Raw genomic sequence first — 56,584 nt, forward strand, 5'->3', positions numbered from 1 at the left:
AACTGCCGGTACAACGGGTGGCTGAAATCGCGTACCCGTGAGTCGGCCACCAGGGCCTGGCGACCGCGGCCAAGGAAGGCATCCAGCAGTGGCAGGTTGGCGCGGTCGTACAGCACGTCGGCAACCAGGATCAGGTCGAAACGGTCGGCTTCGGCGAAGAAATCACTGCTGTAGCTCAGTTCGACTTCGTTCAGCGCGGCATTCGCGCGGCAGGCGTCGAGGGCCAGCGGGTCGAGGTCGCACGCCACCACTTCCAGCGCGCCAGCGCGTGCTGCGGCAATGCCGGCGATACCCGACCCGGCGCCGAAGTCCAGCACGCGTTTGCCCGCCACCCATTCTGGGCGCTCGGCCAGGTAGCGGGCCATGGCCAGGCCGCTGGCCCAGCAAAAGCTCCAGTAGGGTGGCTCTTCCAGAATGCGTCGGGTTTCTTCGCTGCTGAAGGCCCGGTCCATGTTCTGGTCATCGATCAGCCACAGCTTAAGGTCGCAGCCGGGCAGTTCGCTGACGACCAGGCGCGCTTCGCCTATCAGGCCGCTGAGAGCCTGTTGCAGGGCCAGCGGTTCCACTTACGGTGCCTTCTCGAAACGCAGCGGGCCGGTGGCCTGGGTTTGGGCCTGGGTAATGCGCACGGGGGGCAGGTGCATGATCAGTTGGCCGGAGCTGCTGGCGCGGCCACGCAGCTCGACCCGGGCACCGGCCGGGAAGGCTTCGGGGTTGAAGCGCAGGTGATAGGGCAGGGCCTGGCCGGTACCGGTCAGGTTGCTGCTGGCCAGCAGACGTTGCGGGCGGTCACGTTCGTCGATGACCAGCAAAGCCAGCTCCACGTCGGCCCCGGCCGGGATTTCCAGCAAGGTGCCGCTCAGCTCGCGCTGGTAGGCCGGCAGTGGGCCCAGTACTTCGGCCGGCTTGGCCGAGCGGGCGGGCGCGGGCGCTGGGAGGTTGTCGGTCTTTGGCCTGTCGCTGCCGCAGGCGGCGAGCAGGGCGGCGCAGCACAGCACGACGAGCGCTCGGTAGTGCATGGGGTAGTCCTTCACGGGCAGATTTCCCATGGATGTTAACCCCTTTGGCTTGTCTTGCCAGTGCAATGCGCTACCATGGCCCTCCCTTTTTTTGTTGCCTGCCACCATGCACTGTCCCTTTTGCGGTGCCAACGACACCAAGGTCATCGACTCTCGCCTCGTCGCCGAGGGCGAGCAGGTGCGCCGCCGCCGCGAATGCGTGGCCTGTGGCGAACGCTTCACCACCTTCGAAACTGCCGAACTGGTGTTGCCCCGGCTGATCAAGCAGGACGGCACGCGCCAACCCTTCGACGAAGAAAAGCTGCGTGCGGGCATGCAGCGGGCGCTGGAAAAGCGCCCGGTCAGCGTCGAGCGCCTGGAAGCCGCGCTGGCGCACATCAAGAGCCGGCTGCGCGCTACCGGCGAACGCGAAGTCAAATCGCTGGTGGTTGGTGAAATGGTCATGGCCGAGCTGCGCAAGCTCGATGAAGTGGCCTATATCCGCTTTGCCTCGGTGTACCGACGCTTCCAGGACCTCGACGAGTTCCGTGAAGAAATCGACCGCCTGGCCCGTGAGCCAGCTAAAGAGTGAACATGCCCAGCCAAGCTGCCATCCTCGACGCCCACTACATGGCCCGCGCGCTGGAGCTGGCGCGCAAAGGCCTGTACACCACCCACCCGAACCCGCGCGTAGGCTGCGTGATCGTGCGCGATGGCGAAGTGGTCGGCGAAGGTTGGCACGTGCGTGCCGGCGAGCCGCATGCCGAAGTGCATGCCTTGCGCCAGGCCGGTGAGCGCGCCCGTGGCGCCTGTGCCTACGTCACCCTGGAGCCGTGCAGCCATCATGGTCGTACGCCGCCGTGCGCCGAAGCCCTGGTGAAGGCCGGTGTGGCGCGGGTGGTGGCGGCCATGCAGGACCCTAACCCGCAAGTGGCAGGGCAAGGCCTGCGGCGCCTGGCCGAAGCCGGCATTGAAGTGGCCAGCGGCGTGCTCGAAGCCGAGGCCCGTGCGCTCAACCCGGGCTTCCTCAAACGCATGGAACACGGCCTGCCGTTCGTCCGCGCCAAGTTGGCCATGAGCCTGGACGGCCGCACCGCCATGGCCAGTGGTGAAAGCCAGTGGATCACCGGCCCGGCCGCCCGTTGCGCGGTGCAGCGCTTGCGCGCCCGTTCCAGCGTGGTGCTGACCAGCGCCACCAGTGTGCTGGCCGATAACGCACGCATGACGGTACGTGGTGCCGAGCTCGGCCTGGATGCCGAAACCGCCGCTCTGGCCCTCAGTCGCACACCGCTGCGGGTGCTGGTCGATGGCCGCCTGCGCTTGCCGCTGGATGCGCCGTTCTTCCAGGCCGGCCCGGCACTGGTGGTGACTGCTGTCGCAGACGACCCGCGTTATGCCGCTGCCGGCCATGAGTTGCTCAGCTTGCCGGGCGACAATGGCCAGGTCGACTTGCCAGCGCTGCTGCAAGCCCTGGCGGCCCGAGGCGTCAACGAAATCCTACTGGAGGCTGGTGCCGGCCTGGTCGGCGCCTTTGCCCGGCAAGGGTTGGTCGACGAGTACCAGTTGTTCGTCGCCGGTACTTTCCTTGGCTCCCAAGCCCGGCCGCTGCTGGATTGGCCGTTGGACAAGATGAGCGAAGCACCCCGGCTGAGAATTACCGAAATGCGCGCAGTGGGCGATGACTGGCGGGTCACAGCCATCCCCCTGCCGGCGCCCGGCGTATAATGCCTGGCTTGCCCCGCGCAAACCGTTTTTGAGGAAGACCCCATGTTCACCGGCATCATCGAATCCATCGGCACCATCCGCAGCCTCACCCCAAAGGGCGGCGACGTGCGCGTCTACGTCGAAACCGGCAAGCTCGACCTGGGTGACGTCAAGCTCGGCGACAGCATCGCCGTCAACGGCGTGTGCCTGACCGCCGTGGAGCTGCCGGGCGACGGCTTCTGGGCCGACGTCAGCGTCGAAACCCTCAAGCGCACCGCTTTCATCGACCTCAAGAGCGGTAGCAAGGTCAACCTGGAAAAGGCCCTGACCCCCACCACCCGCCTGGGTGGGCACCTGGTCAGCGGCCACGTCGACGGGGTCGGCGAAATCATTTCGCGCAGCGATAACGCCCGCGCCATCCAGTTCCGCGTGCGTGCACCGAAGGAACTGGCCAAGTACATCGCCCACAAGGGTTCGATCACCGTCGACGGCACCAGCCTGACGGTCAATGAGGTCAATGGCGCCGAGTTCGAGCTGACCATTGTCCCGCACACCCTGTCCGAAACCATCATGGCCGACTACCGTGCAGGGCGTCGGGTAAACCTTGAGGTCGACCTGCTGGCCCGTTACCTGGAGCGTTTGCTGCTGGGTGACAAGGCTGCCGAGCCGAGCAAGGGCAGTGGCATTACCGAAAGCTTCCTGGCCGCCAACGGCTTCTTGAAATCCTGATTGAGAAGGGGGTGCCGCGTGGCGCTCAACAGCATCGAAGAACTGGTCGAAGACATCCGCCAGGGCAAAATGGTCATCCTCATGGATGACGAAGACCGCGAGAACGAAGGCGACATCATCATGGCAGCCGAATGCTGCCTGCCCGAGCACATCAACTTCATGGCCAAGCACGCCCGTGGCCTGATCTGCATGCCGATGACCCGCGAGCGTTGCGAAACGCTGAAGCTGCCGCTGATGGCGCCGCGCAACGGCTCGGGCTTCGGCACCAAGTTCACCGTGTCGATCGAAGCCGCCGAAGGCGTTACCACCGGTATTTCCGCCGCTGACCGCGCCCGCACCGTGCAGGCCGCCGCCGCCAAGGATGCCAAGGCCGAAGACATCGTCAGCCCTGGCCACATCTTCCCGCTGATGGCCCAGCCAGGTGGCACCCTGGCCCGCGCCGGCCACACCGAAGCCGCCTGCGACCTGGCGCGCATGGCCGGTTTCGAGCCAAGCGGCGTGATCTGCGAAGTGATGAACGACGACGGCACCATGTCGCGCCGCGCCGAGCTGGAAGTGTTCGCCGCCGAGCACGGCCTGAAGATCGGCACCATCGCCGACCTGATTCACTACCGCATGATCCATGAGCGCACCGTGCAGCGCGTTTCCGAGCAACCGGTGGAGAGTGAGCTGGGTGAGTTCAACCTGGTCACCTACCGCGACGCGGTCGAAGGCGACGTGCACATGGCCCTGACCCTGGGCAAGATCTGCGCCGAAGAGCCGACCCTGGTGCGGGTACACAACATGGACCCGCTGCGCGACCTGCTGCTGGTCAAGCAACCGGGCCGCTGGAGCCTGCGCGCGGCCATGGCTGCCGTGGCCGAGGCCGGCAGCGGCGTGGTCTTGCTGCTGGGCCACCCGCTGGACGGCGACGTGCTGCTGGCGCACATCCGCGAAAGCGCGGGCGATGCGCCGACCAAGGCGCCGACCACTTACAGCACCGTGGGTGCCGGTTCGCAGATCCTGCGCGACCTAGGTGTGCGCAAGATGCGCCTGATGAGTTCGCCGATGAAGTTCAACGCGATATCCGGATTCGATCTGGAAGTTGTAGAATACGTGCCCTCCGAGTGACTTGAGGCGGCATTGACGCCCTCTGCTCGAGTCCAGACCCCTGTCGAGGCCGCTTGTATGCGGCCTCGCTCTTGAAGATGAGAATATCGGAATGACCCTGAAGACCATCGAAGGTACCTTCATCGCCCCCAAAGGTCGCTATGCTTTGGTGGTTGGCCGCTTCAACAGCTTCGTCGTCGAAAGCCTGGTAAGCGGTGCCGTTGACGCCCTGGTTCGCCACGGTGTCAGCGAAAGCGACATCACCATCATTCGTGCCCCGGGTGCATTCGAAATCCCGCTGGTAGCACAGAAGGTCGCCCAGCAAGGCGCCTACGACGCGATCATCGCCCTGGGCGCCGTGATCCGTGGTGGTACCCCGCACTTCGAATACGTGGCGGGCGAATGCACCAAAGGCCTGGCCCAGGTGTCCATGGAGTTCGGTGTTCCGGTGGCCTTCGGCGTACTGACCGTCGACTCCATCGAGCAAGCCATCGAGCGTTCCGGCACCAAAGCCGGCAACAAAGGTGCTGAAGCTGCCCTGTCCGCACTGGAAATGGTCAGCCTGCTGGCGCAGTTGGAGGCCAAGTGATTAGCGACGAAAGCGATCGTTTCAACCCGCGCGATCCAAAACCTGCGGATGCCGGCAAGCCCTCCAAGAGCGCCAAGCGCCGCGAAGCCCGCAAGCTCGCGACCCAGGCCCTCTATCAGTGGCACATGGCCCAGCATTCGCTGAACGAGATCGAAGCGCAGTTCCGGGTCGATAACGATTTCACCGATGTCGACGGTGCCTATTTCCGCGAGATCCTGCATGGGGTTCCGGCAATCAAAGGCGAAATTGACAAGGCATTGGTGCCTTGCATGGCCATCGCACTGGAAGAGCTCGACCCGGTCGAGCTGGCCGTGCTGCGCCTGTCCACCTGGGAACTGATCAAGCGCGTCGACGTTCCGTACCGCGTGGTGATCAACGAAGGTGTGGAGCTGGCCAAGGTCTTCGGTGCCACCGACGGCCACAAGTTCGTCAACGGCGTGCTGGACAAGCTCGCCCCGGCCCTGCGTGAAGCAGAAGTCAAGGCGAACAAGCGCTGATCCTGGCGCTGCCTGGCCATGGGTGAGTTCGAGCTGATCAACCATTACTTCGCCGCCGCGCCCTGTGCGCAAGGCGGCGAGGGCGTGGCCCTGGGTATTGGCGACGACTGTGCCCTGCTGGATCTTCCCCCCGGTGAGCAACTGGCGGTGTCGACCGACACCCTGGTCGCCGGGGTGCACTTTCCTGATGTTTGCGATCCGCTGTTGCTTGGCCAGCGCTCGTTGGCCGTGGCGGCCAGTGACCTGGCGGCCATGGGCGCGACGGCAATCGGCTTTACCCTCGCCCTGACCCTGTCTGACGTCGGCCCTGACTGGCTGGCGGCTTTTGCCGACGGCCTCAGCCGCATGGCCCAGCGTTGCCGCATGAGCCTGATCGGTGGTGACACCACGCGCGGCCCGCTGAGCATTACCGTGACCGTGTTCGGTCGTGTGCCGGCTGGCCAGGCCTTGCGCCGCAGCGGTGCAAGGCCTGGCGACCTGCTGTGTGTCGGTGGTTCGCTGGGCAAGGCCGCCGGTGCATTGCCGTTGGTGCTGGGTGAGCGCGAGGCGCCGGCGGCGCAGGCCGAGCCACTGTTGGCCCATTACTGGTCACCGATGCCGCAACTCACCCTCGGTGCGCTGTTGCGTGGCCGGGCCACGGCGGCGCTGGATATCTCCGATGGGTTGCTCGCCGACTGCGGGCATATCGCCAAGGCATCCGGTGTGGCATTGCAGGTGAACCTGGCGCAAGTGCCAGTGTCTCCTGCTTTGGAAGCTTTCCTCGGCCGTGAAGCCGCGGTACGGGCAGCGCTCACCGGTGGCGACGATTACGTACTGGCCTTCACCTTGCCGCCTGAGGCGCTTGCGCCCCTGGCTGCCTTCGACTTTATCGAAGTGCACACCATAGGCCGCGTGCTCGAAGGGCAGGGTGTGACCTTGCGCGACGTGCAGGGCCAGGACATCACCCCCGTTCAGCGGGGCTATCAACACTTTAGGGAGACACCGTGACCGATCACCCCAATCAGGTGCCTGCGGAGTTCGTTCCGCCTTCGGTCTGGCGCAACCCGTGGCACTTCATCGCGTTTGGCTTCGGTTCCGGTACCTTGCCCAAGGCGCCGGGTACCTGGGGCTCGCTGGTGGCCATACCGTTCATCCCGCTGTGGCAGATGCTGCCCGACTGGGGTTACTGGCTGTTGCTTGGCGTCAGCATGCTGTTTGGCTTCTGGTTGTGCGGCAAAGTTGCCAATGACTTGCGCGTACACGACCATGAAGGCATTGTCTGGGACGAGATCGTCGGCATGTGGATTACTCTCTGGCTGGTGCCAGAAGGCTGGCAATGGCTGCTGGCAGGGTTCCTCATGTTCCGCTTCTTCGACATCCTCAAGCCGTGGCCGATCCGCTGGGTCGACCGCCATGTGCACGGGGGCGTCGGTATCATGCTCGACGATATCCTGGCCGGCGTGTTCGCCTGGCTGGGCATGCAGGTTCTGGTGTGGGCGGTTGCCTGAAACAGGGAGCGCGTGAATGGCCATAAGGACTGTGCTGCTGGCAATGCTGCTGAGTATTGCCCCGTGGGTGAACGCTGGCGAAGGCGTACCGAAACAGATCCACCTGGTCAGCGAGGAGTGGCTCGACTACACCAACGCTGACGGCACCGGGGTGGCCTGGGACGTGCTGCGTAAAGTGTTCGAGCCGGCCGGGGTCAAGGTGCTCACCCAGAGCGCGCCCTACAGCCGTGCGGTCGGCTTGGTGAAGCGTGGCGAGGCGGATGCCTGGGTGGGTTCGTACAAGGAAGAGAACGACGACAACCTGTACCCGCGCTGGCACTTCGATATGGACCATATCTACGCCCTGGGGCTGGCCAGCAAACCTGTGCCCACCCCGGAGACCGTCGGCAAGTATCGCCTGGCCTGGGTACGCGGCTACGACTACAGCAGTTACCTGCCCAATGCGCATGACTTCCGGGAAATCCAGCGTCGTGAAGGCATCTTGCCGATGCTTGAGCATGACCGGGTGGATTTCTACATCGATGCGCTGACCGAGGTCGACTATGTGCTGGGCCAGGCGTCCCAGCCCGAGCGCTTCCGCCGCACCCACGTCGCCGAGCTGCCGCTGTACTTGGCTTTTGCCCGTAACGACCAGGCCAAGGCCCTGCGTGATCTATTCGACAAGCGCATGGCAGAGCTGGTGCGCAGTGGCGAGCTGAAGCCGATTTTCGAGCACTGGAAGCAGCCGTATCCGTTCACGGCGGATAGCAAACCCCATTGACCTGACGCCCGCTCCCACAGGGATTCGAGCAAGGCTCAGGCGTGCTGGTCACTACTAAGCATCGAACTTTTCGATCTTAACCCACGGTATTCAGCCAGCCCACATCCCTCAACCTGCTGATACAATCGGCTCACGAGAAATTTCCTACTTATTCCAGGAGCACAACGTGCCCGTCGTCTTTGTTGCCGCCTCTAAACTCCCGACTCCCTTCGCGACCTTCACCATGCATGGCTTTCTCGACGAAGCCACTGGCCGTGAGCACGTGGTGCTCAGCCTGGGTGATATCGCGGACGGCCAGCCGGTGCTAGGGCGTCTGCACTCCGAGTGCCTGACCGGCGATGCCCTGTTCAGCCAGCGCTGCGACTGCGGCTCACAGCTGGAAGCCGCACTCCAGGCCATCGCCCGCGAAGGCCGTGGCGTGCTGCTGTACCTGCGTCAGGAAGGCCGTGGCATTGGCCTGCTGAATAAGATCCGCGCCTACGAACTGCAGGATGGTGGCGCCGACACCGTCGAGGCCAATGAGCGCCTGGGCTTCGCCGCTGACCAGCGTGACTACGCCATGTGCCTGCCGATGCTCGAACACCTTGGCGTGAAGTCGCTGCGCTTGATGACCAACAACCCGCGCAAGGTCAAAGCCCTGACCGACATGAACATCGTGGTTGCCGAGCGAGTACCGCTGCACACCGGGCACAACCCGCACAACCGTTACTACCTGGCGACCAAGGCCGGCAAACTGGGCCACATGCTGGGCAACGAACATCAGGGCGAGGCGCCTCAGGCGTGACCCGCGCCGAGGTCAAGCGGCGCCTGGCGTTGGCCTGGTGGCAGTACCTGGCCGTTGGCCTGGTGCCGCTGCCGATCATGGCCTGGGCCTTTGGTGGCGGTGACGCATTGATCCCAGTGCTGGCCATGCCACTGTTCATCGCCGGCGCGGCCACCATGTTCCTCAGCCTGCCGCGCTTCGGTGCCTACAAGCGCGCACTCATCGCCACCTCCAAGGTGCTTGGCAGCAGCGAAGAGCCTGCTGCTTGGATCGAACTGGCGCGGGTACGGCGCATGGCCATGCTGTATGCCTGCTTTCCTGCCTGGGTCGCCGCGCTGTCGGTGCTGGTTGGCCTGGAGGCGGTGCCGCAGATCCTGCTCGCATTGTCTACGGTGGTAGTGCTGTACCTCTATCGCATTCCGCGTCAGCTCGGCTGATGCGCCTGCTGCCTGGCCTGCTGGCACTGTTCGCCTGCACCGCGCTGGCCGCCGAGCCCTTGCGGGTGGTTAGCCTGGCCCCCTCGATGACTGAAATCATGCTTGAGCTGCAGGCCGACGACCTGCTGGTGGGCGTGCTCGACGGTGGCGAACGGCCGGCTGCCTTGCGCGACTTGCCCTCGGTCGGGCGGCAAGGGCAACTGGACATGGAGCGCTTGCTCAGCCTGCGCCCCGACCTGTTGCTGCTGTGGCCTGGCAGTGTGCCGCCCGCCCAGCGCGACCAGCTCAAGCGCCTGGGCATTTCCACCTTCAGTGGTGAGCCCCATGACATCGACCAGTTGATCGAGCAGATCGAGGCCATCGCCGGGCGTATCGGGCGTGCCGAGCAAGGCCATGCGTACGCGCAAACCCTGCGAAAGCGGCTGCAGCAACTGCGCCAGCAGTATCGGCGTGAGCAACCCTTGCAGGTGTTCTATCAAGTGTGGGATCGACCGTTATACACGCTCGGTGGCCGCCAAGTGGTGAGCGATGCCCTGGCCGTGTGCGGGGCGCGCAACGTGTTCGCCGACCTCGGCCAACCGGCGCCACAGGTGAATGTAGAGTCTGTGCTGCTGCGTAATCCGCAAGTCATCCTGGCCGGCGATCAGGCTCAGCTGGCCAGCTGGAAGGCCTGGCCGCAACTGCGAGCGGTAGCCGATGGGCGCCTGCTGGTGGTGCCCGACAAAGGCTTGGAGCGCCCCAGCGGGCAGATGATCGAAGCCACCGCCCGCTTGTGTGCGTTGCTGGAAGCTAAAGCGCCGGCGTCCAGGTGACGCTCAGCAGCCATGTGCGGCCTTCCTCACGGTAGCCGTAGTCATTGCCCAGATAGTTGTAGTGGACGCGGCTGTACTGCTTGTCCAGCAGGTTATCCAGCTTCAGGTCGAGGGTAAGCTCGCGGCTTGCCACCCAGCTGCCGCGCAGGCCCACGATGCCATAGCCGCCGATGGGGTCGTTATTGCCTTCATCGTTGTAACTGCTACTGACTGCCTGCCAGGTAGCGCCAACAGCGAAACGGTCGAACTGGCGGTCCACGTCCAGGCTCAAGGTGCGTCGTGCCCGGCGCGGGAGGGTATGGCCGTTCTCCCTGTTGCGCGGGTCGATCAGTGCCAGGCCCAGTCGAGACGTCCAACTGTTCCATTCCTGGCTCAGGGCCATTTCGAAGCCGTTGATGCGCGCGGTGCCGACATTCTCGGGTTGCTCGCTGTATTCGATCGCGTCACGCAAGTCGGTGCGGTACAGCGAGGCTTCCAGTTTGCTGCTTTTGCTCAGTTGGCTGCGCCATTGCAACTCATAGCTTTTCGAGTGTTCGGGCTTGAGGTCCGGGTTGTTGTAGCCGGGGAAGTACAGGTCGTTGAAGGTGGGCGCGCGGAAGCCTTCGCTGTACGACAGCAACACATCATTGGCTGCGTTGAGCGGTAGCGTCAGGCTGCCGCTCCAGGTGGTCTGCCCCCCGAACTGCTGATTGTTGTCATGGCGCAGGCCCAGTTCGGTGGAAAAGTACTCGCCATGAAAGCGATGCTGGGCGAACAGCGCACGATTCCAGCGGCTGTCCTCGGTGAAGTCCGCGCTCGCATGGACACGGTCTTCGTACCAGTCGCCACCCAGCAGCAGGCTGTTGCGCTCATCCAGGGCCAGGTTGTTTTGCCAGGTTGCCTGGTCGCGGTAGGTATTGAACGGGGCACTTGAATGGCTGAGCTTGTCCCGGCTGTCGTCGCGGTTTTCGCTGTGGGCCAGCTCGAACCGTGTGTTCCACTGCTCGCTGAGCTGAGCATCCAGGTAGCTGCCGATGCTGCTGACAGCGAAATTGGAATACGGCATTTGAGCGCTTGCACCACGCGGCTCGTCGAATTCGCGCCGCCCACGGCTGTCGAGCAGGTTCAGGCCGGCCTCGAAGCGTTCACCGAAGGTGTGGCTAAGGCTCAGGTTGAGGGCCTTGTTGCGGTAGGCGTCGTGGTCGCCATCACTGGCGAAGGATGGCCCGGTCGAGTCGATGCCGGCCGTTTCATCCAGGCTGGCTCCGAGATTGAAGCGGGTTGAATCGTTGCCACCAGAAAGCCCCAGGCTGCGTTGGAACGTCTGGTTGCTGCCAGCGGCCATGCGCAGGCGCGGCTGCAGGCCAGGGCCATTGCCACGACGGGTGAAGATCTGGATCACACCGCCAATGGCATCGCTGCCGTACACCGCCGAGCGCGAGCCGCGCAGCACTTCAACCCGCTCGATCTGGTCGACGTCGAGAAACTGCAGGCCGCTGTCGCCGGAGGTGGCGTTGGCAATGCGTACGCCGTCGACCAGCACCAGGCTTTGTGCGGCTTTGGTACCACGGATGAAGATACCCGGCAGGCTGCCACGGCCACCGGTGGGGGCCACTTGCACGCCGGGCACGCGGCTGAGCAGGTCGGTGACACTGCTGGGTTGCAGGCGGTCGATGTCGGTACGGGTGAAGACGGTGTTGGCGGCGCTGGTGGCAGTGCGTGATTCGACCTGGCGACTGGCGCTGATCAATACGTCGGGGAGCTTGAGGGCGTCGTCGCGTTCGGCGGCCAGTAGCAATGTAGGGGTGCAGAGTAGTGCGGCACAGGCGGAGATTTTCATGGGAGTTCCAATGCATTCGCGGGCAAGCCCGCTCCCACAGAAGCATCACAGCCCTCAAGAGGCGTGGATTGCTTGTGGAAGCGGGCTTGCCCGCGAATAGGGATTACAGGCCGAGCTTGGCCATGCGGGCTTTCACCGAAGCCTCGATCCCGGCGGCATCCAGCCCACACTCAGCCAGCATTTGCGCAGGCTTGGCATGCTCGACGTAGATATCCGGCAGCCCCAGGTGCAGCAAGGGTTTGACCACGGCTTCGTTGGCCAGGAACTCACCCACCGCAGCGCCCGCGCCCCCCATGATGGCGTTCTCTTCAATGGTCACCAGCAGTTCGTGGCTGCCGGCCAGCTCCAGCACCAAGGCCTCGTCCAGCGGTTTGACGAAACGCATGTCGACCACGGTGGCGTTGATCTGCTCGGCCACCTGCATGGCTTCGGCCAGCTGCACGCCAAACACCAGCAGGGCGACTTTCTCGCCCTGGCGGCGAACCACGCCCTTGCCGATTTCCAGTGGCTCCAGGTCGCCGCTGATCGGCGCGTTCGGGCCGGTGCCGCGGGGGTAGCGCACGGCTGCCGGGCCGTTGTACAGGTGGCCGGTGCTGAGCATCTTGCGCAGCTCGTTCTCGTCGCTGGGGGTCATCACCAGCATGCCCGGGATGCAGCGCAGGTACGACAGGTCGTAGCTGCCAGCGTGGGTCGGGCCGTCTTCGCCGACCAGGCCGGCGCGGTCGATGGCGAACAGCACGTCGAGGTTCTGCACCGCCACGTCGTGGATCAACTGGTCGTAGGCGCGCTGCAGGAAGGTAGAGTAGATCGCCACCACCGGCTTGCTGCCTTCGCAGGCCATGCCAGCTGCCAGGGTCACGGCGTGCTGCTCGGCAATCGCCACGTCGAAGTAGCGTTCCGGGTAGCGCTCGCTGAAGTCGACCAGGTCCGAACCTTCCTTCATCGCCGGGGTAATGCCCACCAGGCGGTTGTCGGCGGCGGCCATGTCGCACAGCCACTGACCGAACACGGCGGAATATTTCGGGCCGCTGACTTTCTTCGGCGCGGCAGGCTTGTCCACGGGTTCCAGCTTGGTGATGGCGTGGTAGCCGATCGGGTCGACCTCGGCCGGGGCGAAGCCCTTGCCCTTCTTGGTCACCACGTGCAGGAATTGCGGGCCCTTCAGATCGCGCATGTTGCGCAAGGTGGCGATCATGGTCGGCAGGTCGTGGCCGTCGATCGGGCCGATGTAATTCCAGCCCAGCTCTTCGAACAGCGTGCCCGGCACCAGCATGCCCTTGGCGTACTCCTCGGTGCGGCGGGCGATTTCCCAGGCACCTGGCAGCCGCGACAGCACTTTCTTGCTGCCTTCGCGCATGCTCGCGTAGGTGCGGCTGGAAAGGATCTTGGCCAGGTAGTTGGACAGGCCGCCGACATTGCGCGAAATCGACATGTCGTTGTCGTTGAGGATCACCAGCATGTCGGCGTTGACTTCCTGGGCGTGGTTCAACGCCTCGAAGGCCATGCCGGCGGTCAGCGCGCCATCACCGATCACCGCGATCGACTTGCGTGCACTGTTTTGCAGGCGGGCGGCAATGGCCATGCCCAGCGCGGCGCTGATCGAGGTGCTGGAGTGGCCGACGCCAAAGGTGTCGTACTCGCTTTCGCTGCGGCGCGGGAAGGCGGCGATGCCGTCCTTCTGACGCAGGCTGAGCATGCGGTTACGGCGCCCGGTGAGGATCTTGTGCGGGTAGGCCTGATGGCCCACGTCCCACACCAGCCGATCGTCCGGGGTGTCGAACACGTAGTGCAGGGCGATGGTCAGCTCGATCACGCCAAGACCGGCACCAAAATGCCCACCGGTCTGCCCCACGGTGTAGAGCAGTTCCTGGCGCAGTTCGTCGGCCAGGGTCTCCAGGTCGGCTTCGGCCAACCGGCGCAGGCCGGCAGGCGTGTCAGCGCGGTCGAGCAACGGCGTGACCGGGCGTTCGCGGGGGATCTCTTGAAACGTCGTGGGCATCAGGCGAGTCGTTATAGGTGTGTGAAGACGCGGCAGTTTACCCCATTGTAGGAAAAGCTGCCCATTCAGACGGGTGTCGCATGGGGCGCAGGGTGGCCCCAATCAATCAGTTTCGGCGTTCGACGATGTAACGCGCCAAAGCCCGCAGCGGCTCGGCGGTTTCACCGAACCCTTGCAGTGCGGCCAGCGCCTGGTCGCGCAGTTCGATGGCATAGGCCTTGGCCGCTTCCAGGCCGAGCAGGGCCGGGTAGGTCGGTTTGTCGCGGGCGATGTCGGCACCTTGGCGTTTGCCCAGGGTGGCGGTGTCGCTTTCCACATCGAGGATGTCGTCCTGCACCTGGAACGCCAGGCCGATGGCCTGTGCATAAGTCTGCAAGGCATCCAGCTGCGCCTGTTCGGCGCGGGCACTGGCCAGGGCGCCGAGGCGCACGCTGGCTTCGATCAGTGCGCCGGTCTTGTGCCGGTGCATGAATTCCAGCGCCTGCTGGTCCAGCTTCAGGCCCACCGAACCGAGGTCGATGGCCTGGCCGCCGACCATGCCGGCCGGGCCGGCAGCCTGGGCCAGGGCCTGGACCATGGCCAGGCGGATGCTGTCTGCCTGCGGGCTCAGGCGTGGGTCGAGCAAGGCGCTGAACGCCAGGCTCTGCAGGCCGTCGCCAGCCAGGATAGCGCAGGCTTCATCGAACGCTTTGTGGGTCGTTGGCTGGCCGCGACGCAGGTCGTCGTCGTCCATGGCCGGCAGGTCGTCATGCACCAGCGAGTAAGCGTGGATCAGCTCGACCGCGCAGGCTGCGCCGTTGGCCTGCTCTGCCGGGGCGCCCAGGGCTTCGCAGGCGGCGTAAGCCAGTAACGGACGCACACGCTTGCCGCCGTTCATCACGCTGTAGCGCATGGCAGCGTAAAGGCGTTCCAGTTCTTTGGTCGGCGCGATGAACAGCGGTTCGAGGGCTGCGTCGACCCGCGCCTGGCAATGGGCCTGGTAGGTGGCAATCATGCGTCTGGCTCCGCGTCGAAGGGCTGGGCAGCCAGCTCGCCGTCGCGCTCCAGCAGTATTTGCACCTTCTGTTCGGCCTGGGCCAGGGCGCCCTGGCAATCGCGGGTCAGGGCGATGCCTTGCTCGAAGGCGGCCAGCGACTCTTCCAGCGACAACTCGCCGTTCTCCAGGCGCTCGACCAGCGCTTGCAGGTCTGCGAGGGATTGCTCGAAATCGAGGGAGGCTTTTTTGCGGGCCATGGCGACTGTCTCGGTGGCATTCAGAACGGCGCGACACTAGCAGAGCGGGGCGGGGGGAGCAAACTTGTGTAGGGTGGGCTTATGAGGGGCGACGTTATTTTTGTTGTGCGCCTGAGAACGAGCGCCGCCCGCGCGGCGCATCGCGAGCAAGCTCGCTCCTACATCTGTTGCGGGCCAATTATTCCTGAGGCGCAGGCGCGCGGCCCGCTAGTGTCCGCCTCGATAATATGTGGAACAAACAAGGCGGTTGCGTGCGTTGGCGCAGGCGTTACTGGCCCGAAACAAATGTAGGAGCGAGCTTGCTCGCGATGCGCCGCGCGGGCGGCGCTCGATTTTCGCGCCACTATCTCTATCAAGCCATGCGCCTGGAAGCCATCAAGCAGTAGCTGTTTCCAATTCCACCATCGCCTCACGATACCGCGCCAATTCCTCGATGGTGAGCACCGGCAAATGGTACTGCCGCGCATACACCGCTACCTGCTCGCCACGGGCCATGCTGCCATCGGGGTTCATCAGCTCGCACAGCACCGCCGCCGGGCGCAGGCCGGCCAGACGCGCCAGGTCCACCGAACCTTCGGTGTGCCCACGGCGGGTCAGCACGCCGCCATTGCGTGCGCGCAGCGGGAACACATGCCCCGGGCTGACAATATGTCGCTGTTCGGCGCTGGAGCGCAGGGCCGCCGCAATGGTGGTGATACGGTCCTGGGCACTCACCCCGGTGGTGATACCCTCTGCCGCTTCGATGGTGACGGTGAAGCCGGTGCCATGACGGGCCTGGTTGTTTTGCACCATGGGTGCCAACTGCAGTTCGTCGACGGTGGCTTCGTCCAGGCACAGGCAGACGATACCGCTGCAGTCGCGAATCATCATGGCCATGGTTTGCAACGAAATATTTTCGGCGGCGGCAATGATGTCCGCTTCGTCCTCGCGGTCGTCATCGTCGAGCAACAGTACAGGGCGCCCGGCCTGGAAAGCGGCGATGGCGGCGGAAACATTTGGGAATTGCGAGTGGTGCTGGGTGGACATGAAACGCTCCTCGTGAATGATCGATGAACGTCTCGGGGCGAACAAAATGCGCGCGCAGGGGCGCCCGGATGGCCCCTGCCTGACGCCTTCTTTCATCCGGACTATGACCGTCGGCTCTGGAGTCGCACCAGATCTGCTGACCCCCGGCATGGCCGGGGCGCTCGCGGGCTCATCTTTCGATTTACCGCCGGTGGGGACTTTCACCCCGCCCTGAAGACCGGTCAAGCATACAGCACAGTGCCACCCCACTGGCAACCCGCTGCTCTACGACCTTCGGCGGTATCATGCAGGCATGGCCTTTCTGGAATAACCCCATGGACATTCTCCAAGTCGCCGGCGGCAAGCCGATCAAGATGTGGACCGATGGCGTGCCGGTCGAAGACGACGCCCGCCGGCAATTGCTGAATACGGCCAGGATGCCGTTCATCTTCAAGCACTTGGCCGTGATGCCGGACGTGCACCTGGGCAAGGGCTCGACCATTGGCAGCGTGATCCCCACGGTCGGCGCGATCATCCCCGCAACAGTGGGTGTGGACATTGGCTGCGGCATGATCGCCGCGCGCACTTCGCTGCATGCGCGTGACCTGCCAGACAACCTGCATGGCCTGCGCAGTGCCATCGAGCAGGCGGTGCCGCATGGCAAAACCTTCGGCAAGCGCGACCAGGGCGCCTGGGCCGAGGTGCCGGCCAAGGCGGACAAGGCCTGGGGCCTGCTGGCCGGGCGCTTCAAGGCCATTACCGACAAGTACCCGCGGTTGGAGAAGACCAACAATCGCCACCACCTGGGCACGCTGGGCGGTGGCAACCACTTCATCGAGGTGTGCCTGGATGAGGCCGACCGCGTCTGGTTCATGCTGCACAGCGGTTCGCGCGGTGTGGGCAATGCCATCGGCAACCTGTTCATCGAACTGGCCCAGGCCGACATGCGCCAGCATCTGGCCAACCTGCCGGACAAGGACCTGGCGTACTTCGAGGAAGGCAGTCGCCATTTCGCCGACTACGTCGAGGCCGTGGAGTGGGCGCAGGACTACGCCCGGCGAAACCGCGAGCTGATGATGCTGGCAGTGGTCGGTGCAGCTCGCAAGGTGCTGGGCAGGCCATTCGAGGCCAACCTGGAGGCGGTGAACTGCCACCACAACTATGTACAGCGTGAGCAGCATTTTGGCCGCGAAGTGTTGGTCACGCGCAAAGGCGCGGTGTCGGCGCAGAAGGGGCAATTGGGCATCATCCCAGGCTCGATGGGGGCCAAGAGCTTCATCGTGCGTGGGTTGGGCAACGAGGAGTCGTTCTGTTCCTGCAGCCATGGTGCCGGGCGGGTAATGAGCCGGACCAAGGCCAAAAGCCGCTTTACCGTCGAAGACCAACGGCGGGCCACGGCGCATGTGGAGTGCCGCAAGGACAAAGAGGTCATCGACGAGATACCGATGGCCTACAAGGACATCGACGCGGTGATGCGTGCCCAGCAGGCGCTTGTAGAGGTGGTTCATACCCTGCGCCAGGTCGTGTGCGTGAAGGGGTGACGAGAAGCGCCGTAACTAACTACCACACCGTGCGCCGGGGCAATTCATAGAGTGTCGGGCAGCCCACTTCGGGCAGACACCTGAGGATTGCAGACATGGCCACGCTATACCCGTTCACCGACAACGATGTGGATGATGCCTTTGCCCAGCTCGACAAGACGCTGTTCGACAAGGCACGCGAAGCGGATGGGCCCGAACGCGATCCGACCCCGAAAATGCTCATCGTTGCGGGGGCGCAAGGGTCGGGCAAGACCTACCTGCTGGAGAAGCAGTTGCTGCCCAGTGGGCGCTACGAGCACTTCGTGCGTCTATACCTGCCCGCATTTCGCGAATTGCACCCGCACTATGCAGAAATGAGCGAGCAGGGCGTGTTGCATGTATACGAGCACACCGAGGCCTTTATCTGGGCGCTGAGCGGCAAAGTGTTCGCCTACGCGTTCGCCAATCGCTACAACATCATCATGGAGACGGCGCTGGATGACCAGGCGTTCGCCGCTTTCCCGCCTGCCGCAGTGGAGGCGGGATACCGCTTCGAGCTCCACATGATTGCGTGCAAGGAGGCATTCAGCCATTGGTCGACCCTTGACCGGGGCGTGAAAAGCGTCGCCAAGGGCGAACTGGAGCGTTTCCTGCCGCTGTCCAAGATCGAAGCTTCCCAGGCGAATGCCAAAGCGATCTTGAGTGCCTTCGAAAACGCCTGTATCCAGGCCCCAGGTTCGCAGCTCACACTTTATGAGCGTGGTTTCGAGACGGACCAGCAGAGCAAGGTGCTGTGCCACAGCACATGCGATGCCTATGGCGAGCTCACCCCGCAGGAGGACTATGCTGGCCAGCCGTTCTTCCGCGCCCCGCACCACGATACTGGCCTGGAAATCCGGCGTAGCCCGCAGGCCAGCTTCCCGAGTGCCTATCTTCAGTACTTCCAGGTTGTGCACGCCGGCATGTTCGATGAGCAGGTGCGCCAGCAGATGGTCAAGGCCTGCTGCAAGACCCTTGGCCAGGCCACCGACCGGGTGCCCCTGGTTTCCAAGGATGCCTTGCGCGAGCTTAGCCAGTACGTGCTCAAGTACACCTATCCCTGATGCAGTGGCGCAACAGCAGGCCGGAGCTTATCTGGCCAGCTGTTCGATCACTGTATTCAACGAAGCCCCCAGCATTTGCCCATGGTCCAGCCCTTCGAACCGCTCGAAGCGCACGTGTAGGCCTTCTACCTTGGCCAGGTCCGCCGCCAGTTCGCGCGCGGGCCGCTCCACATCGCCCTTTACCTGCGCCCTGGGGTTCGCAGGCTCCTCGCTGCCCCGCATCAGCAGCAGCCGAGCAGGGTGGTTGCCCATGCGTTGCGCAAGCCCCTGCGCTTCATGCGCGATCGCCCCGTCATGCCACCACAGCGATGGGCTGGCCGCGGCGTAATCGCTGAACGCGCTGGGGCGGGTGAACAGCGTATGCAGCACGGCCAGCCCGCCGTAGGAGTGGCCCCACAGGGTTTGCTGGTGCAGGTCGATGGGGGCCATGGCCGCCACCTTCTGCCGCATGGGCCCGGTCAGCAGCTCAAGAAACGCCTCCACGCCACCACTGGGCTCCCCGGTCAGCGGGTCGCGCTGTTCCACCCGCCCGGGCAGTTCCGGGGTGTAGTCATAGGTGCGCGCAGTCCGCTCGATACGCTGGTCGGTCTGGTAACCCACGGCTACCAGCAGAGGCGCCTGGCCGGCAGCGAGCTTGCCCAGTTGTTGGCTGTCCAGCGCCCCAAGCGCTGCATTGCCATCGAGCATCCACAGCACCGGGTACCCGGACGCTGGCGCCGGGCGGTTCGGCTGGCCGACCCACAGGCGGTAGTGGCGCCGGCCATCGGCCGAGTCCAGGTCTAGCTGACTGAAGCGGTATGCCAGGTCCTGGCGCTGCAGCAGCGACGTGTCCATCTTCTGGTTGTGCTCGGGTTGCGCCAAGGCAACAGGGGCTGCGAGGGCCAATGCCAAAGCCAGCGTCAGGGTCATCTTGCTCATCGGGCGTCTCGTCGGGGCTTTGCGAGGAGTGCAAGGCTGGAGGGGCAGATGATAATCAGTCCTGATTGAGCGTAAAGCGCATTAACTTTCTAAACAGTCCCTGGCAATTGGCAAGGTCATGTGCAGGCACAGGCCGGGGTGACCGTTGCTGGCCCACAAGCGGCCGCCTTGCAGCTCGATGGCGCGGCGAGCGATGGCCAGCCCCAGGCCGAAACCAGCGCCGCTGTTGGCCAGGCGCTGGTAAGGCTTGAAGATGCGCTCAAGGTCGCTGTCAGGCACACCGGGGCCCTGATCGCTCAGGCGCAGGTGCCAGCAATCGCCTTCACGCCAGCCATCCAGGCTGATCCGGCCCTCGTCCGGCGAATGGCGAATGGCATTGCGCAGCAGGTTTTCCAGGGCCTGGGCCAGGCTGTCCAGATGGGCTTGTACCCGGCAGTCGGTACCGAGCGAACACGGCAGGCGCGAGCGGTCCCAGCCGCTTTCGAAGCAGACGTCCTGGCACAGTGCTTCCCATACCGAAATCATCAACACCGGCTCGGTCGCCAGGCTGGGTTGTTCGGTGTCCAGCCAGGCCAGGTCCAGTGTGTCTTCCAGCAACTTCTGCATGTCGGCGACTTCGCGGTCCAGGCGCTCGCGCAGTTGCGGCGGCGGCAAATCGCTGTCGTGGGCAATGCGCAGTCGCGCCAGGGGGGTGCGCAGTTCGTGGGACAACGTGCGCAACAGCAGGCGCTGTTGCTCCAGGCTCTGGCGCAAGCGCCCGGCCATGTGCTCGAAGGCCTGTGCCAGTTCACCCAGCTCATCACGGCGTTCCTGCAGGGGCAAGGCTGGGCCGTCCAGGTCATCGGCGCGCAGGGCGTCGGCGCGGTCGCGCAGGCGGTTCAACGGCACCACCAGGTGGCGGTACAGCGCCAGGCCCAGCAGCAGGGCGAGCAGCGCGGGCGCGACGCCGTGGGTGACCACGTGGGTCCATGGCGTCAGGCCAGTGGGCAGCAGGCGCTCGGGCAATTGCAGGACCAGGCGACCGTGCTCGGGGTGCTGGGGGAATTCGATGCTGACGTAGGGCAGTTCATCCTGCAGGCGCCGGCTCATCGGCCAGTCGAGTTTGCGCATGAAGGTCAGGTGGCTGGCTTGCTCGGCACTCAGTGGCGTGGTGCCAAGGCTTTGCAAGTGCGGTCCGACCAGGGCAACCCAGGTGTCCTCGGCCTGCTCCAGCTGCTTGCGCCAGGCCTCGGCACCCACCGCGCCGCCCTGGTTCCAGGCCTGTTCGGCTTGTTGCGCATAACGCGCCAGGTAATCCTGGTCGGCCTGGGACAGGAAGTAGGTACTGCGCTCTACCGACAGGCCCCAGGTCCAGATCAGCCAGACCAGCAACAGGCAGAAGCTGACCTGCAGTACGGCCAGTTTCCACAGCAAAGGGTGGCGGCGCATCAGGGCTGTTCCGTGTCGACCAGGATATACCCCTGACCACGCACGGCCTGGATCTGCAGGTGCTGGGCACTGATGTCGGCCAGTTTGCGGCGCAGGTTGCACACATGCACGTCCAGGCCCCGATCCAGGCGGGTGTAGGCCCGGTGCAGCACGGTCTGGTACAGGAATGGCTTGCTCAAGGCTTCGCCGGGGTGGGCCCGCAGCGTGGCCAGCAAGCGGAATTCGGAAGCGGTAAGGCCAGCGGCGTTGCCGTTGTGGATAACGTCCTGTCGGTCGTGGTCCAGCATCACCTCGCCGACGTCGGCACGCAGCACCGTACCGCGATCGAATGCCACGCGCCGCAGCAAGGCATCGACCCGGGCGTCCAGCTCCGCCAGGCTAAACGGCTTGGGCAGGTAATCGTCCGCACCACGGGTAAAGCCGCTGATGCGATCCTGCTCGGCCCCTAGCGCCGACATCAGCATGACCGGTACTGCCTGCTGGCGGCGCAACGCGTCGAGCAGGCTGAGGCCGTCGATGCCTGGCAGCATGATGTCCAGCAGCACCAGCTCGAACTGCGATTGCTGTATGGCATTCAGGGCCTGGGTACCGCTGGCGCAGGCGTGCACCTGGAAGCCTCGGTTGAGGAAGTGGCGCTCCAGGTCCTGAAGCAGGCGGGGGTCGTCTTCGACTAGGAGAAGTGAGGTGGGCACGGCGAGCCTTGAATGAGAATTCATATCAGTTGCGCATCATCCCATTGCCGATGGACCGAGGGCAACGGCGCAATGTGTTAAGAAGGTTAATGATGCTGCACCCCTGTTTTCGCTCCGGTATCGTTCGCAAAAAGCAACTTGTTTCGTTTGCGAACTATTATCACTTGGGCGGAAGGTGTGTCATGAACGGTTTCAAAGGTGTGGGGAGCCCGCGAGGGGCGCGGGGCTGGCTGGTACTGGGGTTGCTGGCGCCATTTTCGTTGTCGGCACTGGCTGAAACAGTTGCGACCCAGGCGGCGCCTGAAGACAGCTCGCTCGACCTGCCGGCGCTGACCATCGACGGCAATCGCCTGTACGACATGCTGCCCTCGGAAGAAACCGGTGGCTACAGTGTCGATGCCGCTACAGTGGGCACCAAGACCCCAGCAGCGCTCAAAGACATCCCGCAGTCGATCACCGTCTACACCCAGGACTACGTCAAGGACCGGCAGTTCGTGCACCTGGATGACCTGGCCAAGTACACCGCCGGCCTGCGCACCCTGACCAACGACAGCGGCCGTTCGTCGATCTACGCCCGTGGCTACGAGTACAGCGAATTCAACATCGACGGCTTGCCGGCGCCCATGGCCAGCATTTTCGGCACCGTGCCGTCGCTGGCGGCGTTCGACCGTGTCGAAATCATGCGCGGCCCGGCCGGGCTGTTCAGCAGTACCAGCGAACTGGGCGGCATCGTCAACATGGTACGCAAGCGGCCGACCGCTGAGTTCCAGGGCCACATCGAAGGCAGCTACGGCACCTGGGACACCAACCACGAAGAAATCGACCTGAGCGGGCCGCTGGATGACGCCGGCCGCGTACGCGGGCGCTTCATCGCATCCCGGGACGACACCAATGGCGAAGTCGATTACAACGCCAACACCAGCAACAGCTACTACGGTGCGCTGGATATCGACCTGGACGAGGCCACTACGCTGTCGTTCGGCCTGATGCACGAAGTGAAGAACATCACCCCGCACAACGGCTACCCGGCCACGTTGTCCGGTGACGTGCCCGACTTCAGCCACTCCCGTTTCCTGGGGGCGGACTGGAACTACTTCGACGGCAAGACTACCGACCTGGTCGCCGAATTGACCCACCGCTTCGACAACGGCGGCTATGGCCGTGTCGCTGCCCGTGGCTCGCACCGCGACACCAATTACCTGTATGCCTTCACCGCGACCAACGCCACAAGCGGCGCCAACTCCGAACGTGCCAGCGCCCGCGATTTCACCCAGGACACCTACTCGCTGGACGCCAGCTACAGCCAGCCGTTCGAAACCTTCGGCCAGGTCAGCGAGTTCGTGGTCGGCAGCGACTACAAGAACTACGACACCGAGTACCTCAACGGCACCACCAACCTGGGCGCCATCAACGTCAACACCTATTCGCCGCAGCAGTTCGCCAAGCCGTCGCCCAACTACAGCACCGAAACCGGCATGCAGGAAGAGGAGTACGGCCTGTATTCCAAGGTCACCTTCCGCCCGGTCGAGCGCCTGGCACTGATTGCCGGTGGCCGCTTCAGCTGGTATCGCGGTGACTTCTACACCACCACCTTGAGCAGCGGCGCCACCACCAATGACGACAAGCGCGTGGACGGCCATTTCACTCCGTATGGCGGCCTGGTCTACGACCTGACCGAAAACCACGCGCTTTACGCCAGCTACTCGCAGGTGTTCAAGCCGCAGTCCGCCACTGACGGTAACGGCCGGGTGCTGAAGCCGCGTGAAGGCGAGCAGTACGAGTTCGGCCTGAAGAGCAGCTACTTTGGCGGCGACCTGAATACCCGGTTGTCGGTGTTCCGCCTGACCGACAAGAACCGCGCCACCACCGTGTATGACGCTGATGGCGTGGCGACTACCGACTCTGTCGCATCCGGCAAGACACGTGTGAAGGGTGCGGAAGTGGAAGTGAGCGGCAAGCTGACGCCAAATTGGGAGCTGCTGGCCGGCTACACCTGGATGGAGACCGAAACCGTCAAGGGTGATGCCGAAACCACGTTCTTCATCATGCCGCGCAACCAGGCTTCGCTGTGGAGCAAATACACCATCAGCCAAGGGCCGCTGACCGGCTTGGCCATTGGTGGCGGTGTATCGGCGATGAGCAACTTCTATTCCGAGAATGGCGGCGTGCGTATCGATGCACCGGGCTATGCCACGGTGGATGCGATGCTGTCGTACCCGGTGACCTCGAAGCTGACGGCCACCTTCAACGTCAACAACCTGTTCGACCGGGCCTACTTGTCGCGCGTGGGGTCAACCTCCACATTCAACTTCTATGGGCCGTCGCGCAGCATGATGGTCGGGGCGCGGTATGACTTCTGATGAGGCGATATCGTAGCTGCCGCACTCATTGAAAGATATATAACTTGATCATTTGGCCTGACTATTTTTGACGCCGGCTTACCGGCGTCATAGGCGCATGGATTTTTTGCAGCATGGCGTGTGTAATCGGTTAAGGCGCACTAGAGTGTAGCCCTAGCGGAGTGCTTGCTGCGTGCGCAGGAAGTCTGCAAGGACGCTGGAACGTTGTTGAGATGGACGGCTGGTATTTAAGGAGTAGGCCCCATGTAGACAATTCAACTGATAGTGTCCAGGCTCCCTGTGAGGGGAATATGATCGAAGACCCATACATCCTGTTTACCAGGATTTCAATTGTAATGAACGCGCAAGGTGAGCTGTTTACCGACCCTTTGTGGGTCAAGGATATAGAGCTTCACCTTACCTACATAGAAAACTTCGGCATCTGTTGCCCTGTTGAAAAGAGCAACAACGTCGAAGGCTTGCAAAGCATTAGCCATCTGAATGTCAAATGGCTTTATGGTTTGAGAAAAGACGATGGGCTCGTCTCTGTAATTAAGAATTTCCTGCCTAACTTCATGACCGTCGCCAAAGCCTGCAGGCCGGCCAGGGTCGTTCATTCCGATGGTGCCGGTTGGGCCTTCCCGTTGTCCTTTTACCTGCTGCCCCTGAAGCCATTGTTCCGCTTTCAATGGGTTGTGGTCATTGAGTCTTCATTCTGGATGTTGGGGCAGGGTGAAGCACGGACTTTCCGGGCGGTCATCGAGCACTATGCGCATACCCTCATCTTGAAACGCTGCTTGAAACTGGCGAATGCCAGGATATTCACCCAATCTTTCTACAAGGAATATTTTCTCGGGGGTAACAATCACCACACCTTAATCAACCCTGCCAGCTGGCTCGACAAGCAGTTCATGGCGGCTCCCGAGGCCGTCAGGAAACGATTAGAAGGCCGGCACGGTCGTGCGCTCAACTTGCTTTTCCCATCACGCCTGGTTGTGGACAAAGGTGTTCTGGTCGTACTTGAAGCCATTGAACAACTGGGCGCCGACGGCGTGGATATCACGGTCACCCTCATGGGTGACGGGGATCTGAAGGCGCACTGCCTACGTTTTGCCGCAGAGCAGCGTGGCGCCGTCAAAGTGAGGTTCCAGCACGCAGTCGATTATGGCAAAGACTTTTTCACGATCATTGCCCAGCATGATTGGTTATTGGTCCCGACATTGAAACAGGAACAACCCCGAATCATTTTCGACGCGTTCAGCCAAGGCGTTCCTGTCATCGGCTCGGACACATCCGGGGTACAGGACATTACCAGCAGGCACAATGCGCTCACCTTTGAAACCGGTAACCCGTCCAGTTTGGCAGACCGTATTCGATATGTTGCGCGGCACCCTGAGTTGGCGCTGAAAATGGGGCTCGCGGGGCTGGATTATGCGACGGGGAAAACACACTTGCAGATGCATCAGGTTCGCGAGGAATTCCTGAAGAGCAGCTTGACGCTCACGGCCGGCCCGCGCAGCTGATGCCATGCACGAGGGCTACCGGTTGTATCGTGTTCGCTGGGGCATTAAAAAGCCGGCTTGTGGCCGGCTTCTCGGGGACGCTTCCGACTAATTTATGGTAAGCCGCAATCGCCTTAACTGTATGGCCATCAAGGGCCTGAAAGAGATGGCAGATGCCCGTGTGGGATATCGCCGAGCCCTCTGGACCGCGGCTTGCGCCGGTCGGGGCTGAATGTGCCGCGTAGCATACAAGGGCGCGCGCAGGATGCCCAGCAAAAAATGGCACAGGGTGTTTCAGCCGGGCCGCTGCTGGCGGAAATGCGACCAGTGGAACACCCAACCAAGAATCTCCAGGCCCTGCGCCTGGCGCTGCGCTGGGGTGTAGCGTTCGACGGCGTAGTTGCGCCGGTCATGGCTGTGCAAGTAGAGCGTATCGTGCTGGCCAAGGCTGAGGCTGTTCACCCTGATCATGCCGTTGTGCAACAAGGCATAGGTTTCGCCCTCGACCACTCGGGTCATGCCCAGGTCGATGACCAGGGTGGCCTCCAGCGGAATCAGCGGGAGCATGTTGCTGGCCGGCATCGCCAGGCAAATCGCATTACCGGCCTGTACACCCAGCGCCTTGAGGGCTTTTGCCGGCAGGCGCAGGTGTTTGCTGGCCACCGGTGATAGCTGGCAGTTGTGCACTTCGTAGTAAGGTACCTTCAGTAGCCGGCCGCTATGCGCCAACAGCGGGGTAGGTGGATTGGCGAGTGTCGGCTTTGGCGGGCCGTTACGCAGGATCGGGGTGGGATGCTTGGGGCCCTCACCCGTGCGCAACCAACGGCGGTGCACACAGAACAGATCGGCCAGTTCGTCCAGCCGGGCCAAAGGCACACCGCGTTTGAACCAGTTGTTGACGTGCTGCGATGTGACGTTGCGTTGAGCAGCGAAATCGGAAGGGGTCAGGCCACACTCGTGGAGCAGGGCCTTGAGACGGTCACCGGAATTGTTCATGGCGGCGAGTGTAGCGGCGGGGGACCAGCAAGGATATCAACAGGTTGTTGACGGCGTTTGTGTGAAAAAAGGCTGTTTGTAGGGTGCTGCTGTAGGACTGCGTAGGATTTGTTACCGCCAATCAGCGTGCTGCCCGTTCCGGCATAAAAAAACCCCGCCAAGGCGGGGTTTTTCCTAAAACCGGTATCAGCCTTTGTAGGCAGCAACCGATTTGGTAATCGCGGCGCGGGCGGCGTCGGCGCCTTCCCAGCCTTCGATCTTGACCCACTTGCCCTTCTCGAGATCTTTGTAGTTGGCAAAGAAGTGCTCGATCTGCTGAATCAGCAGGGCTGGCAGGTCGGTGTATTCCTTCACGTCGACGTACAGCTGCGACAGCTTGTCGTGAGGAACAGCGATGACCTTGGCGTCGCCGCCGCCGTCGTCGGTCATGTTCAGTACGCCAACTGGACGGGCGCGGATTACCGAGCCTGGGGCTACCGGGTAAGGGGTAACCACCAGCACGTCCAGCGGGTCACCGTCGTCAGCCAGGGTGTTCGGGATGAAGCCGTAGTTGGCTGGGTAGAACATCGGGGTAGCCATGAAACGGTCGACGAACAGGGTGTCGCTGTCCTTGTCGATTTCGTATTTGATCGGCGCGTGGTTGGCCGGGATCTCGATGGCGACGTAGATGTCGTTCGGCAGGTCTTTGCCCGCCGGAATCTTGCTGTAGCTCATTGGGCAGTGCCCCCGTGTTTGACCAAAAAAGTGGCGGCGATTATAGGCACATTCTGCCGGGGCATGCCACGCCTGGCCTGATGTGCGGCCCCGTCAGGCGTGGCTTTCGCGGTACTCGGGGTGTTCGGCCTGCAGCCGGCACAGGCGCGCCAGCGGGTCTTGCCGGTAGAACAGCGACAACTGGCGGTAGACCAGTGGATAAGCCTGATGCAGCAGGTCAGGGGCACTAAAGAAGTATTCGCTGGTGACGGCAAAGAATTCTGCCGGGTTTTCCGCCGCATAGGGGTCGATGGCGGTTTCGGCGTCGGGGTCGGCGTCCAGCTGGCGGTTGAGGTCGTCGTAAGCTTGCTGCATGGCGGTTGCCCAGTCATCCACCGGCATGCCGGTGTGCAGCGGCGGCAGGCCGTTGGCATCGCCGTTGAGCATGTCCAGCTTGTGCGCCAGCTCATGGATGACCAGGTTGTAGGCCTCCCAGCCGCCACTGGCCAGCACGCCGTTCCAGGCCAGGATGATCGGCCCCTGTTGCCAGGCTTCGCCGCTGTGCTCGCCGTCCCATACATGCTCCACGCCACTGGCATCGCGGTGGCGCTGGGGGCTCTTGAAGTCGTCGGGATAGAGGATGATTTCGTGGAAGCCCTGGTACCAGTTCAGCTCACCCAGGTGCAGCAGTGGCAATTGCGCCTGGGCGGCCAGCAATAGGCGCTGCTCGTCATCCAGTTCGACGCCGGGCAGGCAGGTGAGGTGCTTGTCGAGCAGGAACAGGATGCAGGCTTCGCGCAGCCAGTGGTCTTCTGCGTCCGTGATGCCGTCCAGCATCGGCAGGCGTTCGCGTACGGCCTGCCATTGCTGTGGCGTGATCGGGTAACGCGCCAGGGTGCGCTTGCGCCGCCAGGCGCTGAATGACCACATGCCGGTTGTTCTTTTACGTGTTCAGTGAGCCTTGGCCGTGCGGCCCAGGCGCCCACGCAGCAGGCCGAGAATCATCGGCACGAGCGACAGAACGATGATGCCCACCACCATCAGCGACAGGTGCTGCTTGATGAACGGCACGTTGCCGAAGAAGTAACCCAGGGTGACCAGGCCGCCGACCCACAGCAGCGAGCCGGCGACGCTGAAGCCGAGGAAGCGTGGGTAATGCATGTGGGCGATGCCGGCGACGAACGGCGCGAAGGTGCGCAGGATGGGCAGGAAACGCGCCAGGGTCACGGTCTTGCCGCCATGGCGTTCGTAGAATTCGTGTGTGCGCTGCAGGTAATCGCGGCGGAAGATCTTCGAGTTGGGGTTGTTGAACAAGCGCTCGCCGGCCGTTCGGCCGATCACGTAATTGGTGCTGTCGCCCAGGATCGCGGCAAGCATCAGCAGGCCGGCCAGCAACACCGGGTCCATGCCGCCACCCGCGGCCACGGCGCCGGCGATGAACAGCAGCGAGTCGCCCGGCAGGAAGGGCATTACGACCAGCCCGGTTTCGCAGAAGATCACGGTGAACAGGATGGCGTAGATCCAGGGACCGTAATTGGTGACCAGCAGATCGAGGTAGGCATCGAGATGCAGGATAAGGTCCAGCGGGTTGAAATCCATGTACAGCACCTGTGTTCTGGGGCGTAGGCTCGGTTACCTGGGGATGGGTAGATTTTCACACATGACAGAGGGGGCATTATACGGCTAAGTCAGGAACATGCCCGGGGAGTTTGTAGCGGGGGGTTACGACAGTGGTTTTCCTTTGGTGGCCTCTTCGCGGGCACGCCCGCTCCCACAAGCCGTTTGGAACGGTGGTGTCTCTGTGGGAGCGGGCGTGCCCGCGAAGAGGCCGCCGCAGGTCAATCCTGGCTGATCGGCAAGATGTAGCTCTTGAACTCGGTATCTTCACGAAACCCGATGGATTCGTAAGTCTTGTGCGCCACCTCGTTGTCCGCGCTGGTCGATACCCGCATGCGCACGGCGTTGGTCTGCTTGGCCATTTTCTTCGCCTCGCGCATCAGGTGGTCAGCCACCAGCATGCGCCGCGAGTCTTCGGCCACATAGATATCGTTGAGAATCCATACCCGCTTCAATGACAGCGACGAGTAGCTCGGGTACAGTTGGCAAAAGCCCAGCAGTTTGCCGTCGTCATCATCCGGTAGCGCCAGGTAGATCACCGATTCATCCCGTTTCAGGCGCTTTTCCAAAAAGCTGCGCGAGCTGTCGGGGTAGGGCAGTTGCCCATAGAACTCACGGTATTTGACGAACAATGGCGTGAGCAGGTCGAGGTGTTCCAGGGTTGCCTTGATGATGCGCATGTGCGGCCCTCAGAGTCCATTAGGGGAAACAGCGGAATGCCAGCAGCTTTCAAGGGCATGCTGCCCAATGCACGGCACAAGTGCAATCCGCCATCCGTGACATGTTTTTTACCCTTTGCCGAGTAGAAAGTTACCCTTCTGGCTGGCGCTGTCTTCACTGTCCAGGCTATGGACCTCGGCTTCGTCCTTCAGATTCACCCCGGAAAGCTGGCGTCGGCAGGCTTCACGCATCAAGTACAGCAGGCGATGGGCTGCCATGCCATAGCTCAGCCCCTCCAGGCGGATGTTGGAAATGCAGTTGCGGTAGGCATCAGTCAGGCCAACCTTCGGCGCGTAGGTGAAATACAGGCCCAGGCTGTCGGGCGAGCTCAACCCCGGGCGTTCGCCGATCAGCATCACCGTCATCCGTGCACCCAGCAGCTCGCCAACTTCATCGGCCACGGCGACGCGGCCCTGCTGCACCAGCACCACCGGGGCGCTGGTCCAACCATCGGCGGCGGCCTGTTCCTCGAAGCGGGCCAGAAACGGCAGGGTGTGGCGATGCACGGCCAGCGCCGAGAGGCCGTCGGCGACGACGATGGCCAGGTCGACGCCGCCGGGGTTGCCTTGGGCGTGCTGGCGCAGGGTGGCAATCGAATCTTCGTTCAGCCGCCGCCCCAGGTCCGGGCGCTGCAGGTACTGGTGGCGGTCGCTGGCAGCGCTGTGCAGCACCAGGCTTTCGCGCCCGCGGTCACTCAGTTGGCTAGCCAGGCCGGCGTGGTCGAATGCCAGGTGCACGGCATCACGGGCCTGGGCATGGGCGAACTGGAAGTCCAGCTGCGCCCCGGTCGGCAGGCTGGTGCCGGTGCGGCCCAGGGCGATGCGCGCCGGGGTCAGGTTGCGCAGGGCCAACCAAGGGTTGTCGGGGGTAGGCGTGCGATGGTCCATGGTCATCCCTATGCAAGCTGTGCCAAGGCCTGACGGAAGGCCGGTGGCAGGTTGTCACCGAAGCGCACCCGGCCATCGGCCTGGGTGAAAATGCCGGTGCGGGCCAGCCAAGCCTCGAACTCCGGCCCGGGCTTAAGGCCGAGGGTCTGGCGCGCGTACAGCGCGTCATGGAACGAGGTGGTCTGGTAGTTGAGCATGATGTCGTCTGAGCCGGGGATGCCCATGATGAAGTTGATCCCGGCCACACCCAGCAAGGTCAGCAGGGTGTCCATGTCATCCTGGTCGGCTTCGGCATGGTTGGTGTAGCAGATGTCGCAGCCCATCGGCACGCCCAGCAGCTTGCCGCAGAAGTGGTCCTCAAGGCCCGCGCGAATGATCTGCTTGCCGTTGTACAGGTACTCCGGGCCAATGAAACCGACCACGGTGTTGACCAGGAACGGCTTGAAGTGGCGGGCCACGGCATAGGCGCGGGTTTCGCAGGTTTGCTGATCGACGCCGTGGTGGGCGTTGGCCGACAGCGCGCTGCCCTGGCCCGTTTCGAAATACATCAGGTTCTGCCCGAGGGTGCCTCGTTTCAGCGACAGGCCTGCTTCGTAGCCTTCCTGCAACACGTTCAGGTTGATGCCGAAGCCGGCGTTGGCGGCCTCGGTGCCGGCGATGGACTGGAACACCAGGTCCAGGGGTACGCCACGGTTGATCGCTTCGATCGAGGTGGTGACGTGGGTCAGCACGCAGGACTGGGTGGGGATGTCATAGCGCTGGATGATGGCATCGAGCATTTCCAGCAGGGCGCAAATCGAGGCGATGCTGTCAGTGGCCGGGTTGATGCCGATCATGGCGTCGCCGTTGCCGTACAGCAGGCCGTCGAGAATGCTGGCGGCGATACCGGCCGGTTCGTCGGTCGGGTGGTTGGGTTGCAACCGGGTCGACAGGCGCCCGCGCAGGCCCATGGTGCCGCGAAAGCGCGTGACTACCCGGATTTTCTGCGCCACCAGCACCAGGTCCTGCACGCGCATGATCTTCGACACCGCGGCTGCCATTTCCGGTGTCAGCCCTGGCGCCAGGGCGCGCAGGCTGTCTTCATTGGCCTCCTCGCTCAGCAGCCAGTCGCGCAGGCCGCCCACGGTCAGGTGGCTGACCGCTGCGAAAGCCTGGGCGTCGTGGGTATCGACGATGAGGCGGGTGACCTCGTCATCTTCATAGGGGATCAGTGCTTCATTGAGAAAATGCGTCAGCGGGATATTGGCCAACGCCATTTGCGCAGCGACGCGCTCGCCATCGTTGCTGGCCGCGACGCCCGCCAGGTAGTCCCCCGAGCGTGCCGGGCTGGCCTTGGCCATCACGTCCTTGAGGCTGTCGAAGCGGTAGACCAGGTGGCCGACCGTGTGTACGAAACTTGCCATACAGAATCTCCAGAGCCGCGGGTTGCCCCGCGGCGGGTGGCGGCGATCAGTGCAGGGCCTCTTCGGCCTTCTGGATCGCGGCGAATTCCTCTTCCGGTGTGCCCGCGACCAGGTGGTGGCGGCTGTAGAAAGCAAAGTAGGCAATTAATACCGCATAGATCACCGCGGCGCCAATCACTACCCGTGGGTCGACCAGGAAGCCGGCGACCACGGCGATGCACGCCAGCACCAAGGCTACGCCCGAGGTGAAGATGCCACCGGGGGTGCGGTACGGGCGCTCCATCTTCGGCCGGCGGATGCGCAGGGTGATGTGTGCGGCCATCATCAGTACATACGACAGCGTAGCGCCGAACACCGCGACCAGAATCAGCAGGTCGCCCTGGCCGGTCAGCGACAGGGCAAAACCGATGATGCCGGGGATGACCAGGGCCAATACCGGGGCTTTGCTCTTGTTGGTTTCCGACAGTTTGCGCGGCAGGTAGCCCGCGCGGGACAGGGCGAAGATCTGCCGGGAATAGGCATAGATGATCGAGAAGAAGCTGGCGATCAACCCGGCCAGGCCTACCAGGTTGACGAAGCCGCCCATCCAGGTGCTGCCGCCGTAGGCTTTGGACAATGCCTCGACCAGCGGGTTACCGGACGCTTTCAGCGCTTCGGAGCCAGCGCCACCCGGGCCGACCACCAGGATCAGCAGGGCAAAGGCCAGCAGTACCAGCATGGCGCCGATCAGGCCGCGTGGCAGGTCACGCTTGGGGTTCTTGGTTTCTTCGGCGGCCAGCGGCACACCCTCTACGGCAAGGAAGAACCAGATGGCGTAGGGAATGGCCGCCCACACGCCGACATAGCCGAACGGCAGGAAGCTGCTGGCGCCTACCGCGTCCGTTTTGGCGATGTCGAACAGGTTGGCCGCATCAAAATGGGGCACCATGCTCACCAGGAACACCGCCAGGGCGATGGCAGCGATGGCGGTGATGATGAACATCAGCTTCAACGCCTCGCCGACGCCAAAGATGTGGATGCCGATGAATACGATGTAGAACGCCAGGTAGATCATCCAACCGCCGATGCCGAACAGCGACTGGCAGTAGGCGCCGATGAACACGGCGATGGCGGCGGGTGCGATGGCGTATTCAATGAGGATCGCCGTGCCGGTCAGGAAGCCGCCCCACGGGCCGAAGGCGCTGCGGGCAAAGCCATAGCCGCCGCCAGCGGTGGGGATCATCGACGACAGTTCGGCCAGCGAGAAGCACATGCACAGGTACATGGTGGCCATCAGCAAGGTGGCCAGGAACATGCCACCCCAGCCGCCTTGGGCCAGGCCAAAGTTCCAGCCGGCGTAGTCGCCGGAGATGACGTAGGCCACGCCCAGGCCAACCAGCAGCACCCAGCCGGCGGCGCCTTTTTTCAGTTCACGTTGCTGGAAATAGTCCGAGCCGACTTTTTCGAAGTCTACGGAAGAGCCTGCCGGGGAGCCGGCGGAATGATCGCTTGGCATAGATTCACCTGTTGTTTTTCTTGGTGGCCGGAAGGGTTCCGGGCCGATGGTGATGGATACTGCAGGAAGCGAGCCAGAGCGGTTGGTGCACGGCAACCGCGCTGGTTTTTGAGTATGCAGGTACGGCCGCTTCGCGGGCTTGCCCGCTCCCACAGGGTTCGCACAGCATCCAAAACTTGTGCGGTCCCTGTAGGAGCAGCCTTGCGCTGCGAAGCAGCCGACGCGGTTTAGAAGAAGCCCAGCGGATTGATGTCGTAGCTCACCAGCAGGTTCTTGGTCTGCTGATAGTGGTCGAGCATCATCTTGTGCGTCTCACGTCCTACCCCCGACTTCTTGTACCCGCCAAACGCCGCATGCGCCGGGTACAGGTGGTAGCAGTTGGTCCATACACGGCCAGCCTTGATCCCTCTGCCCATGCGGTAGGCACGGTTGATGTCGCGGGTCCACACGCCGGCGCCCAGGCCGAACTCGGTGTCGTTGGCGATTGCCAGCGCTTCGGCTTCGTCCTTGAAGGTGGTGACGCTGACCACCGGGCCGAAGATTTCTTCCTGGAACACGCGCATCTTGTTGTTGCCCTTGAGCAGGGTCGGCTGAATGTAGTAACCGGTGGCCAGCGAGCCTTCCAGTTTCTCCACCTTGCCGCCGGTCAGCAGCTCGGCGCCTTCGTCCTGGGCGATTTGCAGGTACGAGAGGATTTTCTCGAATTGCTGCTGCGAGGCCTGGGCGCCGACCATGGTGTCGGTGTCCAGCGGGTCGCCGCGCTTGATCTGCAGCACCTTCTTCATCACCACTTCCATGAACTGCGGGTAGATCGACTCTTGTACCAGGGCACGCGATGGGCAGGTGCACACCTCGCCCTGGTTGAAGAACGCCAGCACCATGCCCTCGGCAGCTTTCTCGATGAAGCTTGGCTCGGCGTTCATCACGTCTTCGAAGTAGATGTTCGGCGATTTGCCGCCCAGTTCGACGGTGGATGGGATGATGTTTTCGGCCGCGCATTTCATGATGTGCGAACCCACCGGGGTAGAGCCGGTGAAGGCGATCTTGGCAATGCGCTTGCTGGTGGCCAGGGCTTCACCGGCTTCGCGGCCAAAGCCTTGCACCACGTTGAGCACGCCCGGTGGCAGCAGGTCGCCGATCACTTCCAGCAGCACGGTGATGCCCAGGGGCGTCTGCTCGGCAGGCTTGAGTACCACGCAGTTGCCGGCAGCCAGCGCAGGCGCGAGCTTCCAGGCCGCCATCAGGATCGGGAAGTTCCACGGGATGATTTGCCCGACCACGCCCAGCGGTTCGTGGATGTGATAGGCCACGGTGCCTTCGTTGATTTCGGCAGCGCCGCCTTCCTGGGCGCGGATGCAGCCAGCGAAATAGCGGAAGTGGTCGACCGCCAGCGGGATGTCGGCGTTCAGGGTTTCACGGATCGGCTTGCCGTTGTCCCAGGTTTCGGTGATGGCCAGCAGCTCAAGGTTCTGCTCGATGCGGTCGGCGATCTTCAGCAGCACGTTGGAGCGGTCCTGCACCGAGGTGCGGCCCCAGGCGTCGGCAGCGGCGTGGGCGGCGTCGAGTGCTTTTTCGATGTCATCGGCAGTGGAACGGGGGAATTCGGCGATCAGCTTGCCATTCACCGGGGACGTGTTTTCGAAATACTGCCCCTTGACCGGAGCTACGAACTCGCCACCGATGTAGTTGCCGTAGCGGCTCTTGAAGGAAACCTTCGCGCCCTCGGTACCGGGATGTGCGTAACGCATGGTGTGTCTCCTGGCTGTTATGTTTGTTGAGGAGTTGAGAAGCGTAGAGCAAAGGTTGGGCCAGCGTTTCGCATGCCAGGAAAATCAATGACTTGGGTCAGGTAGAAAGGTCCTTTTATCGCTCGCTGTGTCAGCGTCGGTACGCATCGGGGTGACATTTTGTGCCATTTGCGACACGTCACAGGCGGGTGCATTGCAAAGCCTTCCCGGGTGGAGGATGCTGGGCTGACTCTCTATCTGCGGAGAACTACAACAAATGCAGAGCAATCATTTCAGTCGCCATGCCCAGCAAGTCCACAGCGTTGCCCATGGTGGGGCCGGGGAGGGCGGCAGTGACCCGTCCATCGCCCGCTCCTGGCTGCGCTGCCTGGAGGACTACCACCTCGACCCATCGGTGATCGAGGCGCCTGTGGTACTCGAGCATGGGCGCCTGCTGGAAAGCCGCGAGCGCCTGCGCCAGGTGCTGCAAATTGCCGACCATGAAATGAATAGCCTGCACCAGCAGCTCTCGGGCGCGGGCCATGCGGTACTGCTGACCGACGCCCGCGGGGTGATCCTCAACTGTGTCAGCGCCCCCACCGAGCGTCGTAGCTTCGAGCGTGCCGGGTTGTGGTTGGGCGCCGACTGGAGCGAGGCGCGCGAAGGCACCAACGGTATTGGCACCTGCCTGGTCGAGCGCCAGGCGCTGACCATCCACCAGAACGAGCACTTCCGTGGCCGCCACACCGGCCTGACCTGCTCGGCCAGCCCGGTGTTCGACCCGCATGGCGAGCTGCTGGCGGTTCTCGACGTGTCCTCGGCACGCCCCGACGTATCGCGGCAAAGCCAGTTCCACACCATGGCGCTGGTCAACCTGTCGGCGAAGATGATCGAAAGCTGCTACTTCCTGCGCCATTTCGAGCAGCAATGGCTGCTGCGTTTTCACCTGCAGGCCGAGTCGGTCGGGCTGTTCAGCGAAGGCCTGCTGGCGTTCGACGGCGATGGGCGCATCTGCGCCGCCAACCAGAGCGCGCTGAACCTGCTGGGTACCGTGCGCGGTGGCGTGCTGGGCAAACCGCTGGAACGTTTTTTTGCCTGCAGCCACGACGAACTGTTCAGCCGCGCCACGCCCGGTGGCAGCACCGCCTGGCCGTTGCGTACCCTGGACGGCCGCCAGGTGTTCGCCAGCCTGCGGGGGCAGGCCCGCGTACCGGTGTGGTCGGTGCCGGCCGCCCAGCCGCGGCCCGCGCGCGAAGTGGAGCCGCTGGTCTGTCTGCTCGACCCGGCGTTGCAAAACGATTTCCGCCGCAGTGTGCGGGTGTTCGAGCGCGATGTGCCATTGCTGCTGCGCGGCGAGACCGGCTGTGGCAAGGAGGCCTTCGCCCAGGCGGTGCATCAGGCCAGTGAGCGGCGCGGCAAGCCGTTCGTTGCCATCAACTGTGCATCGATCCCTGAGAGCCTGATCGAGAGCGAGCTGTTCGGTTACCGCGGTGGCAGCTTCACCGGCGCGCGCAAGGAGGGTATGCGTGGCAAGCTGCTGCAGGCCGATGGCGGCACCTTGCTGCTGGACGAGATCGGTGACATGCCGCTGGCCCTGCAAACCCGTTTGCTGCGGGTGCTGGAGGAGCGCCAGGTGGTGCCGATTGGTGGTGAAGCACAGGCGGTGGATGTGCGCATTGTCAGTGCCACCCACCGTGACCTGCTGGAGCGGGTGGAGCAGGGCAGTTTCCGCGAAGACCTGTATTACCGCCTGAATGGCCTGGAGGTGGCGTTGCCGGCGGTGCGCGAGCGCAGTGACAAGGCGCAGTTGCTGGACTTCCTGCTGCGCCAGGAGGCGCAGGGGCAACTGATCGACATCGAGCCCAGGGCGCGGCAGGCACTGCTCGAATTCACCTGGCCGGGGAACGTGCGGCAGATGCGCAATGTGCTGCGTACCCTGGTGGCGCTTTGCGAAGATGCCCGCATCGTATTTGCGGATCTCCCAACCATCGTCCGCAACAACGCTAGCCCTGTGCGAGCGGGCTTGCCCGCGAAGGCTGCTTCACAGGCGCAAGAGGGCGAGGGCTTTGCCGTCGTTCGCGGGCAAGCCCGCTCCCACAGGGCCTGCGTCGGTTCCGCAATTGACGGTGAGTCCGTGGGTAACGAGGTATTGCAGGACGCGGAACGGCAAGCTCTGCTGGCCATGCTGGAGGCAAAACACTGGCACTTGACCCATGTCGCCGAGCACCTGGGCATCAGCCGCAATACCTTGTATCGAAAACTGCGCAAACACGGCATCACCAGGGCCGACTGAGCGAAACAGCGGGTGCGATTTGTCGCGCCCTGGGCTACCCTGCCTCGATGTTTTGCGAGGTCGACCATGCATATTCACATTCTCGGTATTTGCGGCACTTTCATGGGCTCGCTGGCGGTGCTGGCCAAGGAACTTGGCCACCGCGTCACCGGCTCGGACGCCAACGTCTATCCCCCGATGAGCACCCAGCTCGAAGCCCAGGGCATCGAACTGACCCAAGGTTATGACCCGGCCCAGCTGGACCCGACGCCAGACCTGGTGGTCATCGGCAACGCCATGTCGCGCGGCAACCCAGCGGTTGAATACGTGCTGAACAAGGGCCTGCCCTATGTCTCCGGCCCGCAGTGGCTGGCCGACCACGTACTGCTAGGCCGCTGGGTGCTGGCCGTTGCCGGTACCCACGGCAAGACCACCACCAGCAGCATGCTGGCCTGGGTGCTGGAACACGCCGGCATGAGCCCAGGCTTCCTGATCGGTGGTGTGCCGCAGAACTTCTCGGTGTCGGCCCGCTTGGGCGACACGCCGTTCTTCGTGGTGGAAGCCGATGAGTACGACAGCGCCTTCTTCGACAAGCGCTCGAAGTTTGTCCACTACCACCCGCGTACCGCGATCCTCAACAACCTTGAGTTCGATCACGCGGACATCTTCCCGGACCTGGCCTCGATCGAGCGGCAGTTCCATCACTTGGTGCGCACCATCCCCAGCGAGGGCCTGGTTATCCACCCGACCACCGAGCAAGCGCTGGAGCGGGTCATCGGCATGGGCTGCTGGACCCCGGTGCAAACCACCGGTGAGGGTGGTCAGTGGCAAGCTCGTCTGCTCAGCCCCGACGGTTCGCGCTTCGAAGTGCTGTTCGACGGCGAGGCGCAGGGCGTGGTGGATTGGGCACTGACCGGCCAGCATAACGTCGCCAACGCCCTGGCTACCCTGGCAGCGGCCCGTCATGTCGGCGTGGCACCGGCCATGGGCATCGACGGCTTGAGCGCCTTCAAGAGCGTCAAGCGGCGCATGGAGAAGGTCGCCGAAGTACAGGGCGTGACCATCTACGACGACTTTGCCCATCACCCGACCGCCATTGCCACCACCCTCGATGGCCTGCGCAAGCGCGTTGGCGAAGCGCCGGTGATCGCGGTGATCGAGCCGCGCTCCAATTCGATGAAGCTCGGTGCCCACCGTGATGGCCTGCCAGAAAGCGTCAACGACGCCGACCAGGTGATCTGGTATGCGCCGGCCAACCTCGGCTGGGACCTGGCTGGCACCGCTGCGCAGTGCAAGGTGCCGAGCGTGGTGGCCGACAGCCTCGAAGCGATCATCGAGCGGGTCAAGGGCCAGGCTCGCCCAGGCACCCATGTGGTGATCATGAGCAACGGTGGCTTCGGCGGCCTGCACGGCAAGCTGGCCGAGGCGCTGAAGTGAGCGGGCCGGAACGCATCACCCTGGCCATGACGGGCGCCTCGGGCGCCCAGTATGGCCTGCGCCTGCTCGATTGCCTGGTGCGCGAGGACCGCGAGGTGCACTTTCTGATCTCCAAGGCCGCGCAGTTGGTGATGGCCACCGAGACGGACGTGGTGCTGCCGGCCAAGCCCCAGGCGATGCAGGCCTTCCTGACCGAATACACCGGCGCTGCCGATGGGCAGATCCGCGTGTACGGCAAGGAAGACTGGATGTCGCCGGTGGCCTCGGGCTCCGGCGCCCCGGCAGCCATGGTGGTGGTGCCCTGTTCCACCGGCACGTTGTCGGCGATTGCCACCGGTGCCTGCAACAACCTGATCGAACGGGCTGCTGACGTGACCCTCAAGGAGCGCCGGCAACTGATCCTGGTGCCACGCGAAGCGCCGTTCTCCACTATTCACCTGGAAAACATGCTCAAGCTGTCGCAGATGGGCGCGGTAATCCTACCGGCGGCGCCAGGCTTCTATCACCAGCCACAGACCATCGACGACCTGGTCGACTTTGTCGTGGCGCGCATTCTCAACCTGCTGAACATCCCCCAGGACATGTTGCCGCGTTGGGGCGAGCATCATTTCGGGGTGGATGATTGAGGCGAGCACTGGCCAGTTTGCTGGCGCTGGGGTTGCTGAGTGGTTGCGCCACGGTGCGCACGCTGGATGCGGCCAAGCCCGGGGCGCCGGTGGTGTATGCCGGTACTCGGCTGGATTTGTACGTGATCAACGGCGGGTGCTGCCCGCGAGATCATTACGGGGCTGATGCACCGGCCTATCCGGGGTTGGACCTGCCGGGGAGCATGCTGCTCGATACCCTGTTGCTGCCGTTATCGTTGCTGACAGCGGCCGGTGTGGGCTTCCAGGCCACCGGCGGTCTGTGATGGCCCTTTCGCGGGCACGCCCGCTCCCACTGGATCTCCATGATCTTCAGCCGATCACATTACCTGTGGGAGCGGGCGTGCCCGCGAACAGGTCTTTTCAGTCGAAGCTTACTTCTTGCCCAACTTGCGAAGCTCATCCGACTCCACGACCCTGATGCCGTCCTCTTCCTCCAGCGCCAAGCGCCACAGCGCCCGGGCCAACGTACAAGCCTCGATCCCGCGGTACTTGCCAGGTATCAACCTGGAAAGCGGTGAAACCAGCTGTTCAGTGAGCCGGGGTTCTATCCGCTCGCCCAGCAGGAACGAGGGCCGAGCGATGGTCAGTTGCGGCCAGTCCTGAGCCTTGAGCGCTTCTTCCATCTCGCCCTTGACCCGGTTGTAGAAAATGGACGACTTGGGGTCGGCGCCCATTGCACTGACCACCAGCAGATGCCGTGCGCCCATTTCCCGGGCACGTTTGCTGAATGCCACCACCATGTCCAGGTCCACTGCGCGGAACGCCGACTCGGAGCCGGCCTGCTTCAACGTAGTGCCCAGGCAGCAATAGGCAACATCGACGCGCCCGGCCAATTGCGGGAGAAACACCGCCGGGTCGCCCACCGGGTTTTCCAGGTGTGGGTGCTCGGCCAGCGGCCGGCGGGTGGGCGCCAACACGCGGGTAATGGTGGGCTCGTTGAGCAGGCGGTCCAGCAGGTGTTCACCCGTCAGGCCCGTGGCACCGGCAAGCAGGACATGCTGAGGCGTCAAATACATGATGTCTCTCCCTTGTTACACACAAGCTTAGTGGTTGCCGGGCGTTTTTGCCTGTTCCCCCACGTCGGCCTGTGCGGCGTTACGCAAAGCTTCTTCGGCCTGTTGGCGGCGCAGGTGCTGCCAGTGTTCAAGTACCGCTGGCGGCGCCCATAGCTGCGGTTCAGAGGCCTCGAAGCCTTCCCTTTGTTCTCTTTCGGCAACGCTGGCGCGCGCCAGTTCAAACGCCTGTTTCAGGTCGTCGGTCTGGTTCAGCGCTTCAGCGAACAGGGCATCGCCAAAGTAGGTGAAGTCGGCTTCTTCCGAGCAACCGAAGGAGACGCGGTCGGCCCGGGCGGCGGTCATGATCAGCGTGCGCTGATCTTTGAGTGGGGCGATATAGCCCCCTGAATAGCAGGCGGAGATGACGATTACCTTGTCGCGGTCCTTCAGCGGCGCCAGGGCGGTGGCCAGCTCGTCGGCGGACAGGTCGGCCAACTGCAGGCGCGGCTGGTCGAGCACCAATTGGTGGTCCTGGCTGCCATGGCTGGTGAGGTAGATGAACACCAGGTCTTCGGGGCCGCTGCGTTCGGCCAGGGTGCTGGCGGCCCGGGTGAGGTTTTCGCGGGTGGCCATGGGGCGGGTGGCCATATGGTCGCGGTGGTTGACCAGGGTCACTTGGCCACGGGCGCCAAAGCGCACCTTGAGCATGTTGCTGACGTAGTCGGCTTCGCGCAGGAACACGCTTTGCTGGCCATCGCCGGCCACCACCAGGCTGTACAACTGGATCGGCGGCGCCGAGCGTGGTACCCGGGCCAGCGCTTCTTCCAGCAGCCGGCCCTGGTTGAGCAGGGCCAGGTCCAGCGGGTCGGGCAGCAGCTTGCCTTTCTGGTCGCGCACGCGCACGCCGTTGGCCCACACACCGCTTTCAACCTTGCCACTGGCCAGGATCAACCGCCCATGGCCATGGTAGGCATCGTTGAGAAAACCGCCGATGTACTGGCTGCCGTCGGCCAGTTGCAGGCTACCCTGGCCCGACAGGCGCCAGTCGGCGAACTCACCTTTGTAGTGGCTACCATCGCTGCCCAGCAACTCACCTTCGCCGATCAGCGAGCCGTCCTTGAACTCACCGATCCACACATCGCCGTCGGCATTTTCGTAGCGACCACGGCCTTCCAGGCGATTGTCCTTGAACTCACCGATGTACTGTTCGCCGTCAACGCTGTCGTAGGTGCCGCTGCCTTGCAGCTGGCCATTGATGAAGTGGCCGCTGAACTGGTTGCCGCTGGCATCGCTGCGTACCCCGGCACCGTTGGGCTTGCCCTTGGCGAACAGGCCCTGGTAGCGGCTGCCGTCGGCCAGTTCCAGCTCGCCCGCGCCTTCGTAGAGGTCGTCCTTGAACTGGCCACGGTAGGTCTGGTCGGCTTGCTTGAGGGTGCCTTCGCCGTCGCGGCGGCCATGCTTGAAGGTGCCGCCATAGTGGCTGCCGGGGGTGGTCAGGTCGCCCAGGCCCTGGAACAGCCCCTCGGCGAACTGGCCACGGTACACCTCGCCGTTCTGGCCATGCCATTCGCCCTGGCCGTGCCACTGGCCGTCCTTGAAGCCGCCGGCGTACCAGCTGCCGTTGGGGTAGTCGATCCGGCCCTCACCCTGCAGCAGGCCATCGACCACCTGCCCCCGGTAACGCCCGCCGTCAGGCAAGCGTGCGTCCGGCGGAAGTAGCGATTCGCCATCGCCACAGGCGGCGAGCAGCAGGACCAGGGTAATGGGAAGCAGTGGACGCATGGCGAGGACCGGGCAATAGGTCTGCCGAGTATGACGCAGAATGGGATCCTGAGACAGCGAGTGCAGGTCGGGGGATTGGGGGAGGACTGGCAGGTGCATGCCTTGAGTGGTTCGGCGCCTGGGAGATCGAGCGCCGCCCGCGCGGCGCATCGCGAGCAAGCTCGCTCCTACATTTGTTTCGGGCCAGTAACGCCTGGGCCATCGCGCGCGACCGCCTCGTTTGTACGACGTAAAATCGAGCCATGCGCCAAGGCGTCCGCGCGCAAATCCCACAGGATTAATTGGCCCGAAACAAATGTAGGAGCGAGCTTGCTCGCGAAGCGCCGCGCGGGCGGCGCTCGATCTCCCAGGCGCTTAACCACTCAAGGCATGCACTTTTATGCCCAGACACCATCCCAAGGCATGCACCTCATTCCCTCAATGCCCCCGCAAGAATTCCGTCATCCTCCGGTTCACCTCTTCAGCCGCCTCCATCTGCACCATATGCCCTGCCTCCGGCAGCACCAGCACTTCTGCCTCAAGCCCTTCGACATGGCTGGCCGGGATGATCGCGTCCTTGCCGCCCCACACCACCAGTGCCGGGTGTTGCCCCAACACCCCACGCAGGTCGTGGCGCTGCCGGTCACCGTCGGCGATGGCCGATGCCAGCTGGCGCAAGGCGTCATCAACACCTTCCAGGCGCTTGAACTTGAGCATGTCCTCAAGCATTTGCCGGGTGACCAGCGCCGGGTCGGCAAACAGCTGCACCATCTGTGGTTTGAGTGCGTTGCGGTTGGCTGCGCTGACAAAGCCTTGCAGGTATTGCCCGTTGATCGCGTCACCCAGCCCGGCGCTGGCGATCAGGCTCAGGCTGGCAACCCGCTGCGGTGCCAGGCGCGCCACGTTGAGGCTGACCGCACCGCCCATGGAGTGGCCTGCCAAGTGGGCCTTGGCGATGTCCAAGTGGTCGAGCAGGGCCAGCACGGTTTCGCTCAGTTCATCCAGGTCACCCCGTTGCAGGGCCTTGGCCGATTCGCCATGCCCCGGCAGGTCGAGGGCGATCACTCGGCGCTCTGCAGCCAAAGCCGGGTGATTGAACAGCCAGTTGTTAAGGTCGCCGCCAAAACCATGCACCAGCACCAGCGGTGTGCCGCCTTCGCCCAGTTCGAACCAGCGCAGCAGGCGGCCACCCACTTGCGCTTTCTGCGGAGCCGGCCCCTGGGCCTGCTCGGCGCCACCCTCGGCGACGAACTCGGCCTGGAAACGCTGCACCACCGCATCGATCTCGGACTCCAGCGCTTCGCCTTCGACAACCACCGCCAGCAATGCGCCGACTGGCAGTGTTTCATCCGGTTTTGCCACCTGGCGGCGCAGTACGCCGCTGAACGGCGCCTCGACGCTGCTGCTGATCTTGTCGGTCTCGACGTCCAGCACTTCGTCGCCCTTGTTGATCTCGTCACCTTCCTGCTTGAGCCAGGTGTCCACCCGGCCCTCGGTCATCGACAGGCCCCACTTGGGCATGGTCAGGGTATGGATCTGGCTCATGCGGCGCTCCTTGCAGCTTCGATCACCTTGCGCACAGCGGCTTCGATCTTCGCCGCGTCAGGGATGTACAGGTCTTCCAGGGCGTCGGAGAACGGCACCGGGGTGTGTGGCGCGGTGACCATCTCGATCGGGCCCTTGAGTGCGCCGAAAGCTTTCTGCGCCACCAGCGCGCTGATGTCGGTGGCCATCGAGCAGCGTGGGTTGGCTTCGTCGATCACCACCAGGCGGCCGGTTTTTTCCACGCTTTCCAGAATGCTGTCCTCGTCCAGCGGGCTGGTGGTGCGCAGGTCCAGCACCTCGCAGTCGATGCCCTGGCGGGCCAGATTGTTGGCGGCCTCCAGCGCCACATGCACCATGCGCCCGTAGGTCACCAGGGTCACGTCGTCGCCATCGCGCAGGAAGTTGGCTTCGCCGAACGGCACGGTGTACACCTCTTCCGGCACCTCGCCCTGCATGCTGTACAGCAGCTTGTGCTCGCAGAAAATCACCGGGTCGTTGTCGCGGATGGCCTGGATCAACAAGCCCTTGGCATCGTAGGGCGAAGACGGGCACACCACCTTCAGGCCGGGAATGTGCGTCCACAGTGAAGTGAGCATCTGCGAGTGCTGGGCTGCCGCACGCAGGCCGGCGCCGTACATGGTGCGCATCACCAGCGGGGTGACCGCCTTGCCGCCGAACATGTAGCGGAATTTGGCGGCTTGGTTGAGGATCTGGTCCAGGCAGCAGCCGGCGAAGTCGACGAACATCAGTTCGCACACCGGGCGCAGGCCCTGGGTGGCGGCACCGACGGCGGCACCGACGTAGCCGATTTCCGACAACGGCGCATCGAGCACGCGGCCCGGGAACTGGTGGTACAGGCCCTTGGTCACGCCCAGCACGCCACCCCAGGCGTCATCCTCGCCGGGTGCGCCAGCACCGCCGGCAACGTCTTCGCCAATGATGAACACCGTGTCGTCGCGGCGCATTTCCTGGGCCAAGGCTTCGTTGATGGCCTGCTGGTAGCTGATCTTTCTTGCCATGGTGGTTCTCCTGTTGTTCTTGTAATCCGCGGCTCAGGGGTAGGCGACGTAGACGTCGGTGAGCAGGTCGGCGGGCTGTGGCTTGGGATCGGATTTGGCGCGGCGTACAGCGTCTTCGATCAGGTCCTCGACGCGGGCATCGATGGCGTCCAGTTGCTGGGCGTCGAGCAGGCCTGCGCGGGTGGTCTTGTTGCGGAACTGCATGAGGCAGTCGCGGGATTCGCGCAGGTTCTTCACTTCATCGGGGGCGCGGTAAGTTTGCGCATCGCCTTCGAAATGGCCGTAGTAGCGGCTGAGCTTGACCTCGATCAGCGACGGGCCTTGCCCGGACCGTGCGCGCTCGATGGCAGCGCCGGCGGCCTCGTACACGGCAAAGAAGTCGAAGCCGTCGATGGTCACCCCTGGCATGCCGAAGCCGGCGGCGCGGTCGGCGATGTGGTCGCAGGCAACCGACCAGTTGGAGGCCGTGGCCTCTGCGTAGCCGTTGTTCTCGGCCACGAAGATGCACGGCAGGTTCATGATCGACGCCATGTTCATGGCTTCGAACACGGCACCCTCGTTGGAAGCGCCATCGCCGAAGAAGGCCACCGACACGTCATCGCGGCCCTTGAGCTTGGCCGCCAGTGCCGCGCCGGCCACCAGCGGTGCGCCGGCGCCGACGATACCGTTGGCACCGAGCATGCCCTTTTCCAGGTCGGCAATGTGCATCGAGCCGCCCTTGCCGCCACACACCCCGGTCTTCTTGCCGTAGATCTCGGCCATCATGCCGTACACGTCCACGCCCTTGGCGATGCAGTGGCCGTGCCCACGATGGGTCGAGGCGATGCAGTCGCTGTCGCGCAGGTGGGCCATGACGCCGGCGGCCGACGCCTCTTCGCCGGCATACAGGTGAACGAAGCCTGGTATTTCGCCGGTGGCGAATTCCACGTGCAGGCGTTCTTCGAAGGCACGGATGGTGCGCATCACTTCATAGGCATGCAGCAGTTGTTCGGTACTGAGTTGATTGGACATCTTGTTGTTCTCCAGGGTTGTCTCAACACGGGTTTGCGGGGTGCAGCCGGTGGCCACGAGGGACGGCCAGCAGGTGATGGCGGGCGGCATGCGCCAGGACGGCCTCGACGTCCACGCTGAGTGGGCCTTGGTGATCGAGGGTGATGGTGGGCGTGTCATGCGCCGCGAATTCGATTTCGCGTTCGCCGTCTAGCGCCAGGGTGCCGCTGGCCAGGCTCAGTCGATGGGCGACACCCGGTGTCAGCGGGCCGCTGGCGGTGATGCCACAGGCTTGCAGCAGGCCGGGGGCCAGCGGCGCGAGCAGCGCTTGCTCGGCGCCGGGGTTCAGCCGTACCCAGGCGCCGTGCGGGTCGTGGCGCGATACTGGGCACCACAGCCCGCACAGGGCCGACAGGCCAATGGCGTGGGGCTCGGCGAAGCAGGCAAAGACTTCGCAGAGGTCCTCGCTGCGGCTGAGTGCGCGGGCACCGATGAAGCGTTGCGGCGACACCGCCACCTCGACCAAGGCCCACTCGGTCAGCTGTTGTTCGGGTACTTTCACCAGCAGGCGCTTGTTGCGGCGCAAGCCGATGCTGGCCGGTACCCGGCCACTGGCCAGCAGGCCGCCGGCCAGGCCGGCGCTGGTGGCTTCACGCAGTTCCGGGAAGGCGTTGTTGGTGCCGGTGGACAGGGTCAGCAGCGGTACGTCGCCTGCTTCGGCGGCGACCGCCTTGTGGGTGCCATCGCCACCGAGCACGGCGATCATCGCCACGCCGCGCTCGACCATGCACCGCGTGGCCAGGCGGGTATCGGCCACGGTTTGAGTCAGCGGCAGGTCGAGTATCTCGATGGCAGGCCAGTGCTGATCGCGGGCCCCCGGGCCCTGGCTGGCCTTGAGCACGGCGGCGGCGATGCCGGTCATGTCGCTGGGCAGCAACACCTGGCCGATGCCGGTGGCGCCGAAGGCAGCGAGCAGGCGCTGAATCGCCGAGGCCTTGTCGGTGCTCGAATAAAGCCCGGCATTGGCGGTCAGGCGGCGTAGGTCGCGGCCAGAAGCAGGGTTGGCAATGATCCCGACACTCGGGGCGGGTAGCGGCATGGCGCACCTCGTATTTTTGTTTGCAAGGGCAGGAGCAAGCGCGGTGCCAGTTTTCTTTGCGTTAACTGAAGTGGCCGGGCTAGAGGGCTTTGGTCGTGTTCGGGCAGGCCTTCGCGGTTGTGTCGGCGAGACGCCGGGTGCCAGCGCGGACGTGGCCTGGCCGAGACGCTGAGACGCTACGTCTCAAGCCAGCCGGTAATCACACAGTGCTTGTCGGGGCATGCCCGGAGGCGCTTAATGGCCCGACAACGATAAAAACAGCAACGAGAACCGGAGGGCCTGAATGCTTGCCGCGAACTCCCGAGCCCATGTCGACTGCGTCAGCAGGGTGTTGAAGAATGCCGATCGCCTGCCACAGGCGCCGGTACCACCGCTGATCCTCGATTCCTGGCGCCGCTCCATGGATGTCTACCGCCTCGACCCCGGTTCCCAGCAGGGGCCGCGTATTCTGTCGCAAAGCCTGCTCAACGAATGCCGCGAACGCGCCGAGCTGTTTCTGCGCATTGCCAGTGATGCCGTGGCACGCCTGCATGAACGAGTGCGCGGCGCCGATTACTGCGTGCTGCTGACCGATGCCCAGGGGCGCACCATCGATTACCGGGTCGAGTCGGCCATCCGCAACGACTGCCGCAAGGCCGGGCTGTACCTGGGTACCTGCTGGTCGGAGGGCGAGGAGGGCACCTGTGGCGTGGCGGCAGTGTTGACCAGCAAGGCTCCGGTCACGGTGCACAAACGCGACCACTTTCGCGCCGCGTTCATCGGCCTGACCTGCACTGCCGCACCGGTGTTCGATCCGCTGGGTGAGCTGCTGGGTGTAGTGGATGTGTCGGCCTTGCAGTCGCCAGACGATCGGCGCAGCCAGCATCTGATCCGCCAACTGGTCGAGCAAACCGCCCGCGAGATCGAAAACGCTTTCTTCATGCACAGCGCCCAGGGCCATTGGGTGATGCGCGCCCATGGCACGCCAGGCTATGTGGAAAGCCAGCCCGATTACCTGCTGGCCTGGGATGCCGATGGCCGCTTGCAGGCGATCAACAGCCTGGCGCGGCAACGGTTGGTGGAGCGCCTGGGGCGTTTGCCCGAGCATATTGGCGAGCTGTTCGACCTCGACCAGCTGCGCCGGGTGAGCGCGTCGTCAGCCCAGCGACTGCCTGGCTTGGGGGGGTTGTATGGCCGGGTCAGCGCGCCGCAACGACGCCAGCGCGCGCAGCCCTTGCGCCAGGCCCAGGACGTCCGGATCGAGCAGCATCTGCGGCTGGCCACGCGGGTCAAGGACTGCAGCTTGGCAGTGCTGGTGCTAGGCGAAACCGGGGCAGGCAAAGAAGTCTTCGCCCGCCAGTTGCACCAGCAAAGCCTGCGCCGCGACGGCCCGTTCGTCACACTCAACTGCGCGGCCATCCCGGAAAGCCTGATCGAAAGCGAGCTGTTCGGCTATGTGGCAGGCGCCTTTACCGGGGCCTCCAGCAAGGGCATGCAAGGGCTGTTGCAGCAGGCCGATGGCGGCACGCTGTTCCTGGACGAAATCGGCGACATGCCGTTGCAATTGCAAACCCGTTTGTTGCGCGTGCTGGCCGAGGGCGAAGTGGCGCCGTTGGGCGCGGCGCGGCGGGAGAGGGTGGATATCCAGGTGATCTGCGCCACCCATCGCGATCTGGCCGCGATGGTGGAGGATGGGCGTTTCCGTGAGGATCTGTATTTCCGCCTGGCCAATGCCCGCTTCGAGTTGCCACCGCTGCGCGAGCGCGAGGACCGCTTGGGGTTGATTCACCAATTACTGGCCGAAGAAGCCGAGGCTTGTGGGGTGGAGGTGGTGTTGGCCGATGATGCGCTGCAAGCGTTGTTGGTTTATCGCTGGCCGGGCAATTTGCGCCAGCTGCGGCAGGTGCTGCGCTATGCCTGTGCGGTGAGTGAAGGCGGCCAGGTTCGCTTGCAGGACTTGCCACAAGAGGTACGGGGCGAGGCAGCCGTTTCGAGCGAAAGTGGCGTCTCCTGCCCGGCCCGGCAGTTGTTGCTGGATGCGCTGATCCGCCATCGCTGGAAGCCGGCCGACGCGGCGCGGGCATTGGGGATTTCGCGGGCTACCCTGTATCGGCGCGTGCACGAGCACCGTATCGACATGCCGCGGATGAAAGGCTAGGGCCCTGGCAGGCATAAAAAAACCCCGGAACACGTCCGGGGTTTTGGGTACATCACACTACACGATCACTCCTGGCTAGCCAGTTTGTGCTCGAGGTAGTGAATGTTGACGCCGCCTTTGCAGAAACCTTCATCACGCACCAGGTCGCGGTGCAGCGGGATGTTGGTCTTGATGCCGTCGACGACGATCTCGTCCAGGGCGTTGCGCATGCGCGCCATGGCTTCGTCGCGGTCTTTGCCGTAGGTGATCAGCTTGCCGATCAGCGAGTCGTAGTTCGGCGGAACCGAATAACCGCTGTACAGGTGCGAGTCGACACGTACGCCATTGCCGCCCGGTGCGTGGAAGTGCTTCACCTTGCCTGGGCTCGGGATGAACTTCTTCGGGTCTTCGGCGTTGATCCGGCACTCCAGCGAGTGGCCACGGATCACCACGTCTTCCTGGCGGAACGACAGCTTGTTGCCAGCGGCGATGCTCAGCATCTCCTTGACGATGTCGATACCCGTGACCATCTCCGACACCGGGTGCTCAACCTGCACGCGGGTGTTCATCTCGATGAAGTAGAAGCGGCCGTTTTCGTACAGGAACTCGAAAGTGCCGGCACCACGGTAGCCGATCTCGATGCACGCATCGACGCAGCGCTTGAACACTTCCTGGCGGGCTTTCTCATCGATACCCGGGGCTGGCGCTTCTTCCAGTACCTTCTGGTGACGGCGCTGCAGCGAGCAGTCACGGTCGCCCAGATGGATGGCGTTGCCCTGGCCGTCGGACAGTACCTGCACTTCCACGTGACGTGGGTTGGTCAGGAACTTCTCCAGGTAGACCATCGGGTTGCCGAAGGCAGCACCGGCTTCGGTACGGGTGAGCTTGGCCGAGGCGATCAGGTCCTCTTCCTTGTGCACCACGCGCATGCCGCGACCACCACCGCCACCGGCGGCCTTGATGATCACCGGGTAGCCGACGTCACGGGCAATCGCCAGGGCGACTTCTTCGTCTTCCGGCAGCGGGCCATCGGAGCCCGGTACGGTCGGTACGCCCGACTTGATCATCGCGTCCTTGGCCGAAACCTTGTCACCCATCAGGCGAATGGTGTCGGCTTTCGGGCCGATGAAGGCGAAGCCGGATTTTTCCACCTGCTCGGCGAAGTCGGCGTTTTCCGCCAGGAAGCCGTAACCCGGGTGAATCGCGGTGGCGCCAGTCACTTCGGCGGCAGCGATGATCGCCGGGATATGCAGGTAGGAATCCTTGGACGATGCAGGGCCGATGCAGACCGATTCGTCTGCCAGGCCCAGGTGCATCAGTTCACGGTCGGCGGTGGAGTGCACGGCGACGGTCTTGATGCCCAGCTCTTTGCAGGCACGCAGGATCCGCAGGGCAATTTCCCCGCGGTTGGCGATCAGGACTTTTTCGAGCTTCCCAGACATCGTTGGCTCTCCGCGATTCAAACGATGGTGAACAGCGGCTGGTCGAACTCAACCGGCTGGCCGTCTTCTACCAGGATGGCGTCGATGACACCGCCAACATCGGCTTCGATGTGGTTCATCATCTTCATGGCTTCGACGATGCACAGGGTGTCGCCTTTCTTCACGGACTGGCCAACTTCAGCGAAGTTCGGCGAGGTCGGCGAAGGCTTGCGGTAGAAGGTACCTACCATTGGCGAGCGGATCACGGTGCCTTTCAGGGCCGGGGCAGCAGCAGCGGCTTCGGCGGCTGGGGCTGCAGCGGCAACCGGGGCAGCGGCCGGGGCGGCAGCCATTGGTGCTGGTGCGTAGAACTGCTGGGCAGCTGGGGTCTTGCTGTGACGGCTGATACGGACCGACTCTTCGCCTTCCTTGATCTCCAGTTCGTCGATGCCAGACTCTTCCAGCAGCTCGATCAGTTTCTTGACTTTACGGATATCCATTAATCATCAACTCCCAAAGGTTCGGTCAGGGGGCGAAATACAAAAAAACGTATCGGAACGTTTCTCTCGAACCCCGGCCCACTTAGGCCAGGGTTTTCATCATTTGGGCTGTGCGTTGGCAGCCAGTTGTTCCAGCGCGGATTCCAGGGCCAGGCGATAACCGCTGGCGCCCAGACCGCAGATCACCCCTACGGCGACATCGGAAAAGTAGGAGTGGTGACGGAACGGTTCGCGTTTGTGCACGTTGGACAGGTGCACTTCGATGAATGGGATGCTCACCGCAAGCAATGCGTCACGTAATGCGACGCTTGTGTGGGTGAAAGCAGCCGGATTGATCAGGATGAAGTCCACACCCTCGTTGCGTGCGGCGTGAATGCGGTCGATCAGTTCGTATTCGGCATTGCTCTGCAGGTACTGCAGATGGTGGCCTGCGGCGCGGGCACGTTGCTCCAGGTCCTGGTTGATCTGGGCCAGGGTCACGGCGCCGTAGTGGCCTGGCTCGCGAGTACCGAGCAGGTTGAGGTTGGGGCCGTGGAGCACCAGTAGCGTTGCCATCTGCGGATTCCTTGGATTTGTAGGGCAATTCGACACAGCGCGGCGAGTGTGCCGTAAAGCGACGGCAAGTGTCCAGTTCCCGGCAATAGCCAGCACGATGTCCGAGATTCACGCGAAATATGTGACCAAATAATTAAATCCGGTCACTGATTTCAGGATTTTTCCGGGCTCGCGGGAAGTTATAGACCGACTTTGCCGCGTACGCGTGTCAGAATTTGTGCAAATTCAGCGGCGTTTATCTCGCCAATCACCCGATCGGCGGTAATTTCGCTGCCGTTCGCGGCAAAGAACAGCAGGGCAGGCGGACCGAACAGCTGGTAGCGGTCGAGCAGTTTGCGTTGCTCGGCATTGCTTTCGGTGATGTCGAAACGCAGCAGTTTGAAGCCGGCTAGGTGCGTCTGTACCTGGGGGGCATTGAGCACCTCGTGCTCGATCACCTTGCAACTGATGCACCAGTCGGCGTACCAGTCCAGCAGCACGGGCTGGCCGGCGGCCTTGGCTTGTGCCAAAGCCGCGTCCAAAGCGTCAGGCGTGGTGAGGGTCTGCCAGGCATCGGCTTTTGCTGCTGGGCTACCGCTAGCGGCCGGTGTTGCAACAGGCAGTGGCCGCAGAGGGTCGCCCTGGCCACTGAGGGCGCCGTACCAGCAGGCCAGCGCGTACACCAGCAAGGCCAGGCCGAGCAGTTGCGCCAGGCGCTGCGGGGCGGTCTTGACGACGAACTCCAGGGCGCCGAGGAACAGGGCCACGCCAGCGGCGAGGAAACCGACCAGCAGCAAGGTCACAGGGCCTGGCAGCACACGGCTGAGCAAGCCGATCGCCAGCCCCAGCAGCAACACACCGATGGCGTTTTTCACCGTATTCATCCAAGGGCCGCTTTTCGGCAGCCAGGCTGCGCCGCCGGTGGCTACCAGCAGCAACGGTGCACCCATGCCCAAGCCCAGGGCGAACAGCTTGAGTGCGCCGCCCAGGGCATCGCCGCTGGCGCTGATGTACAACAGGGCACCGGCCAGCGGCGCCGATACACACGGAGAAACCAACAGGCTGGAGAGCACGCCGAGTATGGCTGCGCCCAGCAGCGAGCCGCCGCGGGTGTGGTTGGCGACGTTGTTCAGGCGGTTGCTCAGGGCCTGGGGCAGCTTCAGTTCGAACAGGCCGAACATGGCCAGGGCGAATAGCACGAAGAACAGCGCGAAGGGCACCAGCACCCAGGCCGACTGCAGGCGCGCCTGCAGGTTCAGGCCAGCGCCGAACAGCCCCATCAGGGCGCCGAGTGCCGCGAAGCTGGCCGCCATTGGCAGCACGTAGGCCAGTGACAGCGACAGCCCGCGCAGGCCGCCAACCTGGCCGCGCAGTACCACACCCGACAGGATCGGCAGCATCGGCAAAACGCAGGGGGTGAACGTCAGGCCGACCCCGGCGAGGAAGAACAGCAGCAGCGATTTCCAGTTCCAGCCGTGTTCGCTTGTGCTGGGGGCGTTGGCAACGCCTTCGCCATCGATGCTCAGGCGTGCGGTTTCCGGTGGGTAGCACAGGCCCTTGTCGGCGCAGCCCTGGTAGCCCACCAGCAACGTGAAGGCGCGCGGGTCGTTGCGCGGCAGCTCGATGTCGAGCACGCCGTGGTACACCTCGACGTCGCCGAAGAATTCATCGTGCTTGGCCTCGCCCTTCGGGATGTTCGGCGTGCCCAGGGCGATGTCGGCCGGTTCCGTGCGGAATTGGAAACGGTGGCGGTAGAGGTAATAGCCATCGGTGGCGATGAAACGCAGTTTGATGGTTTGCGCATCGGCTTGGATCAGGTTGAGCTTGAAGGCCTCGTGCACCGGCAGGAAGTCGGCGTTGTTGGCCAGCGACGCGGCGCCGAGGGTGGCACTGGGGCGGTTGTCGAGCAGGCCCGTGGCGAACGCAGGGCTGGCCAGCAGCAGGAACAGCAGGAAAAACAGGCGGCGCATGGCGGACTCGCGAGGTGGAACGTGCTGGCATGATAGCGGAGTTGATGGGGGTTGGGGCCAGTAGTGCCTGCCATGACATGTGTGGCGCCTGGGAGATCGAGCGCCGCCCGCGCGGCGCATCGCGAGCGAAGCTCGCTCCTACGTTTGTTTCGGGCCAGTAACGCCTGCACCAACGCGCGCGACCGCCTTGTTTGTACGACGCGATATGGAGCCATGCGCCAAGGCGTTCGCGCGCAAATCGCACAGAAATAATTGGCCCGAAACAAACGTAGGAGCGAGCTTCGCTCGCGATGCGCCGCGCGGGCGGCGCTCGATCTCCCAGGCGCTGAAAGATCCAGCTCAGACCCTGAACGCCCGCACCGCCCGGTTCAGCTCACCGCCCAGCCCCAGCAACTGCTCGCCCTGCTCACGGCCCTCACCAATACGCTGCAGGTTGTCTTCACCCAACTCATGAATCCGTTCGCTGTGGTCACGAATCTCGCTCACCGCGCCACTCTGCTGCGCGGTTACATCGGCAATCCGCACCGCCGTGTCCGAAATGGTACGAATGGCACAGACAATCTCATCCAGCGCCCCATCCGCTGCCTGCGCCCGGCTCGCCGTGGCCTCGGCATGCTCCAGTTGTGCGCGCATACCGGCCACCGAGCTCCTGGCTGCCTGCTGCAAGCGGTCGATCAACACCTGAATCTCACCGGTAGCCCCCGTGGTGCGCTGCGCCAGCGAACGCACTTCATCGGCCACCACGGCAAAGCCACGGCCCATCTCGCCCGCCCGGGCCGCTTCGATTGCGGCGTTCAACGCCAGCAGATTGGTCTGTTCGGCAATCGAGCGAATCACCGTCAGCACGCCGCCGATGGTGGCCGACTCCTCCGCCAGTTGCTCGATCATGCGGGCGTTGCCTTGCACTTCATCGACCAATTCACGCAAGCCCGACAGGCTTTGGCCAATGACCGCCTGGCCCTGTTCCACCGCACGCCCGGCATCGCGGCTGGCGTCGGCGGCGGCGCTGGCATCACCGGCCACTTGCTGGATGGTCGCCTCCAGTTCACCGAGAGCATCGCGGATCTGCCCGGTATCGCCGGCTTGACGCTCAGCGCCGTCGTGCAGGGCGGCGCTCATGCCCGCAAGGGCGTGGCTGCTGCCGGCCACCTGCTCGGCATTGTGGCGGATGGTGCCGACCAGCTCGACCAGGTACTGGCGCAGGCGGTTGAGCGACGCCTGGATATCGTGCAGCTCGCGGTTGGTCTTGCCCAGGGCGATGGCCTGGGCGAAATCGCCCTCGGCCCAACGCGACAGGGCTGGGGCCAGACCGGTCAGGGTGCGTGCCAGGCGCCGCTGCAGGGTGTCGATCAGCAGGGCGATCAGCAGGATAAGGCCAATCATCAGGCCCTGGATGATGCGCACCTCGGCAGCGATTTTCCCATGCTGGCCGCGGACCTCGGGTTCCAGCGCGGCGATGGCCTGCTGCACCGCCTCCAGGCGCTGGCCGGTGCTGGCGGCCAGGGCGGCGCGGCGTTCGATTTGTTCGCGGGTGCGTTGCAGTTCGGCCGGGTAGCGGCTGAGCAGGCTCTGCAATTCACGCTTCAGGCCCACGGCAATGTCTTCCTGCTGGGCGCTGGTCTGGGATTGCAGGCCCATCATTGCGGCGAAGTCGTCGGCGCCCGATTCGGCGGGGCGGGTTACGCCGAGCAGGGGCAGGCTGTCGACCACCTGGGCCTGGGCGCGGATCAGTTGCAACTCGCGCTCTACTTCGTCGGCCAGCTCCGGGCGACCGCTGCTGACCAGCTTGTCGCGAGCGAGCGACAGCCGGCCCAGGTGCAGGGTGGCGTCGAGCAGTGGCGGCAAGTAGCTATTGGCCTCGGCATTGCCGCTGTCCCGGGCGTAGCTGGCCAGTTGCTCGAAGTTCGCCCCCAGTTCCCGCTCGGCTTGCAGCAGCAGGGCTTGTGGGTCGCCAGCCAGCTTGCCGGCGGCCAGCAATTCATTGGCGGTGAAGGCCTGCAGGCTGTCCAGGCTGGGGCGTAACCTCGCGGCTAGCTCCACGGGCCAGTCGGCCAGGGCGGCCTGCAGCTGCTGGTTGGCCTCCATGGCGGCGGCATGGCGCAGGGCGTCGCCGTTGCCCAGGTAGGCCTGGATGTTGCCTGCCGCCTGGCTCTGGAACTGCTGGGACAGGCCCAGGTAGCGCTCCATCATCTGGTAGGGGCGCTCCAGGGCTCGCTGGGACCACCACAGAGTGGCGCCCAGGGCGAAACACACGGTCACCAGCAACAGGGTGTTGAAATTGGTTAGCCACTTCAGGCGCATAGCCGCGAGCTTCCTGCGGAGGGGAGTGGCGCCTGAAGTTATTGCGATTTTGTGACGGGGTGATGACGACAGGGGGTTGGCGCCAGAAAAAAAGTGGCACTGTGCCTTTATCGTCTGTTGCGGCCTCTTCGCAGCACAAGGCTGCTCCTACAGGGCGCGCGTTGCCTGTAGGTGCAGCCTTGTGCTGCGAAGAGGCCAGTACCGCCTACTAACGCCTCAGGGCTCTACGCGCACCACGCAATTGCGCCCCGCATGCTTGGCGCGGTACAGCGCTTCGTCCGCCGCACTGGCCATGGTCAGTGCATCCAGCCCCTCATCCAGCTGCACCACCCCGGCACTGAAGGTGCACTGCAAATCCCGCGGCTGCGCCGGGTAGAGAATTTCGGCAAAACGCCGACGAATTTCGTCCAGCACCTTGTGTGCCGCGTCCAGCGCGGTATTGGGCATGACGATGGCGAACTCCTCGCCACCATAGCGTCCAATGAAATCGGTCTTGCGCAAGCGCTGCTTGAGAAACAGCGCCAGGCTCTTGATCACCCGGTCGCCCATGGGGTGGCCGTGGCGGTCGTTGATCTTCTTGAAGTGGTCGATGTCGAGCATGGCAAAGCTCAACGGCTGCTGCTCACGTCGGGCGCGGAAGCTGCAGTCTTCCAGCAACTGCAGGATATGGGTGTGGTTGTACAGCCCGGTCAGGCTGTCACGTACCATGCGCGCCTTCAGGTGTCGGGCACGGGCGGCGCGGTTGCGCACGGTGGTGATCAGGTGGCGTGAGCGAAACGGCTTGGTCAAGAAGTCATCGCCGCCTTCGCTCATGGCATCCAGCTGCTTGTCCAGGTCGTCTTCGGCAGACAGGTAGATGATCGGCACGCTCACATAGCGGTCGCTGTGGCGGATTACCTTGGCCAGTTCCGGGCCAGTACAGGCCGGCATATACAGGTCGAGGATGATCAGGTCGGGCTGGAATTCGGCAAGCTCGGCCATGGTGCGGATCGGGTCGGTAAGGCTGCGGGTGAGCA

Annotated in this window: 52 protein-coding genes and 1 riboswitch (2 of these 53 only partly in view); of the genes, 21 read left to right on the forward strand and 31 right to left on the reverse strand. The window is 63.8% G+C overall.

All coding sequences use genetic code 11. The annotated features are described in order from the left end of the window. Together ACNFBR_RS24265 and ACNFBR_RS24270 are read right to left on the reverse strand one after the other, a co-directional pair. Positions 1–566 carry the 5' portion of a class I SAM-dependent methyltransferase gene (locus ACNFBR_RS24265; RefSeq protein ID WP_416737113.1) on the reverse strand. It extends 94 nt beyond the left edge of the window, so only the first 566 of its 660 coding nucleotides appear in the window; the start codon lies at positions 564–566; the stop codon falls past the left edge of the window. Next, the gene (locus ACNFBR_RS24270) at positions 567–1,019 is read right to left on the reverse strand and encodes a YbaY family lipoprotein (protein ID WP_416737153.1); all 453 of its coding nucleotides are present in this window, start codon (positions 1,017–1,019) and stop codon (positions 567–569) included. A 106-nt stretch (positions 1,020–1,125) separates the two neighbouring features. Between ACNFBR_RS24270 and nrdR the strand changes: the two genes are divergently transcribed. The 12 genes from nrdR (at position 1,126) to ACNFBR_RS24330 (ending at position 9,865) form a co-directional block, all read left to right on the forward strand. Then, positions 1,126–1,590, forward strand: coding sequence for a transcriptional regulator NrdR (gene nrdR / locus ACNFBR_RS24275; RefSeq protein WP_003255402.1), 465 nt, complete (start codon positions 1,126–1,128; stop codon positions 1,588–1,590). A gap of 2 nt (positions 1,591–1,592) precedes the next feature. Beyond that, the gene (ribD, locus tag ACNFBR_RS24280) at positions 1,593–2,723 is read left to right on the forward strand and encodes a bifunctional diaminohydroxyphosphoribosylaminopyrimidine deaminase/5-amino-6-(5-phosphoribosylamino)uracil reductase RibD (protein ID WP_416737114.1); all 1,131 of its coding nucleotides are present in this window, start codon (positions 1,593–1,595) and stop codon (positions 2,721–2,723) included. A gap of 42 nt (positions 2,724–2,765) precedes the next feature. Next, a complete protein-coding gene (locus ACNFBR_RS24285; RefSeq protein WP_003255399.1) occupies positions 2,766–3,431 on the forward strand; it encodes a riboflavin synthase in 666 nt (221 codons plus the stop codon). A gap of 18 nt (positions 3,432–3,449) precedes the next feature. After that, positions 3,450–4,541: a bifunctional 3,4-dihydroxy-2-butanone-4-phosphate synthase/GTP cyclohydrolase II gene (ribBA, locus tag ACNFBR_RS24290; RefSeq protein ID WP_012270288.1), complete on the forward strand. Its 1,092-nt coding sequence runs from the start codon at positions 3,450–3,452 to the stop codon at positions 4,539–4,541. Between the two features lie 91 nt (positions 4,542–4,632). Continuing rightward, positions 4,633–5,109 carry a 6,7-dimethyl-8-ribityllumazine synthase gene (gene ribE, locus ACNFBR_RS24295; protein ID WP_003255395.1) on the forward strand — a complete coding sequence of 159 codons (477 nt, stop codon included), beginning with the start codon at positions 4,633–4,635 and terminating at the stop codon, positions 5,107–5,109. After that, on the forward strand, positions 5,106–5,606 hold the full coding sequence (gene nusB / locus ACNFBR_RS24300) for a transcription antitermination factor NusB (protein WP_054886551.1): 501 nt from the start codon (positions 5,106–5,108) through the stop codon (positions 5,604–5,606). Before ribE ends, nusB begins: the two co-directional genes overlap by 4 nt. A gap of 18 nt (positions 5,607–5,624) precedes the next feature. Beyond that, positions 5,625–6,593 (forward strand): thiamine-phosphate kinase, encoded by a 969-nt coding sequence (gene thiL / locus ACNFBR_RS24305; RefSeq protein ID WP_416737115.1) that lies wholly within the window; start codon positions 5,625–5,627, stop codon positions 6,591–6,593. Beyond that, complete coding sequence (locus ACNFBR_RS24310; RefSeq protein ID WP_004376077.1) at positions 6,590–7,093, forward strand: phosphatidylglycerophosphatase A; 504 nt, start codon at positions 6,590–6,592, stop codon at positions 7,091–7,093. The genes thiL and ACNFBR_RS24310 overlap by 4 nt, the downstream gene beginning before the upstream one ends. Before the next feature lie 16 nt (positions 7,094–7,109). Then, positions 7,110–7,853, forward strand: a complete 744-nt coding sequence (locus tag ACNFBR_RS24315; protein WP_416737116.1) for a substrate-binding periplasmic protein — start codon at positions 7,110–7,112, stop codon at positions 7,851–7,853. A gap of 166 nt (positions 7,854–8,019) precedes the next feature. Next, positions 8,020–8,637: a GTP cyclohydrolase II gene (gene ribA / locus ACNFBR_RS24320; protein WP_012270291.1), complete on the forward strand. Its 618-nt coding sequence runs from the start codon at positions 8,020–8,022 to the stop codon at positions 8,635–8,637. Further along, positions 8,634–9,053, forward strand: a complete 420-nt coding sequence (locus tag ACNFBR_RS24325; RefSeq protein ID WP_416737117.1) for an MFS transporter — start codon at positions 8,634–8,636, stop codon at positions 9,051–9,053. The genes ribA and ACNFBR_RS24325 overlap by 4 nt, the downstream gene beginning before the upstream one ends. Continuing rightward, positions 9,053–9,865 carry a cobalamin-binding protein gene (locus tag ACNFBR_RS24330; protein WP_416737118.1) on the forward strand — a complete coding sequence of 271 codons (813 nt, stop codon included), beginning with the start codon at positions 9,053–9,055 and terminating at the stop codon, positions 9,863–9,865. The genes ACNFBR_RS24325 and ACNFBR_RS24330 overlap by 1 nt, the downstream gene beginning before the upstream one ends. Here the strand turns inward: ACNFBR_RS24330 and ACNFBR_RS24335 are convergent. The 5 genes from ACNFBR_RS24335 to ribB all read right to left on the reverse strand — a co-directional run bounded on the left by ACNFBR_RS24335 (position 9,843) and on the right by ribB (position 15,942). Beyond that, complete coding sequence (locus ACNFBR_RS24335; protein ID WP_416737119.1) at positions 9,843–11,684, reverse strand: TonB-dependent receptor plug domain-containing protein; 1,842 nt, start codon at positions 11,682–11,684, stop codon at positions 9,843–9,845. The two genes, ACNFBR_RS24330 and ACNFBR_RS24335, sit on opposite strands and share 23 nt — an antisense overlap. 103 nt (positions 11,685–11,787) lie before the next feature. Next, on the reverse strand, positions 11,788–13,683 hold the full coding sequence (gene dxs, locus ACNFBR_RS24340; protein ID WP_416737120.1) for a 1-deoxy-D-xylulose-5-phosphate synthase: 1,896 nt from the start codon (positions 13,681–13,683) through the stop codon (positions 11,788–11,790). A 106-nt stretch (positions 13,684–13,789) separates the two neighbouring features. Further along, positions 13,790–14,677 carry a (2E,6E)-farnesyl diphosphate synthase gene (gene ispA, locus ACNFBR_RS24345; RefSeq protein WP_416737121.1) on the reverse strand — a complete coding sequence of 296 codons (888 nt, stop codon included), beginning with the start codon at positions 14,675–14,677 and terminating at the stop codon, positions 13,790–13,792. Further along, complete coding sequence (locus ACNFBR_RS24350) at positions 14,674–14,916, reverse strand: exodeoxyribonuclease VII small subunit (protein ID WP_416737122.1); 243 nt, start codon at positions 14,914–14,916, stop codon at positions 14,674–14,676. Before ACNFBR_RS24350 ends, ispA begins: the two co-directional genes overlap by 4 nt. A gap of 375 nt (positions 14,917–15,291) precedes the next feature. Further along, positions 15,292–15,942 (reverse strand): 3,4-dihydroxy-2-butanone-4-phosphate synthase, encoded by a 651-nt coding sequence (gene ribB / locus ACNFBR_RS24355; protein ID WP_416737123.1) that lies wholly within the window; start codon positions 15,940–15,942, stop codon positions 15,292–15,294. 80 nt (positions 15,943–16,022) lie between these two features. After that, positions 16,023–16,164: riboswitch (FMN riboswitch) on the reverse strand. Positions 16,165–16,256: 92 nt separating this feature from the next. Between ribB and ACNFBR_RS24360 the strand changes: the two genes are divergently transcribed. Together ACNFBR_RS24360 and ACNFBR_RS24365 are read left to right on the forward strand one after the other, a co-directional pair. Further along, positions 16,257–17,462, forward strand: coding sequence for an RtcB family protein (locus ACNFBR_RS24360; RefSeq protein WP_416737124.1), 1,206 nt, complete (start codon positions 16,257–16,259; stop codon positions 17,460–17,462). Between the two features lie 95 nt (positions 17,463–17,557). Further along, the gene (locus tag ACNFBR_RS24365; RefSeq protein WP_416737125.1) at positions 17,558–18,544 is read left to right on the forward strand and encodes a zeta toxin family protein; all 987 of its coding nucleotides are present in this window, start codon (positions 17,558–17,560) and stop codon (positions 18,542–18,544) included. A 27-nt stretch (positions 18,545–18,571) separates the two neighbouring features. Here the strand turns inward: ACNFBR_RS24365 and ACNFBR_RS24370 are convergent, their stop codons facing one another. The 3 genes from ACNFBR_RS24370 to ACNFBR_RS24380 form a co-directional block, all read right to left on the reverse strand. Further along, positions 18,572–19,462, reverse strand: a complete 891-nt coding sequence (locus ACNFBR_RS24370) for an alpha/beta hydrolase (protein WP_416737126.1) — start codon at positions 19,460–19,462, stop codon at positions 18,572–18,574. Between the two features lie 81 nt (positions 19,463–19,543). Next, positions 19,544–20,890 carry a histidine kinase sensor domain-containing protein gene (locus ACNFBR_RS24375; RefSeq protein WP_416737127.1) on the reverse strand — a complete coding sequence of 449 codons (1,347 nt, stop codon included), beginning with the start codon at positions 20,888–20,890 and terminating at the stop codon, positions 19,544–19,546. Further along, on the reverse strand, positions 20,890–21,582 hold the full coding sequence (locus ACNFBR_RS24380; RefSeq protein ID WP_416737128.1) for a response regulator transcription factor: 693 nt from the start codon (positions 21,580–21,582) through the stop codon (positions 20,890–20,892). The genes ACNFBR_RS24375 and ACNFBR_RS24380 overlap by 1 nt, the downstream gene beginning before the upstream one ends. A 182-nt stretch (positions 21,583–21,764) precedes the next feature. Here ACNFBR_RS24380 and ACNFBR_RS24385 point away from each other — a divergent pair, with 182 nt between their 5' ends. Together ACNFBR_RS24385 and ACNFBR_RS24390 are read left to right on the forward strand one after the other, a co-directional pair. Then, positions 21,765–23,942, forward strand: a complete 2,178-nt coding sequence (locus ACNFBR_RS24385) for a TonB-dependent siderophore receptor (RefSeq protein WP_416737129.1) — start codon at positions 21,765–21,767, stop codon at positions 23,940–23,942. A 290-nt stretch (positions 23,943–24,232) separates the two neighbouring features. Next, entirely contained in the window at positions 24,233–25,444 is a 1,212-nt protein-coding gene (locus ACNFBR_RS24390; protein ID WP_416737130.1) for a glycosyltransferase family 4 protein, read from the forward strand. Positions 25,445–25,717: 273 nt separating this feature from the next. Here ACNFBR_RS24390 and ACNFBR_RS24395 read toward each other — a convergent pair whose 3' ends face one another. From ACNFBR_RS24395 to ACNFBR_RS24435, 9 genes are all read right to left on the reverse strand, one after another. Then, a complete protein-coding gene (locus ACNFBR_RS24395) occupies positions 25,718–26,419 on the reverse strand; it encodes a LexA family transcriptional regulator (RefSeq protein ID WP_416737131.1) in 702 nt (233 codons plus the stop codon). 186 nt (positions 26,420–26,605) lie between these two features. Then, positions 26,606–27,133, reverse strand: coding sequence for an inorganic diphosphatase (gene ppa / locus ACNFBR_RS24400; RefSeq protein ID WP_003255365.1), 528 nt, complete (start codon positions 27,131–27,133; stop codon positions 26,606–26,608). A 93-nt stretch (positions 27,134–27,226) separates the two neighbouring features. Continuing rightward, positions 27,227–28,042 (reverse strand): zinc-dependent peptidase, encoded by an 816-nt coding sequence (locus ACNFBR_RS24405; RefSeq protein WP_416737132.1) that lies wholly within the window; start codon positions 28,040–28,042, stop codon positions 27,227–27,229. 21 nt (positions 28,043–28,063) lie between these two features. Then, positions 28,064–28,711, reverse strand: a complete 648-nt coding sequence (locus ACNFBR_RS24410; protein WP_416737133.1) for a DedA family protein — start codon at positions 28,709–28,711, stop codon at positions 28,064–28,066. A 239-nt stretch (positions 28,712–28,950) separates the two neighbouring features. Continuing rightward, positions 28,951–29,409 (reverse strand): GNAT family N-acetyltransferase, encoded by a 459-nt coding sequence (locus ACNFBR_RS24415; RefSeq protein ID WP_416737134.1) that lies wholly within the window; start codon positions 29,407–29,409, stop codon positions 28,951–28,953. A 108-nt stretch (positions 29,410–29,517) separates the two neighbouring features. Continuing rightward, positions 29,518–30,336: an ethanolamine ammonia-lyase subunit EutC gene (gene eutC / locus ACNFBR_RS24420; protein WP_416737135.1), complete on the reverse strand. Its 819-nt coding sequence runs from the start codon at positions 30,334–30,336 to the stop codon at positions 29,518–29,520. Positions 30,337–30,344: 8 nt separating this feature from the next. Next, positions 30,345–31,739 carry an ethanolamine ammonia-lyase subunit EutB gene (locus tag ACNFBR_RS24425; RefSeq protein WP_416737136.1) on the reverse strand — a complete coding sequence of 465 codons (1,395 nt, stop codon included), beginning with the start codon at positions 31,737–31,739 and terminating at the stop codon, positions 30,345–30,347. 46 nt (positions 31,740–31,785) lie between these two features. Next, a complete protein-coding gene (gene eat / locus ACNFBR_RS24430; protein ID WP_133970084.1) occupies positions 31,786–33,234 on the reverse strand; it encodes an ethanolamine permease in 1,449 nt (482 codons plus the stop codon). 227 nt (positions 33,235–33,461) lie between these two features. Then, positions 33,462–34,982 (reverse strand): aldehyde dehydrogenase family protein, encoded by a 1,521-nt coding sequence (locus ACNFBR_RS24435; protein WP_416737137.1) that lies wholly within the window; start codon positions 34,980–34,982, stop codon positions 33,462–33,464. 256 nt (positions 34,983–35,238) lie between these two features. Between ACNFBR_RS24435 and ACNFBR_RS24440 the strand changes: the two genes are divergently transcribed. From ACNFBR_RS24440 to ACNFBR_RS24455, 4 genes are all read left to right on the forward strand, one after another. Then, positions 35,239–37,254: a sigma-54-dependent Fis family transcriptional regulator gene (locus tag ACNFBR_RS24440; protein ID WP_416737138.1), complete on the forward strand. Its 2,016-nt coding sequence runs from the start codon at positions 35,239–35,241 to the stop codon at positions 37,252–37,254. Positions 37,255–37,320: 66 nt separating this feature from the next. Continuing rightward, complete coding sequence (gene mpl / locus ACNFBR_RS24445; RefSeq protein ID WP_416737139.1) at positions 37,321–38,670, forward strand: UDP-N-acetylmuramate:L-alanyl-gamma-D-glutamyl-meso-diaminopimelate ligase; 1,350 nt, start codon at positions 37,321–37,323, stop codon at positions 38,668–38,670. Further along, positions 38,667–39,296: a flavin prenyltransferase UbiX gene (gene ubiX / locus ACNFBR_RS24450; protein ID WP_013970698.1), complete on the forward strand. Its 630-nt coding sequence runs from the start codon at positions 38,667–38,669 to the stop codon at positions 39,294–39,296. Before mpl ends, ubiX begins: the two co-directional genes overlap by 4 nt. Next, positions 39,293–39,580 carry a YceK/YidQ family lipoprotein gene (locus ACNFBR_RS24455; protein ID WP_416737140.1) on the forward strand — a complete coding sequence of 96 codons (288 nt, stop codon included), beginning with the start codon at positions 39,293–39,295 and terminating at the stop codon, positions 39,578–39,580. Before ubiX ends, ACNFBR_RS24455 begins: the two co-directional genes overlap by 4 nt. 108 nt (positions 39,581–39,688) lie before the next feature. Here the strand turns inward: ACNFBR_RS24455 and ACNFBR_RS24460 are convergent, their stop codons facing one another. From ACNFBR_RS24460 to ACNFBR_RS24485, 6 genes are all read right to left on the reverse strand, one after another. Beyond that, positions 39,689–40,333, reverse strand: coding sequence for an oxidoreductase (locus tag ACNFBR_RS24460; protein WP_416737141.1), 645 nt, complete (start codon positions 40,331–40,333; stop codon positions 39,689–39,691). Between the two features lie 27 nt (positions 40,334–40,360). Beyond that, a complete protein-coding gene (locus ACNFBR_RS24465; RefSeq protein WP_416737142.1) occupies positions 40,361–42,094 on the reverse strand; it encodes a C13 family peptidase in 1,734 nt (577 codons plus the stop codon). Between the two features lie 417 nt (positions 42,095–42,511). Further along, complete coding sequence (locus tag ACNFBR_RS24470) at positions 42,512–43,618, reverse strand: acetoin dehydrogenase dihydrolipoyllysine-residue acetyltransferase subunit (RefSeq protein ID WP_416737143.1); 1,107 nt, start codon at positions 43,616–43,618, stop codon at positions 42,512–42,514. Further along, the gene (locus ACNFBR_RS24475) at positions 43,615–44,637 is read right to left on the reverse strand and encodes an alpha-ketoacid dehydrogenase subunit beta (RefSeq protein WP_114167874.1); all 1,023 of its coding nucleotides are present in this window, start codon (positions 44,635–44,637) and stop codon (positions 43,615–43,617) included. The genes ACNFBR_RS24470 and ACNFBR_RS24475 overlap by 4 nt, the downstream gene beginning before the upstream one ends. 33 nt (positions 44,638–44,670) lie before the next feature. Beyond that, the gene (locus ACNFBR_RS24480) at positions 44,671–45,648 is read right to left on the reverse strand and encodes a thiamine pyrophosphate-dependent dehydrogenase E1 component subunit alpha (protein WP_416737144.1); all 978 of its coding nucleotides are present in this window, start codon (positions 45,646–45,648) and stop codon (positions 44,671–44,673) included. A gap of 22 nt (positions 45,649–45,670) precedes the next feature. After that, complete coding sequence (locus tag ACNFBR_RS24485; RefSeq protein ID WP_416737145.1) at positions 45,671–46,726, reverse strand: ATP-NAD kinase family protein; 1,056 nt, start codon at positions 46,724–46,726, stop codon at positions 45,671–45,673. A gap of 283 nt (positions 46,727–47,009) precedes the next feature. Between ACNFBR_RS24485 and ACNFBR_RS24490 the strand changes: the two genes are divergently transcribed. After that, positions 47,010–48,863, forward strand: coding sequence for a sigma-54-dependent Fis family transcriptional regulator (locus ACNFBR_RS24490; protein WP_416737146.1), 1,854 nt, complete (start codon positions 47,010–47,012; stop codon positions 48,861–48,863). A 65-nt stretch (positions 48,864–48,928) separates the two neighbouring features. Here the strand turns inward: ACNFBR_RS24490 and accC are convergent, their stop codons facing one another. The 6 genes from accC to ACNFBR_RS24520 form a co-directional block, all read right to left on the reverse strand. Continuing rightward, positions 48,929–50,284, reverse strand: coding sequence for an acetyl-CoA carboxylase biotin carboxylase subunit (gene accC, locus ACNFBR_RS24495; RefSeq protein WP_085676829.1), 1,356 nt, complete (start codon positions 50,282–50,284; stop codon positions 48,929–48,931). Between the two features lie 17 nt (positions 50,285–50,301). Then, positions 50,302–50,763 carry an acetyl-CoA carboxylase biotin carboxyl carrier protein gene (accB, locus tag ACNFBR_RS24500; protein WP_110745197.1) on the reverse strand — a complete coding sequence of 154 codons (462 nt, stop codon included), beginning with the start codon at positions 50,761–50,763 and terminating at the stop codon, positions 50,302–50,304. Between the two features lie 99 nt (positions 50,764–50,862). Then, a complete protein-coding gene (gene aroQ, locus ACNFBR_RS24505; RefSeq protein WP_003255330.1) occupies positions 50,863–51,318 on the reverse strand; it encodes a type II 3-dehydroquinate dehydratase in 456 nt (151 codons plus the stop codon). Positions 51,319–51,497: 179 nt separating this feature from the next. Beyond that, entirely contained in the window at positions 51,498–53,267 is a 1,770-nt protein-coding gene (locus ACNFBR_RS24510; protein ID WP_416737147.1) for a protein-disulfide reductase DsbD, read from the reverse strand. A gap of 339 nt (positions 53,268–53,606) precedes the next feature. After that, a complete protein-coding gene (locus tag ACNFBR_RS24515) occupies positions 53,607–55,568 on the reverse strand; it encodes a methyl-accepting chemotaxis protein (RefSeq protein WP_416737148.1) in 1,962 nt (653 codons plus the stop codon). Positions 55,569–55,784: 216 nt separating this feature from the next. Continuing rightward, a protein-coding gene (locus ACNFBR_RS24520) for a diguanylate cyclase (protein ID WP_416737149.1) crosses the window boundary here: on the reverse strand, positions 55,785–56,584 show its 3' portion. It continues 559 nt past the right edge of the window; only the last 800 of its 1,359 coding nucleotides appear in the window; the start codon falls outside the window, past its right edge; it ends in the stop codon at positions 55,785–55,787.

This window comes from Pseudomonas sp. NY11955 (assembly GCF_048068035.1).
In the GTDB taxonomy this organism is placed as follows: Bacteria; Pseudomonadota; Gammaproteobacteria; order Pseudomonadales; family Pseudomonadaceae; genus Aquipseudomonas.

Coding starts and splice junctions, on each gene's coding strand:
- ACNFBR_RS24365 (WP_416737125.1), top strand. CDS start 17,558: ATGGCCACGCTATACCCGTTCACCGACAACGATGTGGATGATGCCTTT.
- ACNFBR_RS24515 (WP_416737148.1), bottom strand. CDS start 55,568: ATGCGCCTGAAGTGGCTAACCAATTTCAACACCCTGTTGCTGGTGACC.
- accB (WP_110745197.1), bottom strand. CDS start 50,763: ATGGATATCCGTAAAGTCAAGAAACTGATCGAGCTGCTGGAAGAGTCT.
- mpl (WP_416737139.1), top strand. CDS start 37,321: ATGCATATTCACATTCTCGGTATTTGCGGCACTTTCATGGGCTCGCTG.
- ACNFBR_RS24490 (WP_416737146.1), top strand. CDS start 47,010: ATGCTTGCCGCGAACTCCCGAGCCCATGTCGACTGCGTCAGCAGGGTG.
- ACNFBR_RS24480 (WP_416737144.1), bottom strand. CDS start 45,648: ATGTCCAATCAACTCAGTACCGAACAACTGCTGCATGCCTATGAAGTG.
- ACNFBR_RS24360 (WP_416737124.1), top strand. CDS start 16,257: ATGGACATTCTCCAAGTCGCCGGCGGCAAGCCGATCAAGATGTGGACC.
- aroQ (WP_003255330.1), bottom strand. CDS start 51,318: ATGGCAACGCTACTGGTGCTCCACGGCCCCAACCTCAACCTGCTCGGT.
- eat (WP_133970084.1), bottom strand. CDS start 33,234: ATGCCAAGCGATCATTCCGCCGGCTCCCCGGCAGGCTCTTCCGTAGAC.
- ACNFBR_RS24440 (WP_416737138.1), top strand. CDS start 35,239: ATGCAGAGCAATCATTTCAGTCGCCATGCCCAGCAAGTCCACAGCGTT.
- ACNFBR_RS24410 (WP_416737133.1), bottom strand. CDS start 28,711: ATGGATTTCAACCCGCTGGACCTTATCCTGCATCTCGATGCCTACCTC.
- ACNFBR_RS24390 (WP_416737130.1), top strand. CDS start 24,233: ATGATCGAAGACCCATACATCCTGTTTACCAGGATTTCAATTGTAATG.
- ACNFBR_RS24415 (WP_416737134.1), bottom strand. CDS start 29,409: ATGCGCATCATCAAGGCAACCCTGGAACACCTCGACCTGCTCACGCCA.
- ACNFBR_RS24405 (WP_416737132.1), bottom strand. CDS start 28,042: ATGTGGTCATTCAGCGCCTGGCGGCGCAAGCGCACCCTGGCGCGTTAC.
- ACNFBR_RS24385 (WP_416737129.1), top strand. CDS start 21,765: ATGAACGGTTTCAAAGGTGTGGGGAGCCCGCGAGGGGCGCGGGGCTGG.
- ppa (WP_003255365.1), bottom strand. CDS start 27,133: ATGAGCTACAGCAAGATTCCGGCGGGCAAAGACCTGCCGAACGACATC.
- ACNFBR_RS24460 (WP_416737141.1), bottom strand. CDS start 40,333: ATGTATTTGACGCCTCAGCATGTCCTGCTTGCCGGTGCCACGGGCCTG.
- accC (WP_085676829.1), bottom strand. CDS start 50,284: ATGTCTGGGAAGCTCGAAAAAGTCCTGATCGCCAACCGCGGGGAAATT.
- ribD (WP_416737114.1), top strand. CDS start 1,593: ATGCCCAGCCAAGCTGCCATCCTCGACGCCCACTACATGGCCCGCGCG.
- ACNFBR_RS24375 (WP_416737127.1), bottom strand. CDS start 20,890: ATGCGCCGCCACCCTTTGCTGTGGAAACTGGCCGTACTGCAGGTCAGC.
- ACNFBR_RS24270 (WP_416737153.1), bottom strand. CDS start 1,019: ATGCACTACCGAGCGCTCGTCGTGCTGTGCTGCGCCGCCCTGCTCGCC.
- ACNFBR_RS24435 (WP_416737137.1), bottom strand. CDS start 34,982: ATGCGTTACGCACATCCCGGTACCGAGGGCGCGAAGGTTTCCTTCAAG.
- ACNFBR_RS24330 (WP_416737118.1), top strand. CDS start 9,053: ATGCGCCTGCTGCCTGGCCTGCTGGCACTGTTCGCCTGCACCGCGCTG.
- eutC (WP_416737135.1), bottom strand. CDS start 30,336: ATGGACCATCGCACGCCTACCCCCGACAACCCTTGGTTGGCCCTGCGC.
- ACNFBR_RS24315 (WP_416737116.1), top strand. CDS start 7,110: ATGGCCATAAGGACTGTGCTGCTGGCAATGCTGCTGAGTATTGCCCCG.
- ACNFBR_RS24285 (WP_003255399.1), top strand. CDS start 2,766: ATGTTCACCGGCATCATCGAATCCATCGGCACCATCCGCAGCCTCACC.
- ribE (WP_003255395.1), top strand. CDS start 4,633: ATGACCCTGAAGACCATCGAAGGTACCTTCATCGCCCCCAAAGGTCGC.
- ACNFBR_RS24395 (WP_416737131.1), bottom strand. CDS start 26,419: ATGAACAATTCCGGTGACCGTCTCAAGGCCCTGCTCCACGAGTGTGGC.
- nrdR (WP_003255402.1), top strand. CDS start 1,126: ATGCACTGTCCCTTTTGCGGTGCCAACGACACCAAGGTCATCGACTCT.
- ACNFBR_RS24510 (WP_416737147.1), bottom strand. CDS start 53,267: ATGCGCCGCCTGTTTTTCCTGCTGTTCCTGCTGCTGGCCAGCCCTGCG.
- ribB (WP_416737123.1), bottom strand. CDS start 15,942: ATGTCCACCCAGCACCACTCGCAATTCCCAAATGTTTCCGCCGCCATC.
- thiL (WP_416737115.1), top strand. CDS start 5,625: ATGGGTGAGTTCGAGCTGATCAACCATTACTTCGCCGCCGCGCCCTGT.
- ACNFBR_RS24370 (WP_416737126.1), bottom strand. CDS start 19,462: ATGAGCAAGATGACCCTGACGCTGGCTTTGGCATTGGCCCTCGCAGCC.
- ACNFBR_RS24350 (WP_416737122.1), bottom strand. CDS start 14,916: ATGGCCCGCAAAAAAGCCTCCCTCGATTTCGAGCAATCCCTCGCAGAC.
- ACNFBR_RS24335 (WP_416737119.1), bottom strand. CDS start 11,684: ATGAAAATCTCCGCCTGTGCCGCACTACTCTGCACCCCTACATTGCTA.
- ispA (WP_416737121.1), bottom strand. CDS start 14,677: ATGATTGCCACCTACCAGGCCCATTGCCAGGCGCGGGTCGACGCAGCC.
- dxs (WP_416737120.1), bottom strand. CDS start 13,683: ATGCCCACGACGTTTCAAGAGATCCCCCGCGAACGCCCGGTCACGCCG.
- ACNFBR_RS24470 (WP_416737143.1), bottom strand. CDS start 43,618: ATGAGCCAGATCCATACCCTGACCATGCCCAAGTGGGGCCTGTCGATG.
- ACNFBR_RS24475 (WP_114167874.1), bottom strand. CDS start 44,637: ATGGCAAGAAAGATCAGCTACCAGCAGGCCATCAACGAAGCCTTGGCC.
- ACNFBR_RS24425 (WP_416737136.1), bottom strand. CDS start 31,739: ATGGCAAGTTTCGTACACACGGTCGGCCACCTGGTCTACCGCTTCGAC.
- ACNFBR_RS24465 (WP_416737142.1), bottom strand. CDS start 42,094: ATGCGTCCACTGCTTCCCATTACCCTGGTCCTGCTGCTCGCCGCCTGT.
- ACNFBR_RS24485 (WP_416737145.1), bottom strand. CDS start 46,726: ATGCCGCTACCCGCCCCGAGTGTCGGGATCATTGCCAACCCTGCTTCT.